The sequence below is a fragment of the Streptomyces sp. GL_141 genome (genome assembly GCF_057834385.1).
Map to the genome: position 1 here is coordinate 1,417,137 of NZ_CM174402.1, position 56,830 is coordinate 1,473,966.

General features: G+C 71.0%; 51 protein-coding genes (2 of these 51 only partly in view). 27 read left to right on the plus strand and 24 right to left on the minus strand.

From position 1 onward, the window contains the following. The 3 genes from AC3IX6_RS06195 to AC3IX6_RS06205 form a co-directional block, all read right to left on the minus strand. Positions 1–982: the 5' portion of a cytochrome P450 family protein gene (locus AC3IX6_RS06195; protein WP_489369232.1), read on the minus strand. 203 nt of this gene lie to the left of the window's left edge; 982 of the gene's 1,185 nt are visible here — the first part of the coding sequence; its start codon is at positions 980–982; its stop codon lies beyond the left edge, outside the window. A gap of 54 nt (positions 983–1,036) precedes the next feature. Beyond that, the gene (locus AC3IX6_RS06200) at positions 1,037–1,951 is read right to left on the minus strand and encodes a DMT family transporter (protein ID WP_489369233.1); all 915 of its coding nucleotides are present in this window, start codon (positions 1,949–1,951) and stop codon (positions 1,037–1,039) included. 138 nt (positions 1,952–2,089) lie between these two features. Next, the gene (locus tag AC3IX6_RS06205) at positions 2,090–2,704 is read right to left on the minus strand and encodes a dihydrofolate reductase family protein (protein ID WP_489369234.1); all 615 of its coding nucleotides are present in this window, start codon (positions 2,702–2,704) and stop codon (positions 2,090–2,092) included. Between the two features lie 154 nt (positions 2,705–2,858). Here AC3IX6_RS06205 and AC3IX6_RS06210 point away from each other — a divergent pair, with 154 nt between their 5' ends. Beyond that, on the plus strand, positions 2,859–3,467 hold the full coding sequence (locus AC3IX6_RS06210) for an SDR family NAD(P)-dependent oxidoreductase (RefSeq protein WP_489369235.1): 609 nt from the start codon (positions 2,859–2,861) through the stop codon (positions 3,465–3,467). A gap of 4 nt (positions 3,468–3,471) precedes the next feature. Here the strand turns inward: AC3IX6_RS06210 and AC3IX6_RS06215 are convergent, their stop codons facing one another. From AC3IX6_RS06215 to allB, 3 genes are all read right to left on the minus strand, one after another. Further along, a complete protein-coding gene (locus AC3IX6_RS06215; RefSeq protein WP_489369236.1) occupies positions 3,472–3,933 on the minus strand; it encodes a pyridoxamine 5'-phosphate oxidase family protein in 462 nt (153 codons plus the stop codon). Between the two features lie 153 nt (positions 3,934–4,086). Next, positions 4,087–5,205 (minus strand): allantoicase, encoded by a 1,119-nt coding sequence (alc, locus tag AC3IX6_RS06220; RefSeq protein WP_327303516.1) that lies wholly within the window; start codon positions 5,203–5,205, stop codon positions 4,087–4,089. Positions 5,206–5,207: 2 nt separating this feature from the next. Beyond that, positions 5,208–6,542, minus strand: a complete 1,335-nt coding sequence (allB, locus tag AC3IX6_RS06225; RefSeq protein ID WP_489371351.1) for an allantoinase AllB — start codon at positions 6,540–6,542, stop codon at positions 5,208–5,210. A 337-nt stretch (positions 6,543–6,879) separates the two neighbouring features. Between allB and AC3IX6_RS06230 the strand changes: the two genes are divergently transcribed. Beyond that, complete coding sequence (locus AC3IX6_RS06230; protein ID WP_274550203.1) at positions 6,880–7,683, plus strand: IclR family transcriptional regulator; 804 nt, start codon at positions 6,880–6,882, stop codon at positions 7,681–7,683. A 66-nt stretch (positions 7,684–7,749) separates the two neighbouring features. Here the strand turns inward: AC3IX6_RS06230 and AC3IX6_RS06235 are convergent, their stop codons facing one another. Both AC3IX6_RS06235 and AC3IX6_RS06240 read right to left on the minus strand, forming a co-directional pair. Further along, a complete protein-coding gene (locus AC3IX6_RS06235; RefSeq protein ID WP_489369237.1) occupies positions 7,750–8,442 on the minus strand; it encodes an ABC transporter ATP-binding protein in 693 nt (230 codons plus the stop codon). After that, positions 8,439–9,530 carry an ABC transporter permease gene (locus AC3IX6_RS06240; protein ID WP_489369238.1) on the minus strand — a complete coding sequence of 364 codons (1,092 nt, stop codon included), beginning with the start codon at positions 9,528–9,530 and terminating at the stop codon, positions 8,439–8,441. Before AC3IX6_RS06240 ends, AC3IX6_RS06235 begins: the two co-directional genes overlap by 4 nt. A 134-nt stretch (positions 9,531–9,664) precedes the next feature. Between AC3IX6_RS06240 and AC3IX6_RS06245 the strand changes: the two genes are divergently transcribed. Then, positions 9,665–10,867, plus strand: coding sequence for a sensor histidine kinase (locus tag AC3IX6_RS06245; protein WP_489369239.1), 1,203 nt, complete (start codon positions 9,665–9,667; stop codon positions 10,865–10,867). Next, complete coding sequence (locus tag AC3IX6_RS06250; protein WP_489369240.1) at positions 10,864–11,499, plus strand: response regulator; 636 nt, start codon at positions 10,864–10,866, stop codon at positions 11,497–11,499. The genes AC3IX6_RS06245 and AC3IX6_RS06250 overlap by 4 nt, the downstream gene beginning before the upstream one ends. A gap of 162 nt (positions 11,500–11,661) precedes the next feature. Here AC3IX6_RS06250 and yczR read toward each other — a convergent pair whose 3' ends face one another. Then, positions 11,662–13,149 carry a MocR-like transcription factor YczR gene (gene yczR / locus AC3IX6_RS06255; RefSeq protein WP_489369241.1) on the minus strand — a complete coding sequence of 496 codons (1,488 nt, stop codon included), beginning with the start codon at positions 13,147–13,149 and terminating at the stop codon, positions 11,662–11,664. Positions 13,150–13,500: 351 nt separating this feature from the next. Here yczR and AC3IX6_RS06260 point away from each other — a divergent pair, with 351 nt between their 5' ends. From AC3IX6_RS06260 to AC3IX6_RS06275, 4 genes are all read left to right on the plus strand, one after another. Next, complete coding sequence (locus AC3IX6_RS06260; RefSeq protein ID WP_489371352.1) at positions 13,501–14,070, plus strand: nucleotidyltransferase family protein; 570 nt, start codon at positions 13,501–13,503, stop codon at positions 14,068–14,070. Between the two features lie 262 nt (positions 14,071–14,332). Next, positions 14,333–15,952 (plus strand): malate synthase A, encoded by a 1,620-nt coding sequence (gene aceB, locus AC3IX6_RS06265; RefSeq protein ID WP_489369242.1) that lies wholly within the window; start codon positions 14,333–14,335, stop codon positions 15,950–15,952. 303 nt (positions 15,953–16,255) lie between these two features. Continuing rightward, complete coding sequence (locus tag AC3IX6_RS06270) at positions 16,256–17,434, plus strand: SGNH/GDSL hydrolase family protein (protein WP_489371353.1); 1,179 nt, start codon at positions 16,256–16,258, stop codon at positions 17,432–17,434. Positions 17,435–17,601: 167 nt separating this feature from the next. Continuing rightward, positions 17,602–18,252 (plus strand): 3'-5' exonuclease, encoded by a 651-nt coding sequence (locus AC3IX6_RS06275; protein WP_489369243.1) that lies wholly within the window; start codon positions 17,602–17,604, stop codon positions 18,250–18,252. Here the strand turns inward: AC3IX6_RS06275 and AC3IX6_RS06280 are convergent. Beyond that, positions 18,241–20,274, minus strand: coding sequence for an ATP-binding protein (locus AC3IX6_RS06280; protein ID WP_489369244.1), 2,034 nt, complete (start codon positions 20,272–20,274; stop codon positions 18,241–18,243). The two genes, AC3IX6_RS06275 and AC3IX6_RS06280, sit on opposite strands and share 12 nt — an antisense overlap. 127 nt (positions 20,275–20,401) lie before the next feature. Between AC3IX6_RS06280 and AC3IX6_RS06285 the strand changes: the two genes are divergently transcribed. Further along, the gene (locus AC3IX6_RS06285) at positions 20,402–21,475 is read left to right on the plus strand and encodes an Lrp/AsnC family transcriptional regulator (RefSeq protein WP_489369245.1); all 1,074 of its coding nucleotides are present in this window, start codon (positions 20,402–20,404) and stop codon (positions 21,473–21,475) included. Between the two features lie 332 nt (positions 21,476–21,807). On the opposite strand, the gene AC3IX6_RS06290 is transcribed toward AC3IX6_RS06285, so the two are convergent. The 7 genes from AC3IX6_RS06290 to AC3IX6_RS06320 form a co-directional block, all read right to left on the minus strand. Next, positions 21,808–23,220 (minus strand): nucleobase:cation symporter-2 family protein, encoded by a 1,413-nt coding sequence (locus AC3IX6_RS06290; protein WP_489371354.1) that lies wholly within the window; start codon positions 23,218–23,220, stop codon positions 21,808–21,810. Between the two features lie 456 nt (positions 23,221–23,676). Then, positions 23,677–25,080: an 8-oxoguanine deaminase gene (locus AC3IX6_RS06295; protein WP_243339131.1), complete on the minus strand. Its 1,404-nt coding sequence runs from the start codon at positions 25,078–25,080 to the stop codon at positions 23,677–23,679. 208 nt (positions 25,081–25,288) lie between these two features. Next, complete coding sequence (gene pucL, locus AC3IX6_RS06300; RefSeq protein WP_250740536.1) at positions 25,289–26,212, minus strand: factor-independent urate hydroxylase; 924 nt, start codon at positions 26,210–26,212, stop codon at positions 25,289–25,291. Between the two features lies 1 nt (position 26,213). Continuing rightward, on the minus strand, positions 26,214–26,606 hold the full coding sequence (gene uraH, locus AC3IX6_RS06305; RefSeq protein WP_250740538.1) for a hydroxyisourate hydrolase: 393 nt from the start codon (positions 26,604–26,606) through the stop codon (positions 26,214–26,216). A gap of 8 nt (positions 26,607–26,614) precedes the next feature. After that, positions 26,615–27,130, minus strand: a complete 516-nt coding sequence (uraD, locus tag AC3IX6_RS06310) for a 2-oxo-4-hydroxy-4-carboxy-5-ureidoimidazoline decarboxylase (RefSeq protein WP_489369246.1) — start codon at positions 27,128–27,130, stop codon at positions 26,615–26,617. A gap of 154 nt (positions 27,131–27,284) precedes the next feature. Continuing rightward, the gene (locus AC3IX6_RS06315; RefSeq protein ID WP_489369247.1) at positions 27,285–27,683 is read right to left on the minus strand and encodes a helix-turn-helix domain-containing protein; all 399 of its coding nucleotides are present in this window, start codon (positions 27,681–27,683) and stop codon (positions 27,285–27,287) included. Continuing rightward, positions 27,680–27,937 carry a YkoF family thiamine-binding protein gene (locus tag AC3IX6_RS06320; RefSeq protein ID WP_489369248.1) on the minus strand — a complete coding sequence of 86 codons (258 nt, stop codon included), beginning with the start codon at positions 27,935–27,937 and terminating at the stop codon, positions 27,680–27,682. Before AC3IX6_RS06320 ends, AC3IX6_RS06315 begins: the two co-directional genes overlap by 4 nt. 126 nt (positions 27,938–28,063) lie before the next feature. Here AC3IX6_RS06320 and AC3IX6_RS06325 point away from each other — a divergent pair, with 126 nt between their 5' ends. The 4 genes from AC3IX6_RS06325 (at position 28,064) to AC3IX6_RS06340 (ending at position 32,630) form a co-directional block, all read left to right on the plus strand. After that, entirely contained in the window at positions 28,064–28,897 is an 834-nt protein-coding gene (locus AC3IX6_RS06325; RefSeq protein WP_243339126.1) for a TIM barrel protein, read from the plus strand. A 74-nt stretch (positions 28,898–28,971) separates the two neighbouring features. Beyond that, positions 28,972–29,862 (plus strand): 2-hydroxy-3-oxopropionate reductase, encoded by an 891-nt coding sequence (locus AC3IX6_RS06330; RefSeq protein ID WP_243339125.1) that lies wholly within the window; start codon positions 28,972–28,974, stop codon positions 29,860–29,862. 244 nt (positions 29,863–30,106) lie between these two features. Next, a complete protein-coding gene (locus AC3IX6_RS06335; RefSeq protein ID WP_489371355.1) occupies positions 30,107–31,564 on the plus strand; it encodes a catalase in 1,458 nt (485 codons plus the stop codon). Between the two features lie 502 nt (positions 31,565–32,066). Next, the gene (locus AC3IX6_RS06340) at positions 32,067–32,630 is read left to right on the plus strand and encodes a DUF4291 domain-containing protein (RefSeq protein ID WP_489369249.1); all 564 of its coding nucleotides are present in this window, start codon (positions 32,067–32,069) and stop codon (positions 32,628–32,630) included. 135 nt (positions 32,631–32,765) lie between these two features. Here AC3IX6_RS06340 and gcl read toward each other — a convergent pair whose 3' ends face one another. Then, entirely contained in the window at positions 32,766–34,547 is a 1,782-nt protein-coding gene (gene gcl, locus AC3IX6_RS06345) for a glyoxylate carboligase (RefSeq protein WP_266912577.1), read from the minus strand. Between the two features lie 266 nt (positions 34,548–34,813). Between gcl and AC3IX6_RS06350 the strand changes: the two genes are divergently transcribed. Together AC3IX6_RS06350 and AC3IX6_RS06355 are read left to right on the plus strand one after the other, a co-directional pair. After that, on the plus strand, positions 34,814–35,701 hold the full coding sequence (locus tag AC3IX6_RS06350; protein WP_489369250.1) for a hypothetical protein: 888 nt from the start codon (positions 34,814–34,816) through the stop codon (positions 35,699–35,701). Between the two features lie 42 nt (positions 35,702–35,743). After that, positions 35,744–36,232, plus strand: a complete 489-nt coding sequence (locus AC3IX6_RS06355; RefSeq protein ID WP_266903514.1) for a glutathione peroxidase — start codon at positions 35,744–35,746, stop codon at positions 36,230–36,232. 74 nt (positions 36,233–36,306) lie between these two features. Here AC3IX6_RS06355 and AC3IX6_RS06360 read toward each other — a convergent pair whose 3' ends face one another. Both AC3IX6_RS06360 and AC3IX6_RS06365 read right to left on the minus strand, forming a co-directional pair. Next, a complete protein-coding gene (locus tag AC3IX6_RS06360; protein ID WP_489369251.1) occupies positions 36,307–37,857 on the minus strand; it encodes an AMP-binding protein in 1,551 nt (516 codons plus the stop codon). A 198-nt stretch (positions 37,858–38,055) separates the two neighbouring features. Continuing rightward, on the minus strand, positions 38,056–39,294 hold the full coding sequence (locus AC3IX6_RS06365; RefSeq protein ID WP_489369252.1) for a winged helix DNA-binding domain-containing protein: 1,239 nt from the start codon (positions 39,292–39,294) through the stop codon (positions 38,056–38,058). Between the two features lie 154 nt (positions 39,295–39,448). Between AC3IX6_RS06365 and AC3IX6_RS06370 the strand changes: the two genes are divergently transcribed. Continuing rightward, positions 39,449–40,627: a magnesium and cobalt transport protein CorA gene (locus AC3IX6_RS06370; protein WP_489369253.1), complete on the plus strand. Its 1,179-nt coding sequence runs from the start codon at positions 39,449–39,451 to the stop codon at positions 40,625–40,627. 390 nt (positions 40,628–41,017) lie between these two features. Here AC3IX6_RS06370 and AC3IX6_RS06375 read toward each other — a convergent pair whose 3' ends face one another. The 4 genes from AC3IX6_RS06375 to AC3IX6_RS06390 form a co-directional block, all read right to left on the minus strand. After that, a complete protein-coding gene (locus AC3IX6_RS06375) occupies positions 41,018–42,199 on the minus strand; it encodes an amidohydrolase family protein (protein WP_489369254.1) in 1,182 nt (393 codons plus the stop codon). A 13-nt stretch (positions 42,200–42,212) separates the two neighbouring features. After that, positions 42,213–43,352: an MAB_1171c family putative transporter gene (locus tag AC3IX6_RS06380; protein ID WP_489369255.1), complete on the minus strand. Its 1,140-nt coding sequence runs from the start codon at positions 43,350–43,352 to the stop codon at positions 42,213–42,215. Beyond that, on the minus strand, positions 43,349–43,864 hold the full coding sequence (locus tag AC3IX6_RS06385) for a hypothetical protein (RefSeq protein ID WP_250740567.1): 516 nt from the start codon (positions 43,862–43,864) through the stop codon (positions 43,349–43,351). The genes AC3IX6_RS06380 and AC3IX6_RS06385 overlap by 4 nt, the downstream gene beginning before the upstream one ends. Before the next feature lie 61 nt (positions 43,865–43,925). Next, entirely contained in the window at positions 43,926–44,399 is a 474-nt protein-coding gene (locus tag AC3IX6_RS06390; protein WP_489369256.1) for a helix-turn-helix domain-containing protein, read from the minus strand. Between the two features lie 316 nt (positions 44,400–44,715). On the opposite strand from AC3IX6_RS06390, the gene AC3IX6_RS06395 reads away from it, so the two are divergent. The 11 genes from AC3IX6_RS06395 to AC3IX6_RS06445 all read left to right on the plus strand — a co-directional run. Beyond that, positions 44,716–45,189, plus strand: coding sequence for a GntR family transcriptional regulator (locus tag AC3IX6_RS06395; protein WP_489369257.1), 474 nt, complete (start codon positions 44,716–44,718; stop codon positions 45,187–45,189). A 259-nt stretch (positions 45,190–45,448) separates the two neighbouring features. Further along, positions 45,449–45,568: a keywimysin-related RiPP gene (locus AC3IX6_RS06400; RefSeq protein ID WP_250740573.1), complete on the plus strand. Its 120-nt coding sequence runs from the start codon at positions 45,449–45,451 to the stop codon at positions 45,566–45,568. Between the two features lie 127 nt (positions 45,569–45,695). Then, on the plus strand, positions 45,696–47,366 hold the full coding sequence (locus AC3IX6_RS06405; RefSeq protein WP_489369258.1) for an asparagine synthase-related protein: 1,671 nt from the start codon (positions 45,696–45,698) through the stop codon (positions 47,364–47,366). 10 nt (positions 47,367–47,376) lie between these two features. After that, positions 47,377–47,628, plus strand: coding sequence for a lasso peptide biosynthesis PqqD family chaperone (locus AC3IX6_RS06410; protein ID WP_250740577.1), 252 nt, complete (start codon positions 47,377–47,379; stop codon positions 47,626–47,628). Beyond that, on the plus strand, positions 47,625–48,065 hold the full coding sequence (locus AC3IX6_RS06415) for a lasso peptide biosynthesis B2 protein (protein ID WP_489369259.1): 441 nt from the start codon (positions 47,625–47,627) through the stop codon (positions 48,063–48,065). Before AC3IX6_RS06410 ends, AC3IX6_RS06415 begins: the two co-directional genes overlap by 4 nt. Then, positions 48,062–49,939 (plus strand): ABC transporter ATP-binding protein, encoded by a 1,878-nt coding sequence (locus AC3IX6_RS06420; RefSeq protein ID WP_489369260.1) that lies wholly within the window; start codon positions 48,062–48,064, stop codon positions 49,937–49,939. Before AC3IX6_RS06415 ends, AC3IX6_RS06420 begins: the two co-directional genes overlap by 4 nt. Further along, positions 49,936–50,256 carry a response regulator transcription factor gene (locus AC3IX6_RS06425; protein WP_243339086.1) on the plus strand — a complete coding sequence of 107 codons (321 nt, stop codon included), beginning with the start codon at positions 49,936–49,938 and terminating at the stop codon, positions 50,254–50,256. Before AC3IX6_RS06420 ends, AC3IX6_RS06425 begins: the two co-directional genes overlap by 4 nt. A gap of 164 nt (positions 50,257–50,420) precedes the next feature. Beyond that, complete coding sequence (locus tag AC3IX6_RS06430; protein WP_243339085.1) at positions 50,421–50,606, plus strand: FDLD family class I lanthipeptide; 186 nt, start codon at positions 50,421–50,423, stop codon at positions 50,604–50,606. Positions 50,607–50,746: 140 nt separating this feature from the next. Continuing rightward, positions 50,747–52,045 (plus strand): lanthionine synthetase C family protein, encoded by a 1,299-nt coding sequence (locus AC3IX6_RS06435; RefSeq protein ID WP_489369261.1) that lies wholly within the window; start codon positions 50,747–50,749, stop codon positions 52,043–52,045. A gap of 5 nt (positions 52,046–52,050) precedes the next feature. Then, positions 52,051–55,179 (plus strand): lantibiotic dehydratase, encoded by a 3,129-nt coding sequence (locus tag AC3IX6_RS06440; RefSeq protein WP_489371356.1) that lies wholly within the window; start codon positions 52,051–52,053, stop codon positions 55,177–55,179. After that, on the plus strand, positions 55,176–56,830 hold the 5' portion of the coding sequence (locus AC3IX6_RS06445; protein ID WP_489369262.1) for an ABC transporter ATP-binding protein. Its footprint extends 130 nt past the window's final position; 1,655 of the gene's 1,785 nt are visible here — the first part of the coding sequence; the start codon lies at positions 55,176–55,178; the stop codon falls past the right edge of the window. Before AC3IX6_RS06440 ends, AC3IX6_RS06445 begins: the two co-directional genes overlap by 4 nt.

Sequence of the window (56,830 nt, forward strand, 5' to 3'; positions counted from 1 at the left end):
GGATGTCGAAGGTCTCGGGGCGGTCGAAGCGGGCGGGGTCCCGGTCGGCCGCGGCGAGGCAGACGAGCACGGCGGAACCCGCCTCGATGAAGGTGTCGCCGATCTCCAGGTCCGTGCCGGCGAAGCGGAACGTGGCCGTCTCCACCGGGCCGTCGTAGCGCAGGATCTCCTCGACGGCGCCGTCGATCAGTCCGCCGGGGTCGGCGCGCAGGGCGGCGAGCTGGTCGGGGTGGGTGAGCAGCGCCCGCATCCCGTTGGAGATCAGGTGCACGGTGGTCTGGTGCCCGCCGACCATCATCACGACGGCCATGGCGACCAGCTCCTGCCGGGAGAGCCGGTCTCCGTCGTCCCCCCGGCTGGTCGCCCAGTCGCTGAGCAGGTCCTGGCCGGGGCGGGCGATCTTGGCGTCGACGAGCTCGGCCGTGTAGGAGGTCATGGCGCGCACGGCCGCGTTCTCGGCCTCGACCCCGGTGGGCGAGACCATCTCGGTGATCCAGCCGTGGAAGGCGCCGCGGTCGGCCTCCGGAACCCCGAGGAGCTCGCAGATCACGGTCATGGGCAGCGGCTGGGCGAAGGCCTCGATCAGGTCGGCGCGGCGCCCGGGGAGGGCCTCCATGGCGTCGAGCAGTCCGTCGACGATCTCCTGGACGCGCGGGCGCAGTCCCTCGATCCGGCCGGAGGCGAAGGAGCGCGAGACGTGCCGGCGCAGCCGGGTGTGGTCGGGCGGGTCGGCGCGCATCATGTTGGCGCTCGCCTCGGTCTGCGCCCGGTCCGTGTAGAGCCCGGAGGTCAGCCAGTTCTTGGACACCGCGGGGTGGGTGAGGGCCTGGCGGGCCTCCTGGTGACCGACGATCAGCCAGACCTCCTGGCCGTCCGCCGCCTTCACCCGGTGGACGGGCCCCTCCGCACGCATGCGCGCGTAGTGGGGGTACGGGTTCTCGTTGAAGTCTTCGGCGATCGTACTGAGGTCCAGAACGGGCATGTCGCCACCCTAGACCGGGAGTTGATCGGTCCCGAGCGGCTTTCGGCCATTCGTTCAGCCAGCCGCGCGACGCCCCCAGGCGGTACCCGCGAGCACCAGGGCGACCCCCGCGAAGCCGGCCGCGCCGAGCCGCTCGCCGCCGAGGGCGATGCCCGCCGCGGCGGCCCAGAGGGGTTCGGTGCCGAGCAGCAGGCTGACCCGCGAGGGCGAGGTGCGGCGGACGGCCCACATCTGCACGAAGAAGGCGAACAGGGTGCAGAAGACGGAGAGGAAGGCGAGCCCGGCCCACTCGGCCGCGCCGAAGTCGGCGGCGGCCGCCCAGGGGCTCGCCCCGGTGCCGGGCAGCAGGGCCAGTACGGCGAACACGGCGACGGCGGTCCCGAGCTGGACGGTGGTCAGGGAGAGCGAGTCGGCTTCCTGCACGGCCTTGATCCGGGCCATGAGCAGGACGTGCGCCGTCCGGGCGAGCGCGGCGCCGAGGATGAGGAGGTCGCCGAGGCTCGGGGTGGTGAAGCCCGCCCCCTGGGTGAGCAGCACGACTCCGCTGACGGAGACGGCCGCGGCGCCGAGGAAGGCGGGCGAGGGGGCTTCGCGCCGGACGGCCGACTCGGCGAGCGGGGTGAAGATCATGGTCAGGCTGATGATGAGCCCGGCGTTGGTGGCGGAGGTGTGGACGACCCCGTAGGTCTCCAGCAGGAAGATTCCGCCGAGTACGAGTCCCAGGATCCCGGCGCCGCGCAGCTGGGCGGGGGTGAGCGCGCGCAGCTTGCGCCGGCCGGCGACGGCGAGGACGGGCAGGACCAGCGCGAAGCGCAGGACGAGCACCGCGATCACGGTGTGCGTGGTGGTGACGCCCTTGGCGGCGAGGTAGCTGCCGCCCCAGACGACGGCGACGAGCAGGACCGGCAGATCCGCGAGCCAGGCCCTGCGGGGGGCGGCGACGGGTGCGGGGGCGGCGATGGTGGACACCGGTTCTCCAACGGCAGAAGGCAGGTGGAGACTTCGGCGGCTCGCACGGGGGGCGAGCCCAAGCTACCCGAGCATGATCGGCCGGTCGAGCCTTTTGATCCCGGGCCGGCCCACCCGCGGGCGGGCCGGGGCCCCGCGTCACTCGAAGGTGCCGAACGCGGCGCGCCCCTTCGGCCGGTAGCTGTGGATGGCCGTGCCGGCCGAGGTGGTGCGGGAGCCCGTCAGCTCGAAGGCCGTCGGCAGCCCGCCCGTCGGGAACAGCCGCCGCCCGCCGCCCAGGAAGACCGGGAAGACCAGCAGGTTCAGCTCGTCCACCAAGTCCCGCGCGAGCAGCCACTGCGCCAGGGCGCCGCTGCCGTGCACCTGCAGTTCCCCCTCGGTGGCGTCCTTGACCCGTACGACCTCGCTCTGCAGCTGCTCCCCGTCGATCGCGGTGGCGGGGCCCCAGGCGGGCTCCTTGAGCGTGGTCGAGGCCACGTACTTGGGCAGCCGGTTCAGCCTGCTCGCGACCGGGTCGGCGGGGTCGTCGTGCTGCGGCCAGTACGAGGCGAAGATCTCGTAGGTCCGGCGCCCGAGGAGGAAGGCCCCGGCCCGGTCGAAGACCTCGGTGATGAACTCCCCCATGCCCTCGTCGGCGAAGGGCACGAGCCACCCGCCGTACGCGAACCCGCCGCTGGGGTCCTCCTCCGGGCCGCCCGGGGCCTGCATCACGCCGTCGAGGGTCAGGAAGGTGGTGAGGGTCAGCTTTCCCATAGCACTGCGCTCCTTGGCTCCGGTACGTGCACTGTCACGGGTTCAGACTCCCGGGCCGCCGCGAACTCATCGCTCCGGCGCGCGCGAACGCGATGTCCGATTCCCGCCAGCGCCGTTGCTCCCCGGAGGATTTCATTGAACTCGCAACCAACCGATGCGGGAGGAAGACAAGATCGAGGCGCTCGGTCGGCGCGGCCTGGCCCTGCGGGCCGACGCGGGGGACGCCGAACGGGCCGCCGGGGCGGTGGAGGAGACCGTACGCGGCCTGGGCCGGCTCGACGTCCTGGTGAACAACGCCGGGGTGGGCGTGCTCGGACCGCTGGAGGGGCTGACCACCGCGGACGTGGACCGGGTCCTCTCGGTCAACGTCCGGGGCACCTTCCTGGCCTCCCGGGCCGCGGCCGGCCGGATGGGCCGGGGCGGACGGATCATCACCATCGGCAGCTGCATGACCCAGCGGGTGCCGGGCCCGGGCGGCACCCTGTACGCGATGAGCAAGGCGGCGCTGACCGGCCTGACCAAGGCCCTCTCACGTGAGCTCGGCGAGCGCGGGATCACCGCGAACCTGGTCCACCCGGGCCCGGTGGACACCGACATGAACCCGGCGGACGGCCCCTACGCCGCACCGCAGTCGGCCATGACGGCCCTGGGCCGCTTCGCCACCCCGGAGGAGGTGGCCGCCATGGTGTCCTTCCTCGCGGGACCGGACTCCGGCTACGTCACGGGCGCCGAGTTCTCGGTGGACGGCGGCCACGCGGCGTAGGCCGTCAGGGAAACGGCAGCCAGCGGCCCTGCTTCATCAGGTCGCGTCCGGCGATCTCGTTCACCTCGCGCCAGGCCTGGATCCACACGGGCGTGATCCGGAAGTACGGGTAGGGCGTCTTGAGGGCGCTCGGGTCGAAGCCGGAGTGCGCGGCGAAGGCCTCGATCTCGCCGGGCGCGAGGTCCGCCGCCTCCAGCCGGGTCGCGGTGCCCTCGACGAGGACCACGTCGCGGGTGGCGCCGAAGGCCAGCCGGGCCCGGCCGCCGTCGGCGAGGTTGCGGCCGGTGGGCAGGGTGCGCCCGGTCGACAGCAGGAACGTCGCGCCGTCCCACCGGAACGAGAGGGGCACGAGGCACGGGACGCCCTCGGCGTCCGCGGTGGCGACCCAGACGTCGACGTCCTTCTCGAACCTGGCCAGCGTGTCCTCGTACCGCCGGCGCATCGTGCGCGGTGCACCGTCCGTCATCGTCCGCCCCCCGGGTGTCTGCCGTAACGGCAGGGTAGCGGCCCGCGCACGCGGGAACGCCCGCAGGGGCGCACCGTCGAAACGGTGCGCCCCTGCGGGGTGTTCGCGCATGCCCCGGGGGTGTCGGCCCCCGGGGCGGTCACGAGGGTGGCGTCAGCCGCCCAGCTCCTGGTGGCGGGCGGTGTGCGCGGCGGTGCCGGCCTCCGTCAGCGCACCGAAGAGGCGCAGGCGGGAGAAGCCGCCGTCCGGGAAGATGTCGATGCGCACGTGCGTGCCGACCGCCGGGGCGTCGAGCACGAAGCGGTGGTTGGTGTCGGGCTGCAGGCGGGTGCGCGGCAGGAACTCCGTCCACTCGCCCTCCTCGCCCGTCTTGATCGACAGCGAGGCCCAGCCGGCCGAGTTGCCCTTGAGGTACGCGGTGTCGATCTCGACGGCGCGGATCTCGGACTCGGCGACGAGCTGGTAGCGGATCCAGTCGTTGCCGTTGTCGCGGCGACGGGCGGTCTCCCAGCCGTCGTCCATCTTGCGGGAGCGGCCCGGGTTGATGGTGTTGGTCGGCGGGGAGTAGAAGCGGTTGGAGGCGTCCTGGACGGAGCCGCCGTTCTCCAGGGCCACCACGTCGAAGGAGCCGAGCGCCGCGAGCCACTTGGGGTCGGGTACGACCTCGCCGTAGACGCGCAGGCGGGCGATGCCGCCGTCGGGGTGCTGGTTCACGCGCAGGTGCGTGAAGCGCTGCTCGACGTCGATCTCGAAGCCGTTGGCCGCGTGGCCGCCGACCGGGGTGCGGGCGACGATGGTCGTCCACTTGATGTCGTCGCCCTGGAGCTCCGCCGGGGTCGGCGCGAGGGCGCCTTCCCAGTTGGTGGCCTCGACGGAGACGGCCTGCGGCATGTTGCCGCGGAAGTGGGCGGTGTCGACGACGATGCCGCGGATGACGCCGGGGGCGCCCAGCCGGACGAGCGCCCAGTCGTGGTCCTCGGGGGTCGGCCAGGGCTGGGTGGCGGAGATGCCGCGGCGGCGGCGGGTCTCCCAGCCGTCCATGACCTTGCCCTTGTGGCCGAAGTCCTCGGGGTCGAAGTGCGCGGCCTCGGAGATCAGCAGGTTCTCGCGCTGGGCGAAGAACTCGTCGTTGGCCTCGATGACACCGGCGCCGAGCTCACGGGCGGCGAGGTTCGCGTACTGGGTGAACGGGAAGTCCGCGCTGCGGTAGTCCGCGTACGGGTCGCCGCCTCCGTACGGGTTCGCGTTGCCGGTGAAGGATTCAATCGCCACTGTCAGTTCTGCCTTTCAAGGAGTCGGCCGGTGGGCTCGGACGGGGTGCCGTGGTCGGCGATCTGCGTGCCGCGCAGCCAGGTGGACTTCACGACGCCGTGCAGGGTCTTGCCCGCGTACGCCGTGACCTGGTTGCGGTGGTGCAGTTCCGCGGGGTCCACGGTGAAGGTCTCTTCGGGGGCCAGCACGGCGAAGTCGGCGTCGCGGCCGGCCTCGATCGCGCCCTTGCTCGCCAGACCGGCGAGGGCGGCCGGGGCGGCGGACATCCAGCGGACGACGTCCTCGAGGGTGCGGCCGCGCTTCTTCGCCTCGGTCCAGATGGCCGGAAGGCCCAGCTGGAGGGAGGAGATGCCGCCCCACGCGGTGGCGAAGTCGCCGGTCTTGAGGTCCGCGGTGGAGGGGGAGTGGTCGGAGACGATGCAGTCGATCGTGCCGTCGGCGAGCGCGTCCCACAGGACGTCCTGGTTGGCGGACTCGCGGATGGGCGGGCAGCACTTGAACTCGGTGGCGCCGTCCGGGACTTCCTCGGCCGTCAGGGTGAGGAAGTGCGGGCAGGACTCGACGGTGATCTGCACGCCCTCGGCCTTGGCCGCGGCGATCAGCGGCAGCGCGGAGGCGGAGGACAGGTGCAGGACGTGGACGCGCGCGTTCAGTCGCTTCGCCTGGTCGATCAGGTTCTGGATCGCGGTGTTCTCGGCGTCCTGGGGGCGGGAGGCCAGGAAGTCGGCATACTTGGGGCCCGCGTTCTGCGGCGCGGACTCCAGGTGGTGCGGGTCCTCGGCGTGCACGATCAGCAGGCCGCCGAAGCCGGTGATCTCGGCGAGCGAGGCGGCCAGCTGCTCCTGGTCGAGGAGGGGGAACTCGTCGACGCCGGAGGGCGACAGGAAGCACTTGAAGCCGAAGACGCCGGCGTCGTGCAGCGGGCGCAGGTCCTTGACGTTGTCCGGCAGGGCACCGCCCCAGAAGCCGACGTCCACGTGCGCCTTGGTCCGGGCCACGTCCTGCTTGACCACCAGGTTGGCGGTGGTCGTGGTCGGCGGCAGGGAGTTGAGCGGCATGTCGAGGATGGTGGTGATGCCACCGGCCGCGGCGGCGCGGGTGGCCGTCCAGAAGCCTTCCCACTCGGTACGACCGGGGTCGTTCACGTGGACGTGGGTGTCGACCAGGCCGGGGAGGAGCACGTCGTCGCCGAAGTCCTCCAGCCGGGCACCGGCCGGTACGTCGGCCTCGTACGGCAGCACGGCCGCGATCTTCCCGCCGGCGACGGCCACCGAAGCGGCACGCGTCCCCTCGGGGGTGATGACGCGCGTCGAGCGCAGTACCAGTTCCACAGCCAGGTCGGACACCGGAACCTCCCCATCTACTTCCACAGAGCGAAATTCAACGTTCTGTTGACGGAGTCTTCACGTCGATCCGGAACCAGTCAAGAGCGCCCGGACGGACCACTGACGGCGGCGTATCGCAATTGGAGGTTTCCACAGGATGGAATTAAGATTTCGCTATGCAGAATGTAGCTACCACCACCAGGAACCGGACCGGTAACTTCCCGGGGACCTCCGCCACCAGGACAAACCGCCTCTGACCGGCGGGGACGGCATTGCCCCGGCTCTAGGGCCGACGCAGACCGACCGGTAGGCTGCTTGCTTGCCTGCCAGCACCGAAAGGACCGCGCCCGTGCCGACGTCCAGCGCCAGCACCACCGACGCCTCCACCAAGCCCACCGCCGCCAGCGGTGGCGTCCAGTCCCTTGAGCGCGCCTTCGATCTGCTCGAACGCATGGCCGATGCCGGGGGCGAAGTCGGCCTCAGCGAGCTCTCCGCCGCCAGCGGTCTGCCGCTGCCCACCATCCATCGCCTCATGCGCACCCTCGTGGCGTGCGGCTATGTCCGGCAGCAGCCCAACCGACGGTACTCCCTCGGACCCCGGTTGATCCGCCTCGGCGAGTCCGCGTCGCGGCTGCTGGGCACCTGGGCCCGCCCCTACCTGGCGCGTCTGGTGGAGGAGACCGGCGAGACCGCGAACATGGCCCTGCTCGACGGGGACGAGATCGTCTACGTCGCCCAGGTGCCGTCCAAGCACTCGATGCGCATGTTCACCGAGGTCGGCCGCCGGGTGCTGCCGCACTCCACCGGCGTGGGCAAGGCGCTGCTCGCCTACACCCCCGCGGACGAGGTACGGGCGCTCCTCTCGCGCACCGGGATGCCGGCCGCGACCGAGAAGACCATCACCACCCCCGAGGGCTTCCTGGAGGCCCTGGAGGTCGTCCGCCGGGTGGGCTACGCCGTCGACGACAACGAGCAGGAAATAGGAGTCCGCTGCCTGGCGGTCTCCGTGCCGAACTCGCCGACCGCCGCCGCGATCTCCATCTCCGGCCCGGCCGGCCGGGTGACCGAGGCCGTCGCCGAGTCCTTCGTGCCGATCCTCCAGGGCGTCGCGGCCGAGCTGTCGGTGGCCCTGCAGAGCCAGAACCCCGCGTAGGGGACCCGCGTACGGGAAAGGCCCCGGCACCCCTTCGAAGGGGTGCCGGGGCCTTCCTCGTAGGTTCTACGGGGCCGGGACGGGCTCCGCGCCCTGCGTCAGACGGCCGTCCGTCATCGTCGCCGTGGCGTCCATCCGCTCCAGGTGCGCGTGGTCGTGGGTGACCAGCACGGTGGCGGTGGAGCGCTCCCGGGTGAGGGTGACCAGCAGGTCCAGGATCGCGGCGCCGCGCTCGTGGTCGAGGGCGCTGGTCGGCTCGTCGACCAGCAGCACGGCGGGCTCGTTCATCAGGGCGCGGGCGATGTTGATCCGCTGGCGCTGCCCCCCGGAGAGCTGGTGCGGCCGCTTGTCGGCCTTGTCGGCCAGTCCCACCGCGTCCAGCAGCTCCAGGGCCCGCCGGCGCAGGGCCCGCGCGGGCCGGCCCGAGAGGTGGGCCATCACCTGGAGCTGTTCGGCGGCGGTGAGCGAGGCCAGCAGGTTCGGCTGCTGGAAGACGATGCCGATCTTCTCCCGGCGCAGCGCCGACTTCTCGCCCGCGCCGAGCGTCGAGGTGTCCTGCCCGGCGACGACCACCCGACCCGCGTCGGGCGTGACGAGGGTGGCGGCGACCGCCAGCAGGCTGGACTTCCCGGAACCGGAGGGGCCGACCACCGCCGTCAGGGTGCCCGCGGGCACCTCCAGGCCGACCGCGTCCAGCGCCGTGAGGCGGCCGTCGCCGTCCGGGTAGGTGAGCGTGACGTCGTGCACGAGCAGGGTCATCGGGCGCTCCCGAGAGCGGTCAGGGGGTCGACGGCGGTGATCCGCCGGATGGACAGGGCGGCGCCCAGCGCGCCGAGCGCGATCATGACGGCGGCCGGGACCAGCACGGTCGCGGCGTCGAGCACGAAGGGCACGTCCCCGCCGCTGATCAGCGCTCCGAAGCCGGCCGCGAGCGCGGTGCCCGCACCGGTACCGAGCGCCAGCATCACCACGGCCTGCCCGAGGGCGTCCTTGAGGAGGTACGGGGTGGAGGCACCCAGCGCCTTCAGCACGGCGATGTCCCCGCTGCGCTGGATGGTCCACACCGTGAAGAAGGCTCCTATGACGAGGGCCGAGATGGCGAAGAGGAACCCGCGCATCAGCTGGAGCGAGCCGTTCTCGGAGGTGTAGGAGCCGATCGCGCCGAGCGCCTCGTCGACGGTCTGCGCCTTGGTGGCGGTGGCCTCGTCACCGGCCGCCCAGTCGACTCCGTCCTTGCCGTCCAGGGCCACGACGGTGGCGAGGGTGTCGATGGAGGTGCCGGGGTTCCCGATGCGCTGCCAGTCGTTGAGGTCCATCCAGACGACGGGGGTGTGGCTGTAGGCGGCGGTGCCGGAGACGGCGGCCACCGTCATCTCGACCTGGCCGATCCGGAGCTTGGCTCCGGCGGTCAGCCCGCCGAGCTCCTTGGCGGCCTTCTCCGTGAGGACCACCCCGCCCTGGGTGAGCCCGCTCCCCCGGGGTGCGAGGGGGCCCGCCGGATCCACACCGAAGACGGACACGGCCGCCGTGCGCTCACCCGAGACGACGTTGGTGGTGCGGATGCCCAGCGGCTGCGCCGAGGTCACCCCGGGCTGCTCCCGCCAGGCCAGCCAGGCCTTCTCGGGCACCTGGGAGTTGGTGAAGGAGACCTTCTGGTCCCCGGCGGGCGCGGCGAACGCGAGGCGGGTGGTGGCGGGCAGGCCGGTGATGGCCGAGATGTTCTCCCGGGCCAGGCCCGCGGTGAGCCCGGACAACAGGCCGACCAGCAGCGTGATCAGCAGTACGACCGAGCCCATCAGGGCGAAGCGGCCCTTCGCGAACCGTAGATCTCTCCATGCGACGAACATGTTCCCCACCTTGGTCTTCCGCGTGGACACAAGGCATCGCGCCACAGTAGAGATCCTCGTATCGAAGGACGCACCAAGACATCAATCCTTTGGTTGACCGGGGCCTCCGGACCCGGACTTACGCTGGTCAGGCCATGACTGCTCCCCTCGCACCCGCACCCGCCGGCGTCCGCACCCTCACCCCCGTCTCCCGCATCCTGCGGCTGTGCCTGCACGCGCTGCTCTTCGGCCTGCTCGCGCTCGCCGCCGGGCGGGCCGTCGCCGACTCCGCGCCGCGCGCCGGCTGGGTGGTCGCGGCCTGCGCGGTGCTGGCCGCCGTGTACCTCGCGGGCGTACTGACCCCCGCGGTGCACCGCTCGGCGCGCGCCGGGGCGGTGTGGCTGGCCGGACTGTGCGCGGCCTGGGCCGCGCTGCTGGTGGTCTCCCCCGACGGGCTGTGGATCGCCTTCCCGCTGTACTTCCTGGAGCTGCACCTGCTGCGGCTGCGCTGGGGCGTGGCCGCCGTCACGGTGACCGCGGCGGCGGCGATCGGCGGCTTCCTCGCGCACAGCAGCGCGGTGACCCCGGGGGCCTTCCTCGGGCCGCTGCTGGGCGGCGCCGTGGCGGTGGCGACCGTACTGGGCTACCAGGCCCTGTACCGGGAGAGCGAGCGGCGCCGCGAGCTGATCGAGGAGCTCATCACCACCCGGGCCGAGCTGGCCGCGGCCGAGCGGAGCGCCGGAATCCTGGCGGAGCGGGAGCGGCTGGCCCGGGAGATCCACGACACCCTCGCCCAGGGCCTGTCGTCCATCCAGCTCCTCCTGCGGGCCGCGGAGCGCAGCCTGCCCGAGGGTTCGGCGGCCCTTCCGCACATCGGCCGGGCCCGGGAGGCCGCGCAGGAGAACCTCGCCGAGGCACGGCGCTTCGTACGGGCCCTGACGCCTCCGGACCTGGAGCACGGGTCCCTGCCGGCCGCGCTGGAGCGCTTGTGCTCGGCGGCGCCGGGCCCCCGGGTCCGGTTCTCCCTGAGCGGCGCCCCGCGCCCCCTCCCCACGCCCTACGAGGTGGCGCTGCTGCGGATCGCGCAGTCGGCGCTGGCCAATGTGGTGCGGCACGCGGAGGCCGGGCGCGCCGAGATCACCCTGACCTTCATGGACTCCTCCGTGACCCTGGACATCGTCGACGACGGCAAGGGCTTCGACCCCACGTCCGCGCCCTCCGGCGACGGCGGCTTCGGGCTGCCGGCGATGCGCTCGCGGGCCGAGACCCTCAGCGGCCTGTTCACGGTCGAGTCCGCCCCCGGCCAGGGCACCGCCGTGGCCGTCACCCTTCCCCTGCCCGCGGAGGCCCTGTCATGACGATCCGGCTGCTCCTCGCCGACGACCACCCCGTGGTCCGGGCCGGGCTGCGCGCGGTGCTGGACACGGAGCCGGACTTCGAGGTGGTCGCGGAGGCGGCCACGGCGGAGCGGGCGGTGGAACTGGCCGACTCCGCCGGGGTCGACGTGGTCCTGATGGACCTCCAGTTCGGCCCCGGCGGAGGCATGCACGGCTCGGCGGCCACGGCCCTGATCACGGCCCGGTCCCCGTCCCCCCGGGTGCTGGTCCTGACCACGTACGACACGGACGCGGACATCCTGGCGGCGGTGGAGGCGGGCGCCTCGGGCTACCTCCTCAAGGACGCCCCGCCGGAGGAGCTGGCGGCGGCGGTCCGCACCGCGGCGGCCGGACAGTCGGCACTGGCCCCGGCGGTGGCGCTGCGCCTGATGGACCGCATGCGGACCCCGGCGGAGGCCCTGACCAAGCGCGAGCTGGAGGTCCTCCAGCTGGTCGCGGACGGCCTGTCGAACCAGCAGATCTCCAAGCAGCTCTTCCTCAGCCAGGCCACGGTCAAATCCCACCTGGTCCACATCTACGCAAAACTGGGCGTGGACTCCCGCACCTCGGCAGTGGCCACGGCCGCAACCCGCCGCCTGATCCGGACGCCGTAGCTCGAATCCAGCCTCGCCGGCGTTTGAGGCGCGGGGTCTGGGGCGGAGCCCCAGGGGGTCCGGGCGCAGCCCGGGGAACGGTGGAAGGGCGGGTAGGGGACAGCCCCGCAGGGCCCGCCCGACCGCCCGGGCCGGGGCCCGCGCAACCCCGGCCGGCGCCGGCTACGCCACCCAGTACGGCCGGTCCACCGCCGAAGGCAGCGGCACGCCTCCGTGGAAGGCCTCCGCGAGCCTTCGCACCCCCTCGTCCAGCCGCTCCGCCGCCAGCGTGTACGGGATCCGCAGCCGGTGCTCGAAGGTCCCGGGATCCACCCCGAACCGCGCGCCCCGCCCGATGTTGACCCCGGCCGCCGCCGCCCGGTCCGCCAGCGCGGAGCTGACCGGCTCCCCGAGGTCCACCCAGAGCGAGAGCCCGCCCGGCGGCACCTGCCAGGACCACTCCGGCGTGTGCCGCTCCAGCGAAGCGACCAGCGCCGCGCGCTGCCCGCGCAGCCGCTCCAGCCGTGCGGGCAGCGTCCGTTCCAGCCCCTCCAGCAGCGGGAGCGCCACCAGCTGGTCCAGGACCGAGCCGGTCATGTCGGCCGTCACCCGTACCGCCGTCAGCTCCGTGATCATCTTGGCGGTGGCCCGGATCCACCCGACTCGCAGCCCGCCCCAGTGGGTCTTGCTCAGCGAGCCGATGGTCACCACGTGATCGGCTCCGCCCTTCGGCGCGAGCGAGGCCAGCGGGGCGGGCGCCGGCACGTCGAGCGCGATGTCGGCGATGGTCTCGTCGACCACCAGCCAGGTACCGGTCCGCCGGGTCGCCGCCAGCAGCCGCAGCCGCTGCTCCTCCGGCATCAGCGCACCCGTCGGGTTGTGGAAGTCGGGGATCACGTAGGCGAGCCGCGGCACGGTCTGGCGCAGCGCGGACTCGGCGATCTCCAGGTCCCAGCCCGCGTCGGAGACGGCGATCGACCCGGTGCGCAGCCGGGCGTGGCGCAGGGCGTCCAGGGCGTTGGCGTAGGTCGGGTTCTCGGTCATCACCCGGTCCCCGGGCCGGCACAGCAGGCTCGTCACCAGGGCGAACGCCTGCTGCGCGCCCGCCGTGACGAGGATCTGCTCCGGCCGGGTCGCCAGTCCCCGCCGGGTGAACCGCTCCGCGATGGCGGTCCGCAGGTCGGGCAGCCCGAAGGGGTGGTAGCCGGGGCTGCGGGCGAAGGCCGGGAGTCTGGGCGCGGCCCAGGCCACGGCCTCGGTGAGGCTGTCCTCGGGGGCGCCCATGGCGGCGATGGCGAGGTCGATGCCGGGATCGCCGTCGGCGCTGTAGCCGCCGGCGCCGACGAGGGCGTGCGCGCCGACCGGGCGGTGGCCTTCGGGGAGCTCGGTCCAGGTCCCGGAACCGCGGCGGCTGCGGACGTAGCCGCTCTCGCGCAGGAGGTCGTAGGCGCCGGTGACGGTGGCCCGGCTGGCGCCGACCGCCTCGGCGAGCTCGCGTTCGGCGGGCAGGCGCACGTGCAGGGCGATCCGGCCGTCGAGGATCAGCGTGCGGACGGCGTCGGCCAGGGCCCGGTAGCCGGGGCGGGCGCGTACCTCCGCCGGGAGCAGGGCCGCGAGCTGGCGGCTGCCGATCGTTCTGTCCGCCGTCTGGACCACTCGCCCGTTTGCCATGCCAACCTCCCCTGATTGGCTCTGCCAGCCAGGCCAATCAAGGACCAGACTCGCTGCATTGGCCGCCGATTGGCAAGGAGATGCCGCAATGTTGACGAGGCTGACCGACCGTGACGAACGGGCCCTGCTCGCCGCCGCCGAGAACCGCATCGCCGAGCCGCTGCGCGTGGGGGCCGCGCTGGCCGCCGTACGGCGCCTCCTGCGGCGCGAGCGAGAATCGGTGACATGTCACCCCGCAGCAACACACCAGCCGAACACGGGCACGAGCCCGAACACGAGCGCGAGCAGCAGCACCACCAGCAGCAGCCCGCGGCGACAGCCCGCCTCTCCGCTCCCCCGGTGATCGCCGGCCTGCTCCTCGCGGCCGGCGGCGGCCGGCGCCTGGGCGGCCGCCCGAAGGCCCTGCTGACCTACCGGGGCCGCCCGCTGGTGGAGAACGCCCTACGGGTCCTGCGCGAGGCGGGCTGCGGCCCGCTGCACGTGGTGCTCGGCGCCTCCGCGACCGAGGTGCGCGAGCGCGCCGACCTGAGCGGCTGTGTGGTGACCGACAACCCGGACTGGGCCGAGGGCATGGGCTCCTCCCTGCGGGTCGGCCTCGCCTCGCTGGCCGGTACGGGCGCGAGCGCGGCCCTGGTCTCCCTGGTGGACCAGCCGGGCATCGGCCCGGAGGCGGTGTCCCGGGTCCGGGCCGCCTACCGTTCCCCGGCGAGCCTGGTGGCGGCGGCCTACGCCGGCGAGCGCGGGCACCCGGTGCTCTTCGGGGCGGACCGCTGGCCGGACATCGTGGCGACGGCCACGGGCGACAAGGGCGCACGGGTGCACCTCGCGGCGCACGCGGCGGAGCTCACGCTGGTCGAGTGCGGCGACGTCGCGGAGGCCTTCGACATCGATACCCCTCCCGACCTGGCACGACTCGCCTGAGCGCGCTGTGACCACGATGGCACTGAGGGCCACCAGGCACGGGCCGGGAACCGGAATCTGTCGACTCAGAGAATCTCGACATCAACAAACCATTGAACTTCCACCATGAGGAAATTACTATCCACTGGTCAGAAGCGCCCTGAACCCCCAGACGGCGCCCGCGACCGTATCCCGGAACTCTCCACACCCGACGGCACTGCGTGCCGTCCAGCGCGAGCATTCCCCGCGGCCGCCAGGCACCGCCGCTGAAGGAGTGACAGATATGTCCGCACCAGCGCCGTCATCGCTGGCCATCGTCGACGCCGAGCCCCTGCCCCGGCAGGACGAGGTCCTCACCGACGCGGCTCTTGCCTTCGTCGCGGAGCTCCACCGGCGGTTCGCCCCCCGCCGCGCCGAACTCCTCGCCCGCCGCTCCGTGCGCCGTGCCGAGATCGCCCGCACTTCCACGCTCGACTTCCTCCCGGACACCGCACAGGTCCGCGAGGGCGACTGGAAGGTGGCGCCGGCCCCGGCCGCGCTGAACGACCGCCGTGTGGAGATCACCGGTCCGACGGACCGCAAGATGACCATCAACGCCCTGAACTCGGGCGCCAAGGTCTGGCTCGCCGACTTCGAGGACGCCTCGGCTCCCACCTGGGAGAACGTCGTCCTCGGCCAGCTCAACCTGATCGACGCCTACGAGCGCCGCATCGACTTCACCGACGCCCGCACGGGCAAGGCGTACGCCCTCAAGCCCGCCGAGGAGCTCGCCACCGTCGTGATGCGCCCGCGCGGCTGGCACCTCGAGGAGCGCCACCTGCAGTTCGAGGGCGGCCCGGCCTCCGGCTCCCTGGTCGACTTCGGCCTGTACTTCTTCCACAACGCCAAGCGCCTCATCGCGCTCGGCAAGGGCCCGTACTTCTACCTGCCGAAGACCGAGTCCCACCTGGAGGCGCGCCTCTGGAACGAGATCTTCGTCTTCGCCCAGGACTACGTCGGCATCCCGCAGGGCACCGTCCGCGCGACCGTCCTGATCGAGACGATCACGGCCGCGTACGAGATGGACGAGATCCTCTTCGAGCTGCGCGACCACGCGGCGGGCCTGAACGCCGGCCGCTGGGACTACCTCTTCTCCATCGTCAAGAACTTCCGTGACGGCGGCGAGAAGTTCGTCCTGCCGGACCGCAACGCGGTGACGATGACGGCGCCCTTCATGCGGGCGTACACCGAGCTGCTGGTCAAGACCTGCCACAAGCGCGGCGCGCACGCCATCGGCGGCATGGCGGCCTTCATCCCGTCCCGCAAGGACGCCGAGGTCAACAAGGTCGCCTTCGAGAAGGTCAAGGCCGACAAGGACCGCGAGGCCGGCGACGGCTTCGACGGCTCCTGGGTCGCCCACCCCGACCTGGTCCCGATCGCGATGGCCTCCTTCGACGCCGTCCTGGGCGAGAAGCCCAACCAGAAGGACCGCCTCCGCGAGGACGTCCACGTGGCCCCGGGCGAGCTCATCGCGATCGATTCCCTCGACGCGAAGCCCACCTACGACGGCCTGCGCAACGCCGTCCAGGTCGGCATCCGCTACATCGAGGCGTGGCTGCGCGGCCTCGGCGCCGTCGGCATCTTCGGTCTGATGGAGGACGCCGCCACCGCCGAGATCTCGCGCTCGCAGATCTGGCAGTGGATCAACGCCGGCGTGGTCTTCGAGAACGGCAAGCTCGCCACCGCCGACCTCGCCCGCGAGGTCGCGGCCGCCGAACTCGCCGCGATCCGCGCCGAGGTCGGCGAGGAGGCCTTCACCTCCGGCAAGTGGCAGCAGGCCCACGACCTGCTCCTCCAGGTCTCCCTCGACGCCGACTACGCGGACTTCCTCACCCTCCCCGCGTACGACCAGCTCATCGGCTGACACCCCGTCTTCGGCTGAATCGCACAGCAGCCGAAAACCCCGGCAGTAACGACAGCGCCCCCGAAGCCTTCCGGCTCCGGGGGCGCTGTCGTGCGTCCGCGACCGGCTCGTCCGACCGGTCGGCGCCGAACGACCGGTCGGTTGTTACTTGTTCGTAACTTACCTGTACCTAGCGGTAACAACGCGCGGGGTGGCACCTTTCCGAGTGCCACCGGCCGGAGGTAACCCCCACTTACCCCGCCATGCGCCGGAGTTGTTCCCGGATGCCGCATGGCCGACCGCAGGAGTTCCGCAGTGATCGGAATGCGCAGCGACAGCATGGACCGGGCCCGTCGAGTGCGACGACTGGCCGGGATCGGGATGGCAGTGCCGCTCGTCGCCGGGGCACTGGTCGCCGGAGGGGCCGGGACGGCCGTGGCCGGACCGGGGAGCGGCCCCACGGCCGTGGTGTCCCTCGGCGACAGCTACATCTCCGGGGAGGCCGGACGCTGGAAGGGCAACAGCCTGACCAACAGCGGGAACCGGACCGGCACCGACCGGGCCTGGGTGAGCGGCAGCAGCTACGACCCCGGCAAGGTCTACGGGGCCACCGCCGGCGGATGCCACCGGTCGGACTCCGCCGAGGTGAAGAGCGCCGGGCCGATCGCCGACGTCGCGATCAACCTGGCCTGCTCCGGGGCGGTCTCGCAGAACGTGTTCCGCGCCTCCAACGGCGGCGTCGCCTTCAAGGGCGAGGCCCCGCAGGCCGATCAGCTCGCCGCCGTGGCCGCGAGCAACAACGTCAAGGTCATCGCGCTGTCCATCGGCGGCAACGACCTCGGCTTCGCCGACATCATCAAGGAGTGCGCGTACGACTTCGTGCTCTGGAACTCCTACTGCTACGACGACCAGCAGGAGGGTGTGAACGCGAAGATCGACGGCGTCATGGCCGACGTCGGCAAGTCCGTGGACGAGGTGCGGGCCGTCATGCGCGGCGCCGGGTACGCCGACTCCTCGTACCGGATCGTCCTGCAGTCCTACCCGTCGCCGATCCCGCGCGGCGCGGAGAACCGGTACACCCAGAGCGACTGGAGCCGGCTCAACACCGGCGGCTGTCCCTTCTGGAACAGGGACTCCGACTGGGCGCGGGACTCCCTCGTCCCGCAGATCGCCGGACGGCTGAAGGCGGTCGCCGCGGCCAAGGGCGCGCAGTTCCTGGACCTGAAGGACATGATGCAGGGGCGCGAGGTGTGTGCGAAGGCGAGCAAGCAGGTCACCACCGCGGCGCCGGCCTCGGCGAAGACGAGCGAGTGGGCACGCTGGATCGACAGCAGCGAGACGCAGGGGCTGGTCCAGGAGTCCATGCACCCGAACTACTTCGGACAGCTCGCGGCCGGGCGCTGCCTGGCCCTGGCCGTGGCCCAGCCGGCGGCAAGCGGCTTCGCCTGCAAGAACACCGCGGGGGCCGACCAGACCGGGATGTACCTGACTCCGGCGCCGTAACCGAGGGCACGACGCCCCCGTGCCGGAGCACCGGCCGGGGGTGGCGTCCCCTACACGGTCGGCCGGTGCGGGAGGGGCGTCCCTCGTAGAGGAGTTCGGAGCCGGCCCAGCAGACGACGGCCCATATTCGGATGATCGCGTGCGGTGGCGGCTGAGATGCTCGCGGTATGACCTCAGCCGGTACCGCCCGATCCGCTCGTCCGCCGCGGCCCAGTCTCTACATCTCCGTCGACGTCGAGGCCGACGGGCCCATTCCCGGGCCGTACTCGATGATCAGCTTCGGGGCCTCCGTGGCGGGGCGGCAGGACGGGGCTTCGTATACGGCCGCCGATCCGGAACAGGACACCTTCTACCGGGAGTTGCGCCCCATCAGTGAGGCGTACGTACCGGAGGCGCTCGCGGTCAGCGGGCTGGACCGGGACCGGCTGCTCCGCGAGGGAGCCGAACCGGCCGTCGCCATGGCCGAGTTCTGCGCATGGGTACGGGAAGTCTCCGCGGGAGCCCAGCCGGTGATGTGCGCCTACCCGGCCTCCTTCGACTGGACCTTCCTGTACTGGTACTTGATGAGCTTCGGCGGCGACAGCCCCTTCGGCCACTCGGGCTGCCTGGACATGAAGACCCTCTACGCGACCAAGGCCGGGGTCCCGCTTCGCGCCGCCGTCAAGGGCCGCATGCCGCGCGAACTGCTCTCCCGGCGGCCGCACACCCATCACGCGCTGGACGACGCGATCGAGCAGGCCGAGCTGATGAGCAACCTGATGACGTGGGTGCCGCCCGGTCGGGCCGGCCGGCCCGGACCGGGCCGCTCAGGCCGATAGGTCCGGTAGGAGGTCGCGCAGGGGGGTGCGGGTGCCTGAGGTGTAGGCGGCGCGGAAGGCCTGGGGGGTGAGGCGGGCGCGGACCGCCTGCTGGACCCGGGGGGACGAGGCCGCGTGCGGGCGGGTGCGGGAGACCGCGCCGAGGAGGCGGGCGGCTTCGGCGTAGCGGCCCTGGTCCGCCTCCAGTTCGGCGAGGAGTTCCACCGAGAAGGCCTGCCCGAGGGTGTCGTCCAGCGCGAACTGGGTCCGCAGCGCGCTCAGCAGTTCGGTACGGGCCCGTGCCGGGTGCCCCTCGTGGCGCCGGACCAGGGCGTGGGCGTAGCTCACCCAGGACCGGGCCCACAGGTCGACCGAGCCGTCCGGCGCGCGGCCCGGCGGGCCGTCCTCGACCGGGACCGAGGCCGGGTCCGTACGGGCGACCGCCAGGGTGTGCGCGGCGCGCAGGGCCTCGCGGCCGGGGCCGAACTCCGGGTCCGCCGGAAGGAGTTCCAGGCCCTCCCGGTACTCCGCCGCGGCGTCCTCGTACCGGCTCTCCCACAGCGCGATCGTTCCGCGCAGGTGCGCGAGGTAGGCCAGGCAGGCGTCCTCCCCCTCGTGCACGGCCTCCGTCCACGCCTCCACCAGCAGGGGGTCCGCGCCGTCCGACTCCCCGAAGGCGGCGACCAGCCACGCCCCGAGCCACAGCGCCCGGGCGGGCCGGGGCGCCGGGTGCACCGCCAGGGCGCGTTCCACGTGCCTGCGCCCCTCCGCCGCCATCCCGCACGCGGACCACAGGAACCACAGGGACACCGCGATCTCCAGGGCCGCGCCCGGCCCTCCCGCGGCGAGCGGGTTCATCGCCGCGCGCAGCTCGGGGAGTTCTCGCAGGGCGAGGGCGCGCGCCTCGCGCTGCGCACCGGCGCGCCACAGCCCCGCGGCCCGCTGCGCCACCACCCGGCAGCGTTCGCGGTGGCGCCGGGCCGTCGTCGCGCCGTCCCCGGCGGGTCCGTGCGCGAGCCGCCGGGCCGCGTACGCCCGTACGGACAGCGGCAGCCGGTAGCGGCCGGGGCCGGCGTCCGCGAGCAGGCCCGGGGCCAGCCGGAGCAGCGCCTCGACGGCCGTGTCCGGGGTGAGCGCCCCGAAGCCGCATACCTCGGCGACGGCCGCCCGGTCGAAGGAGCCCGCGAAGACGGAGAGCCGTTCCCAGAGCAGCCGTTCGGCGGGCGAGGCCAGCCGGAGCGAGCGTTCGGCGTCGCCCCGGGTGCTGCGGCCCGCGCCCCCGGCGAGGAAGCCGAGCGGGTCGGAGCCGAGCCTGCGGAGCGCCTGCGCGGGCGCGTACTGGTGCGAGCGCCCCGCCGCGAGCTCCAGCGCCCCCGGGATCCCGTCGAGCGCCCGGCACAGCGCGGCCACGGCGCCCGCGTTGCGGTCGGTCAGCTCGAAGAAGGGGTCCGCGCCGCGCGCCCGCTCCGCGAAGAGCCGTACGGCCGCGTAGCCGGCGACGTCCGCCACCGGGAACCACCGGATGGGGTCGGGCGCACCGTGCCCGGGCAGGACCGACGCGGACGGGGGCAGCGGCTGTACGGAGGGCGCCGTCGGCACCGACAGCGGCGGTACGGGGAGCACCGCTTCTCCGCCGATCCGCAGCCGACGCTGCGACGTGGCCAGAATCCGTAGCCCCGGAAGCCGCAGCAGCTCGGCCGCGAGCCCCGCACCGGCCTCCCCCAGCTGTTCGCAGCCGTCGAGCACGAGCAGCGCCTCACGCCCCGCCAGACGGTCGGCGAGCTCCGACCGGAGGCCGCCCCAGCACCGCTCGGGCAGGCCCGCGAGCTCCACCCAGACGGCCTCCAGGCCGTCCCGGTCGCCCAGGGTGCGGACGGTGCGCACCGCGAGCCGGGTCTTGCCGATGCCGGCCGGCCCGGTGAGCGTGACCAGGCGTTCCGTGGCGAGCAGGGAGGCGAGGGCGGTGAGCTCCCGCTCCCGCCCGATGAAGCTCGACAGTTCGGCGGGCACCCCCTGCCGCACGCCCGAGCCGGCCTCCCCCACACGTCCTCCCGCTCTGTCCGGCACGTGCGCACCGTCATGTGGTCAACAGTTGAACGCACAAAGAGAGATGATCGGTTCATAATCCCGTTGTTCCGTCACCGACCGGGAGAACCACCAAGGGGAGGGTATGAACTCGGCCATTTCCGCCATCGACGACACGGATCGGGCACTCGTCCACGCACTCCAGCTGGCACCCCGTGCGAGCTGGGAACTGCTGGGTCCGGTCCTCGGCGCACGCCCGGACACCCTGGCGCGCCGCTGGGAGCGGCTCACCGGATCCGGTGAGGCGTGGCTGAGCGGGCTCGGGCTGCGCACCGGCGTCACGAAGCCCTGTATGGCGTGGGTGGAGGTCACGTGCACCGCGGGCACCTCGCCTTCGGTGGGGGACGTGCTCGTGGCGGATCCGCACGCCCTGGGCGTCGAACACACCACCGGGAGCCGGGACCTGCTCGTCTTCGTGGCGGTACCCGACCTGCCGACGCTGTACTCCTACCTCTCGTGCCGGGTGCAGCGGATCCCCGGCGTGGTCGGCACCCGCACCTCGATGGTGACGGCGGTGCACTACGCCCCCGACCGCTGGCGCCTGGACCAGCTGACCCCGGGCCAGATCGGCCTGCTGACCCGGCGGACCCGGCGGCCGGCGGCTTCCGGTGCCCCGGACCGGCCGTCGGTGGCGCCTCTCCAGGAGGAGGACCGGCCGCTGGTACTGGCACTGGCCTCGGACGCACGGCGCACGGTGGCCTCGCTGGCCCGGGAGTTCACGATGAGCGAGTCGACCGTACGGCGCCGGCTGGCGCGGCTGGAGGGCGGGCAGAGCCTGCGCTACAGCTGCGCGCTGGCTTCGGCGCTGTCGGGCTGGCCGGTGTCGGCGACGCTGTGGGCGGAGGCCTCCGAGTTCGAGCTCGCCGACTGCGCGGCGGTCGCCGCCGGGCTGCGCGAGACCCGCATCTGCATGTCCGTCAGCGGCCCCTGGAACTTCATGATCAGCGCCCGGCTGCGCACGGTGGAGGACCTCTCCCGCTACACGGCGGAACTCACCCGGCGGCTGCCGGGCCTGCGCATCACGGACTCGGCGCTGGCCCTGCAGGTCCGCAAGACGGAGGCCCAGGAACTGGACCGCCGCGGCCACCGCGTGCGCACGGTCTCCCCGGACATCTGGTCCGACCCGGTACCTGACCAGTTCAGCCTGGCCGGCGTTTGAGGCCCGGGATCCGGCAAACCAGCCTCGCCGGCGTTTGAGGCGCGGGGTCCGACAAACCCAGCCTCGCCGGCGTTTGAGGCGCGGGGTCCGACAAACCCAGCCTCGCCGGCGTTTGAGGCGCGGGGTCCGGGGCGGAGCCCCGGGAACCCCGGCCGAAGCCGGCCCGCACGGCCCCCGGTCCGCCCCGCCAACGCGTACGGCGGCGCGGACGCCAACCCCGCAGTGGGTGACGTACGCACCGCCGTATCGCGCTCACGGGCCGAGCAGAGCCCGCTCGCCGCGCACCGGCCGGGACCAGCCCGGTCAGCGCTCACCGGCCGGGACCAGCCCGGTCAGTGCACCAGTACCGGATCCGGGGCGGCCGAGGCCGATCCCTTCTTGGCACCGAGGTGGTTGAAGGCGAGGTTCAGCACGATGGCCACGACGCAGCCGGTGCTGATGCCGGAGTCGAGGACGACCAGCAGGTCCTCGGGGAAGGCGTGGTAGAAGCCGGGGGCCGCGATCGGGATCAGGCCTATGCCGAGCGAGGCGGCGACGATCAGGGCGTTCTCGCCGGTCTCCATGGCCGCGCCGGCCAGGGTCTGGATGCCGCTGGCGGCCACCGAGCCGAAGAGGACGATGCCCGCGCCGCCGAGGACCGGCAGCGGTACGACACCGATGACGGAGGCGGCGATGGGGCACAGGCCGAGCAGGATCAGGATGCCGCCGCCGGCCGCGACGACGAACCGGCTGCGGACCTTGGTCATGGCGACCAGGCCGATGTTCTGCGCGAAGGCGCTGCACATGAACCCGTTGAACAGCGGGCTGAGCGCACTGCCCAGGGTGTCGGCGCGCAGGCCGCCCTCGATGGTCTTCGCGTCCGCCGGGCGGCCGACGATCTTGCCCAGCGCGAGGATGTCGGCGGTGGACTCGGTCATGCACACCAGCATCACGATGCACATCGAGATGATCGCGGCGACCTGGAACTGCGGCGCCCCGAAGTGGAACGGCGTCGGGAAGCCGACGAGATCGGCGTTGCTGACGGCGTCGAAGTTCGTCATGCCCAGCGGCAGCGCTATGAGCGTGCCGGCGACCAGGCCGAGGAGGATGGAGATCTGCTGGAGGAACCCGCGCAGGAACTTGCGCATCAGCAGGACGATCGCGAGGGTGACCGCGGCCATGGCGATGTTCTTCATCGAGCCGTAGTCGGCGGCGTGACTGTTGCCGCCCTGCGACCAGTTGAAGGCCACGGGGAGCAGCGAGACGCCGATCAGGGTGATGACCGTACCGGTGACGACCGGCGGGAAGAACCGGACCAGTTTGCCGAAGTACGGGGCGGCGAAGAAGCCGAGGACTCCGGCGACGATGATCGCGCCGAAGATGATCGGGATGGCGTTGTCGCCCTCACCCTTTCCGATGGCGATCATCGGGGTCACACCGGCGAAGGAAACGCCGTTGACGAAGGGGAGTTTGGCGCCGATCTTCCAGAAACCGAGGGTCTGGAGGAGGGTGGCGAGCCCTGCGGTGAAGAGCGAGGCGCCCATCAGGAAGGCGGTCTCGGTGGTGGAGAGTCCCACGGCCGGGCCGACGATCATGGGCGGGGCGACTACACCCGCGTACATGGCGGCCACGTGCTGGAGACCGCTGGTGAACATCTTCAGCGGGGGCAAGGTCTCGTCGACCGGGTGCTTCGCCCCTGAGTCGCCTGCGACCTGCGGTACTGCGACTGCGTCTGCGTCTTTGCGAAACCTGGGCGCCTGGGCCACGGCTTCCTCCGAACTGTTTAACACGCCGGCAGGGACGTGATGTGTCTGGGAGGTGATGCGAAAGCTGTACGAGTCGAGCCGGTATGGAGTTGTGAGTACTGCTGCTACTGCTACTGCTATTGCTGCTACGGCTGTTGCTGCCGCTACGGCTGTTGCTACTGCTGCGAATGCTTGTCCCAAGGGGTGCGGAAACGATTCGCCCGAGTCGTTTCCACGCAGGGGCGGCCCGGGAGCCGCCGGCAAGGAAGTCGAAAGAGAGCTGGAGGTGCCGTAGCACTGGCGCGGTGCACGAGCTGCGGGGCGCGTGGCACGGGCTGCGGAGCTACTGGCACGAGTCACCGCTCCCGGGGCGCCCTCGGAAAACCTCGGGCGCTACCCGGGAACAGCTGCCGCGGACCCCGCTCGGGTCCACGGCCGCCGGCCGGGGGCCGTCCCCCCCGGCCGGACTCCGTGGGATCAGGCCTGCGCGGAGATCCGCGCGAGGCGCTGGGCCTCTTCCCGAGTGGACACGGCGATGGCGTCCTCGTCGGCGAAGAGCAGACGGTTGTTCTCGACGATCTGCTTGCCGTTGACGAACGACGCGGTGACCGGGGCCGCCGCACCGAAGACCAGCGCCGTGACCGGGTCGGCGATCGAGGAGTGCAGGAGGGTGTTCAGGTTCCAGAGCACCAGGTCGGCGCACTTGCCGACCTCGAGCGAACCGATGTTCGAGGCGCGGCCGAGGACCTGGGCGCCACCGAAGGTACCGAGGCGCAGGGCCTGGCGGGCGTTGAGCGCGCGCTCGCGGTGGACCGGGTTCAGGCGGTTGATGAGCAGCGCGTTGCGCAGCTCGGTGTGCAGCTCACCGGACTCGTTCGAGGCGGTGCCGTCCACGCCGAGGCCGACCGGGACGCCGGCGGCGAGCATGTCCGGGACGCGGGCGATGCCGGCGGCCAGACGGGCGTTGGAGGACGGGCAGTGCGCGACACCGGTCTTGGTACGGGCGAACGCGGCGATGTCGGAGTCGTTCATGTGGACGCTGTGCGCCATCCACACGTCCTCGCCGAGCCAGCCGGTCGACTCGAAGTAGTCGGTCGGGCCCATGCCGAACAGTTCCTTGCAGAACTGCTCTTCCTCGACGGTCTCCGAGCCGTGCGTGTGCATGCGCACACCCAAGCGGCGGGCCATCTCGGCGCCCTGCTTCAGCAGCTCGGTGGAGACCGAGAAGGGGGAGCAGGGGGCGACGGCGACCTGGGTCATCGCGTCGAAGGAGGCGTCGTGGTACTTCTTCACGGTCGCCTCGGTGTCCGCGAGGGCACCTTCGAGGGTCTCGACCGCGTGGTCCGGCGGCAGGCCGCCGTCCTTCTCGCTGCGGTCCATCGAACCGCGGGCGAGGGTGAAGCGGACGCCCATCTCGGACGCGGCGCGGATGATCGACCCGGAGAGGTCGCCCGAACCCTTGGGGAAGACGTAGTGGTGGTCCATCGCGGTGGTGACGCCACCCTTGGCCATCGCGGCGAGGGAGCCCTGCGCGGCCGTGTACGTCATCTGCTCGTCGATGCGCGCCCACGTCGGGTACAGCGCGACCAGCCAGTTGAAGAGGTTGTGGTCGGTGGCCAGACCACGCGTGATCCACTGGTAGAAGTGGTGGTGCGTGTTGACCAGACCGGGAGTCACGAGGTGCCCGGTGCCATCGATGCGGCGGACGACGTTCTCGAGGTTCTCGGGGGCCTTGCCCGCGCCGACGAACTCGATCTTGTTACCGGCGAGGACCACGTGACCCGAGGCGTACTCGGTGTCATTGGCGTCGACGGTCGCAATCGCACAGTTTTCGATGACGATGCGCTCTACGGCGCTGTCATTGGCTGCCGATGCTGCCATGGGACTTCCTCGTGCTTTCAGTGGCGGTGCGGGCACGGCAAAACCCAGGGGATTTGAGTGCCGGAGCCGGGGGCCTTGACAGCTGACAGTACTGCCGCCCCGTGTGGTGCGTCCGGGTGCCGATTCAGGAAGTTGAAAGTGTTGAGAGTACTGACGGGTGTCGCGCCGTCCCGGGGCCACTGCGGAGCCCCGGGACGCGCGTGCCACATCAGAGGTTGGTCATGTCCACGGGGATACGGGCGTCAACGCCGTCGCGGAGGACCGTCGCCTCGATCAGACCGTACGGGCGGTCCGCGGCGAAGTAGACCTCGTTGTCGTTCTTGAGACCGAAGGGCTCGAGGTCGACGAGGAAGTGGTGCTTGTTCGGGAGCGAGAAGCGAACCTCGTCGATCTCCGAACGGTGGTTGATGATGCGCGAACCCATCTGGTACAGGGTCTGCTGCAGCGACAGGGAGTAGGTCTCCGCGAAGGCCTGGAGCATGTGCTTCCGGGTCTCGGCGTAGGACTTCTCCCAGTTGGGCATCCGCTGCTCGTCATCCGACCAGGCGAAGCGCCAGCGAGCCGAAACCTGGGTCGCCAGGATGCGGTCGTAGGCCTCCTTCAGGGTCGTGTACTTGTCCTTCACGTAACCCCAGAACTCGGAGTTCGTGGAGTTCATGACGGTCAGGTCCTTGAGGCCGGAGATGACCTCCCAGTTCTTGCCGTCGTACGTGATCTGGGTGACCCGGGTCTCCATGCCCTCGCGGACGAAGGAGTGGTTCACCTCGTCGGAGCCGATGAACTTGGAGTTCGCGTCCGAGGTCGCGATCCGGGACCAGGAGTACTCCTCGATCCGGATGCGGGCCTTCTGGATCGGCTCCTGGCTGTTGACGAACCAACGCGCCAGGTGGATGCCGAACTGCTCGGCGGACTCGATGCCGTACTCCTTGGCGAACGCGTACACCGTGTTCTTGGTGGTGTCCGTCGGAAGGACGTTCGCGTTCGATCCGGAGTAGTGGACGTCGTCCATGTCGCCCGAGAGGGCGACCGAGACGTTCAGGTCCTTGATGTGGTGGGTGTCGCCGTCCCGCGTGATCTTGACTACGCGGTTCTCTGCTTTGCCGTACTGGTTCTGGCCCAGAATGGTGGCCATGCTAGCTCCCTCGGTAAACGGAGTAGCCGAACGGGTTGAGCAGCAGCGGTACGTGATAGTGCTCGCCCGGGTTCACCGCGAAGGTGATGGTGACCTCGGGGAAGAACGCACCGCTGTCCCTTACGCGGGGGGCGTCCTGCTGTGCCTCGGCGGCTTGCTTCTTGGAGAAGTACGTCTCGGTCTCGAAGTCGAGGCGCACGTGGGTGGTGCCCTCCGGCAGCGCCGGCAGGTCCTTGCAGCGCCCGTCGGCATCGGTGGCGGATCCGCCCAGGGCCGCCCACTCGCCGTCGAGACCCGTACGGGCCGACAGGGAGATCGCGACGCCTTCGGCGGGCTTTCCGATGCTGGTGTCCAGGATGTGCGTGGACACCGACGCGGTGGTCTCAGTGCTCATGCTCGGTCTTACTCTCCTTCTACGGTTTCCACGAGACGGGTCAGGCGGATCCGGTTGATCTTGACGAGCTCGCCACGAGCGATTTCCCGCTCCTGTTCCGGCGAGTTCTCGATCCGGACCTTGACCGCGTCCCGCATGAACTCACCGGTCGCACCGGTGGCGCAGATGAGGAAGACGTGGCCGAACTTGTCCTGGTAGGCCAGGTTCAGTTCGAGGAGCTCGGTCTTGAGCTCCTCAGAGGCACCGGCCATGCCGCGCTGCTCGCGGGCGGAGGTCGGGTCTCCCGGCTTCGGCCGGCCGATCGGCGCGTGTCCACCCATCGCCTCGCCCAGGTCCTCCGCGGTGAGCTCGGCCATGGCGGCCTCGTTCGCGGAGAACAGGGTGTCGACGCTGGTGAAGGGGCGCTGGGCGAGCAGCTTGCTGCCCCATGCCGAGCTGGCACACACCTCGTGCAGCTCGGCCGTGGCCGCACTGTCGTCCAAGGCGTTGAACCGGGTGAGACCCGGGGTCGGACTCGAAGTCACGGTAGGCCTCCGTGGCCTGTTGTTGCTTTGACGGGCTGCGCATAGCTAACGCCCTCGACAACACGGCGTCAACACTTTGTTGAAACTTCCCGTACACAAAAGCCGCCGCCCGGGTGAATTGGGCGGCGGCTCGTCACGGTGAGTCATTCAGGATTCACTCTTGGTTGGTCCCTCCGGACCCTTTGGGAGTGTTTGAGTCCCTGTTCAAGTAGTTGTAGACCGTGAAGCGACTCACGCCCAGGGCCCCCGCAACCGTTTCCACGCCGTGCCGGACCGAGAAGGCGCCGCGCGCCTCCAGTATCCGTACGACGTCCTGCTTGGACTTCCGGTCGAGCTGGGACAACGGTACGCCGTGCCGGCGCTCCAGCGCCGCCAGGATGTGGTCCAGCGAGTCGGAGAGCTGCGGAAGCCTTACGGCGAGCAGGTCCTGACCCTCCCAGGCGAGCACGACGTCGTCGGGCTGGGCCAGGGACGGATCCATCAGCTCGCCGCCCATCGCGTCCACCAGCGGCTTGATCGCCGCGACGAACGGGTGGTCCCTGGGCTCGGTCATGGCGTGTCCTCCCCGGTCCCGATCACATTGACCTGGAGGGAGACGCGGGTGGCTCCGGCCTCCAGGGAGTTGCGCAGCAGCGCGGTGACCGCGCTCAGCACCGCTTCGGACTCCCCCTCGGCCGTGTTACCGAACGGGCCGACATCCACCGCGTCCAGCTGGGCCGTCTGAATGACCTCGCGAGCGGCTACGGCATGGGCAGGGGCCTCTTCTAGATCGAAGGGCTCGGTCGTGAACTCCACTCTCAATCGCACGCCGCTCAAGCTACCTGGCAGTCAGGACTTTTCGGGAGGCGGCACTTGACAACGAGGCCGCCCTGCTTGCAGTCTTCCATCAGGCAGAAACTAACTTCCGCAATACGGAAGGAGCGCACACCCCTCATGGGATACACGGACCAGCGCTTCGATGTAAATCTTTCGATCCTCTTCACGGAACTCCCGCTCCTGGAGCGTCCCGCGGCTGCCGCCGCAGCGGGCTTCACGGCGGTCGAGCTGTGGTGGCCCTGGATCGAGACCCCCACCCCCGCTCAGGAGGAGCTCGACGCCCTCAAGACCGCTCTTGAGGACGCCGGCACCCAGCTGGTGGGCCTGAACTTCTACGCCGGCCAGCTGCCGGGGCCCGACCGCGGTGCGGTATCGGTTCCCGGTGAGGAGTCGGAGCGCTTCAACGCCAACATCAACGTGGCGGCGGACTTCGCCGCCTCGGTCGGCTGCAAGGCGCTGAACGCCCTCTACGGCAACCGCGTCGAAGGCGTGGACCCGGCCGTTCAGGACGAGCTCGCGCTGAAGAACCTGGTCGTGGCGGCTCAGGCCGCGGACCGCGTCGGCGCGATCCTCCTGATCGAGACCCTGAACAAGCCCGAGTCGCCGCTCTACCCCCTGGTGAGCGCCCCGGCCGGCATCGAGGTAGTGGACAAGGTGAACGAGGCCACCGGCCTCGGGAACGCCAAGTTCCTGCTCGACCTGTACCACCTGGCGATGAACGATGAGGACCTCTCCGAGGTCATCGAAAAGTACGCCGCCAAGACCGGACACGTCCAGATTGCGGACAAGCCCGGACGAGGTGCCCCCGGCACCGGCGAGCTGCCCCTCGAAGAGCTGCTCGACCAGCTCCAGAAGGCCGGCTACCAGGGCTTTGTCGGTCTCGAGTACAAGGCCGCCGACGCCGCCGCCTCCTTCGCGTGGCTGCCCGCCGAGGCCCGCGCCGCGAAGTAAGCGGAAAAGTCCGGGCGAACAGCCAGGCACCTGACGAACTTTTCGTACGAAGCATTAAGAGAAGGACCCTCATCATGAGCAACCTCCCCAAGATCGCATGGGTCGGCCTTGGCATCATGGGCTCCCCCATGGCCGAGAACCTCCTGAAGGCCGGTTACTCGGTCACCGGCTTCACGCTGGAGCAGGACAAGCTGGACCGCCTCGCCGCGGCCGGTGGCTCCGCCGCCGGTTCGATCGCCGAAGCCGTCAAGGACGCCGACGTCATCATCACGATGGTGCCCGCCTCCCCGCAGGTCGAGGCCATCTCCTACGGTGAGAACGGCATCCTCGAGAACGCCAAGTCCGGCGCGCTGATCATCGACATGTCGTCGATCACCCCGCAGACCTCGATCGACCTGGCGAAGAACGCCGCCGCCAAGGGCATCCGCGTCATCGACGCCCCGGTGTCCGGTGGCGAGGCCGGTGCCATCGAGGCCGTCCTGTCGATCATGGTGGGTGGCGAGCAGGCCGACTTCGACGAGGCCCTGCCGGTCCTCGAGACCCTCGGCAAGGTCATCGTCCTGTGTGGCCCGCACGGCTCCGGCCAGACGGTGAAGGCTGCCAACCAGCTCATCGTCGCGGTGAACATCCAGGCGTGCGCCGAGGCCGTCGTCTTCCTCGAGAAGTCGGGCGTGAACCTCGAAGCCGCTCTGGACGTGCTCAACGGCGGTCTGGCCGGCTCCACGGTCCTGACCCGCAAGAAGGCCAACTTCCTGAACCGCGACTTCAAGCCCGGTTTCCGGATCGACCTGCACCACAAGGACATGGGCATCGTCACCGACGCCGCCCGCAACGTCGGTGCGGCCCTCCCGGTCGGCGCGGTCGTCGCCCAGCTGGTCGCCTCGCTGCGCGCCCAGGGTGACGGTGGCCTGGACCACTCCGCGCTGCTCCGCGCGGTCGAGCGCCTCTCCGGCGCCCAGATCTGAGCTCCGCTCGGATAGGCGGCCCGCTCACCGGGCCGCCACCCGCCCCGCTCGCGGGGCCCTGAGTTTCCGGATGGTGCCGGTGCTGACACCTGTCCTGTCGCGCCCAAGTGCCGGCACCGTCCGGATTACCTCTCCTCCACTCTTTCTTTCAACAAACTGTTGACGTCGAGTTCATGCCGAAATTAGGCTGTTCCGCATGACGGAAGACGGATTCCGTCAGCAGTTCCCCGTACGGAAGGTCACCATGTCGAAGCGCACGCTGACGACCGAGTCTGGCGCCCCGGTCGCCGACAACCAGAACTCCGCTACCGCCGGCGTCGGTGGCCCCCTGCTGATCCAGGACCAGCAGCTCCTCGAGAAGCTCGCCCGGTTCAACCGCGAGCGCATCCCGGAGCGCGTGGTGCACGCCCGCGGCTCGGCCGCGTACGGCTACTTCGAGGTGACCGACGACGTCACCGCGTACACCAGCGCCGCGTTCCTGAACACGGTCGGCAAGAAGACCGAGACCTTCCTGCGGTTCTCCACCGTGGCCGACTCGCTGGGTGGTGCGGACGCGGTCCGCGACCCGCGCGGCTTCGCGCTGAAGTTCTACACCGAAGAGGGCAACTACGACCTCGTCGGCAACAACACCCCGGTGTTCTTCATCAAGGACCCGATCAAGTTCCCCGACTTCATCCACTCCCAGAAGCGCGACCCCTTCACGGGCAAGCAGGAAGCGGACAACGTCTGGGACTTCTGGGCGCACGCCCCCGAGGCGACGCACCAGATCACCTGGCTGATGGGTGACCGCGGCATCCCGGCGTCGTACCGTCACATGAACGGCTACGGCTCCCACACGTACCAGTGGACCAACGCCCAGGGCGAGGCCTTCTTCGTCAAGTACCACTTCAAGACGAACCAGGGCATCCGCTGCCTGTCGGGCGAGCAGGCCGCCGAGCTCGTCGGCTCGGACGCCAACTCGCACCAGACCGACCTGCTGCAGGCGATCGAGCGCGGTGTGAACCCGAGCTGGACCCTCTACGTCCAGGTCATGCCGGCCTCCGAGGCCGCGGACTACCGCTTCAACCCGTTCGACCTCACCAAGGTGTGGCCGCACAGCGACTACCCGCTGCAGCGCGTGGGCCGCCTGGTCCTCGACCGCAACCCGGACAACGTCTTCGCCGAGGTAGAGCAGGCCGCGTTCTCCCCGAACAACTTCGTCCCGGGCATCACCGCCTCGCCGGACAAGATGCTCCAGGGCCGTCTCTTCGCGTACGCCGACGCCCAGCGCTACCGCCTCGGTGTGAACCACACCCTGATCCCGGTCAACGCCCCGAAGGCCACGAAGGCCGACAACTACGGCCGCGACGGCGTCATGGCGCTGCGCAACGGCTCGCGCTTCGACAAGAACTACGAGCCCAACTCGCACCAGGGCCCGGCCGAGACCGGTCTGGCGCTGGGCGCCCCGAAGGCCGTCTCCGGCTACACGGGCACCCACGAGGCTCCGGCCCACACCAAGGACGACGACTTCTTCCAGGCCGGTGAGCTCTACCGCCTGATGTCGGAGGCCGAGAAGCAGCGTCTGGTGGCGACCATCGCCGGCGGCCTGTCTCAGGTCACCCTCGAGGACGTCATCGAGAAGAACCTGGCTCACTTCCACGCCGCGGACGCCGACTACGGCAAGCGCGTCGAGGAGGCCGTCCGCGCCCTGCGCGACGCCTGAGCCCACAAGCTGCGCCGGGATCCTGACGGGAGGTCAGGATCCGGGTGCTGAGCCCACACCGCGGACCCGGATGAGGGGTGGTACGCGGTGAGGGCAGGACGAGGACCGTGGCGAGCGTGCGAGCCAGTGCGGTGGTAATGGGTTCCGAGGCCCGTCTCTTGACCTGAGGGAGACGAAGCCGGAGTTCTCGTCGCCGTTCGCCACGGTCCCAGCCAAAAATCCTCTCCTCTATATACAGGGGCCACGCACAGAGCCCCCTGTAGCTGAAGGAGAACCTCCCCCACCCTCTCCGCCCGGCGGTGCGAACGTCCTGTCGCGCCAGCCTCGTACCGTCGGGCGGTAACAAGCAACACCCACTCAAAGAGCCGAGTCACGGACGGTCCCGTGACTCGGCTCTTTGTCATGCCCGGGGGCCGAGGGCCCACCCGCGGCCACCTGCGGGGTCTTCACGCGGTGGGAAACCGTTGGCGACGCCGGCACGGCGGCTGGCAAGGTGCGGTACATGACGCCGCAGTATCAGATCCGCGCCGACTACGACGCCCGTACCATCGTGGTCTACCAGGCGTACCCGGCCGCGATCGCTGACACCGCCCTGCGGGCGGGGCGCTTCGTCACACCGTTCTCGTTCCAGCGGATGACGTGGATCAAGCCCTCGTTTCCGTGGCTGATGCACCGCAGCAACTGGGGCCGCAAGCCGGGGCAGGAGCGCGTCCTCGCCGTGCGGATGACACGAGAAGGCTGGGAGCAGGCTCTGTCCCAGGCCGTACGGACGACCGCGATCCCGACGGCGGTGGCACGAGCCGCCGTGCACCTTCAGTGGGACCCCGAGCGCTCGGTGCGTGGCGCGGCTCTGAACCACTACAGCATCCAGGTCGGCATCGGCCGCCACCTGATCCGCACGTTCGCCGAGGACTGGGTCGTCGGCCTCACCGACCTCACGCCACAGGTCCGAAAGGCCGCGACGCTGCTCCGGAACGGACGCGCGGCCCAGTCCCAGCGACTTCTGCCCGCGGAGCGCGTCTACCCGATCAGCCGGAGCACGGAAGAGCACCTTTGGCCGATGTAGGTCTCCGGCCCCTGCGTCGTGCCGCCTGGTGGGACGCTTCCGGGACCTGGGATCCCTGGGGCACGCGGAACGGCCCCCGTTCCTCCTGGAGGAGGGACGGGGGCCGTTCGGTGGTGCTAGACCAGCCTGATGGGACTAGGCGGGCAGGGTGTTGCGGAGTGCGGTGGGGGCGTGACCCAGCTCGGTCGCGACCTCTTCGAACTCGGTGACGTCGCTCATGTCGACCGTCTTGCTCATCGAGATGTTGGTGATGCGCTCGAGGATGGCCTCGACGACGACCGGGACCTGGTGCTCCTGGGCCCACTTCTTGGCCGTCTCGAAGGCCTCGCCCAGCTTGTCCGGGTCGGTGACGCGGATCGCCTTGACGCCCAGGCCCTCGGCGACCTTGACGTGGTCGACACCGTAGACACCCAGCTCGGGGGTGTTGATGTTCTCGAACTCGAGGTTGACCTCGAAGTTGATGCCCAGACCGCCCTGCGCCTGACGGATCAGGCCCAGGTAGGCGTTGTTCACGAGGACGTGAACGTAGGGGACCTTGTGCTGGGCGGCGACCGCCAGCTCCTCGATCATGAACTGGAAGTCGTAGTCGCCGGACAGCGCGACGATCGGGGTCTCCGGGTCCGCGGTGGCGGCACCGATCGCGGCCGGGATGGTCCAGCCGAGGGGGCCGGCCTGGCCACAGTTGATCCAGTTGCGCGGCTTGTAGACGTGCAGCATCTGCGCACCGGCGATCTGGGACAGACCGATGGTGGTGACGTAGCGGGTCTCGGGGCCGAACGCCTTGTTCATCTCCTCGTAGACGCGCTGCGGCTTCATGGGGATGTTGTCGAAGTGCGTGCGGCGCAGCAGCGTCGCCTTGCGCTCCTGGGCGGAAGCGGCCCAGGCGCTGAAGTCGGGCAGCTTGCCCTCGGCCTTGAGCTCCTTGGCGATCTCGACGAAGAGCTCCAGGGCCGCCTTGGCGTCCGAGGCGATGCCGAAGTCCGGGGCGAAGATCTTGCCGATCTGGGTCGGCTCGATGTCGACGTGGACGAACTTGCGGCCCTTGGTGTAGGCGTCGAGGTTGTAACCGGTGTGACGGTTGGCCCAGCGGTTGCCGATGCCGAAGACGAAGTCCGACTCGAGGAACGTCGCGTTGCCGTAGCGGTGCGAGGTCTGGACACCGACCATGCCGGCGGCCAGCTCGTGGTCGTCCGGGATGACGCCCCAGCCCATGAGGGTGGAGATGACCGGGACGTTCGTCAGCTCGGCGAACTCGACCAGCAGGTCGGAGGCGTCGGCGTTGATGATGCCGCCACCGGCGACGATCAGCGGACGCTCGGAGTCGAGCAGGAACTGCAGGGCCTTGCGGGCCTGGGCGCGGGTGGCGCTCGGCTTGTAGACCGGCAGCGGGGAGTAGGTCTCGGGGTCGAACTCGATCTCCGTCAGCTGGACGTCGATCGGGAGGTCGATCAGGACCGGGCCCGGACGGCCGGAGCGCATCAGGTGGAAGGCCTCCTGGAACACGCCCGGAACCTGGGCGGCCTCCAGGACGGTCGTCGCCTTCTTGGTGACCGGCTTGGCGATCGAGGCGATGTCGACGGCCTGGAAGTCCTCCTTGTGGAGCTTCGAGACCGGAGCCTGACCGGTGATGCACAGGATCGGGATGGAGTCCGCGATCGCGGAGTACAGGCCGGTGATCATGTCGGTGCCGGCCGGGCCCGAGGTACCGATGCAGACGCCGATGTTGCCGGCCTTGGCGCGGGTGTAGCCCTCGGCCATGTGCGAGGCGCCCTCAACGTGGCGGGCCAGCGTGTGCGCGATTCCGCCCACGTTCTTGAGCTCGCGGTAGAACGGGTTGATCGCAGCACCGGGGACGCCGAACGCTTGTTCGACACCCTCGAGCTTGAGGATCTCCACTGCAGCGGCGGCGGCTGTCATACGAGGCATCGAGTTCTCCTGCGGGTCTGGCGGTCAGGCTTTTCCGTAATCCGGAAGTTTTGTTCTGCTATACGGAACAAGCTAAGCGGGGACTCCCCACAACGTCAAGGCGGTACGGCACCCCGGAACCCACCAAAAGCCACGTCTTGGGCAGTGAGTTGTACGAAAAACCAGGGCTCGACTGAAAATCGGGGGTCTACCCACCCCTCCGGTGGCAGGTGGTGGACCATGGGGCTACGCACAGCGACGAAGGGGGTCCAGGTCTCATGGCGGATGCGGTACCGGTGCGCTGCCCGGCGTGCCTGCGCGAGAACGGCTACGCCGCCCCGGTGTTCCCCTGCGCCTGCGGGAACCCGGTCACCCCTCCCCTGGACCTGACCTCCCCGCCCCGGGAGCTGACCCACCGCACCTGGACGCAGAGCTGGGTCGCGGTGCGGTGCGGGGCCTGCGGGCGGGAGAGCCAGTGGCCGCACCCGGAGGTGGGGTGCACCTCCTGCGGGACGGTGGTGCTGGTTCCGGTGCATCCGCTGGAGCCTGTGGGCGGGGTTCCGGGGATGCTCGGGGGGCCGCTCGCGGGTGCCGGCTCCGGCGGGGTCCCGGATGGTGCCTCCGGCGGGGATGTACGGACTCCCCCTCGCGCGCCGGAGACGCCCGGGCGGCCGGGGTCGCCCGCGGGACCGGCCGCGGCAGCCCCGGGACGCGATCCGATGCGGGGCCCGTCGCACCACACGGGCGGCCCGCCCCCGGCCACCGACCCCGCGGTGCCCCGCCCCGACTTCCGGCCCGTGACCATCCGTACCGCCCGGGACGCGGTGGTCACCGCCGCGCTCTACCTGCGCTGGCTCGGCTTCCAGGACGTGCGCCAGCCCGACGGGCGGCCCATCCCGGCCACGGCGGTGGACCTGCGGGCCCCCGGCCTGGTCGCGCAGGTGGACCCGACCACGGCCCCGGCCGGGCTGCGGGCGGTGGAGTGCGTCTGGCTGAACGGGCTCACGGCCTGCGCGACCAGCGTCTACTTCTCGCTCGCCGGATATACGGATGACGCGCGCGCCCGCGCGGACGACCTCGGGATACCCCTCTTCGTCATGGACCTCACGGGCATGCCCCAGCCGGTCAACGACCCGGCGGAGGACCTCCTCGGCATGGGGGCCTAGGCTCGGGGGTATTACGTGTGTTTGCCTGCCGAGGAGAGCTTGATGAGCCTGTACGACATCCCGCTGACCACCCTGTCCGACGAGCCCACCAGCCTCGCCGCGCACAAGGGCAAGGCGATCCTGCTCGTGAACACCGCCTCGCAGTGCGGCCTCACCCCTCAGTACTCGGGGCTGGCCCGCCTGCAGTTCAAGTACGAGGAGAAGGGCTTCACCGTCATCGGCGTGCCCTGCAACCAGTTCGGCGGCCAGGAGCCGGGCAACGCCGACGACATCCAGACGTTCTGCGCGGCCGGCTTCGGCGTCACCTTCCCGATGCTGGAGAAGTCCGAGGTCAACGGTGAGAACCGGCACCCGCTCTACAAGGAGCTCGTGAAGGTCCCGGACGCCGAGGGCGAGGCCGGTGACATCACCTGGAACTTCGAGAAGTTCCTGATCTCCCCCGCCGGCGAGGTCGTGGCCCGCTTCCGCCCGCGCACCGAGCCCGAGGCCGCCGAGGTCATCGCGGCGATCGAGGCACTGCTGCCGGCCTAGCACCGCCTCGGGGGCCGGTACGGGGCTGCGCGCGCAGCCCCGTACCGGCCCTCGGTCGTCCGCGGAGCCCGGGGTCAGTTCACCTGCCGCTCCAGGCCCGACCAGTACGGCTCGCGGAGCTTGAACTTCTGGATCTTGCCGGTGGCCGTACGCGGGATGGTGTCGCGGAACTCGACCGTCGTCGGGGCCTTGTACCCGGCCAGTCGCTGCTTGCAGTGGGCGATGATCTCCGCCTCCTGGACGGCCTCCCCGTCGGCTCCCTCGGCGAGGACCACGAGGGCCTTGATCGTCTCGCCCCATTTCTCGTGCGGCACACCGATGACGGCGACCTCCGCGACCGCCGGATGGCTGAAGATCGCGTCCTCCACCTCGATCGACGACACGTTCTCGCCGCCGGTGATGATCACGTCCTTCTTCCGGTCGGAGATCGTCAGATGGCCGTCGTCCTCGTCGACCGTGCCGCCGTCACCCGTGTGGAACCAGCCGTCCCGCAGCGCGGCCGCGGTCTCCTCCGGCTTGTCCCAGTACCCCTCCAGTACGACGTTCGACCTGGCCAGGACCTCGCCGTCCGCGGAGACCCGCAGCTTGACCCCCAGCGCGGGCAGCCCCGCGCGCGAGAGCCTGCGCGCCCGTTCCTCGGCCGGCAGCTCCGCGTCGGCGGGCCGGGTCCGGTTGAAGGTGAGCAGCGGGGAGGTCTCGGTCAGGCCGTAGATCTGGGTGAACTCCCAGCCCAGCTCCTCGCCCATGCGCTGGATCGTCCGGCTCGGCGGCGGGGCGCCCGCGCAGACGACGCGCACCCGGTCGCGGCCCGGGATCTCGCCCTCCCAGCTCGCCGCCGCATCCAGCACGGTGTTCCACACGGCGGGCGCACCGCACATCAGCGTGACCCCGTGTTCCTCGACCCGGCGCAGGATCTCGGCGCCGTCGACCTTGCGCAGCACGACCTGCTTGACGCCGAGCCCGGCCATCACGAAGGGCATGCCCCAGCCGTTGCAGTGGAACATCGGCAGCGTGTGCATGTAGACGTCACGCTCCCAGACCCGGGTGTGCAGGCCGAAGGTGAGCCCGTTCACCCAGATGTTGCGGTGGGTGAGCTGGACCCCCTTGGGGCGGGCGGTGGTCCCCGAGGTGTAGTTGATCGTCGCGGTCGCGTCCTCGTCCGGGTGCGACCAGGGGCGCGGCTCCACCCCGAAGCGCATCAGCTCGGCGTCGGTCCGCGGGCCGAGGACGAAGCGGTGGCGGGCCTTGACGCCCGACAGCGCCTCGTCCAGTTCCGGGTCGACGAGCAGTACCGAGGCCCCGCTCTGCCGGACCACGTAGTCGACCTCCTCCGGCTTCAGCCGGAAGTTGACCGGTACGCAGACGCGCCCGCTCATCGGCACCGCGAACAGCAGCTCCAGGAGCCGGGCGGAGTTGTGGCTGACCACGGCCACGCGCTCGCCCTCGCCGACCCCCAGCGCGTCGAATCCCGCCTGCCAGGCCCGTACGCGCTCGCCGAGCCTCCCGTAGGTCGAATCGGGGACGGGTGGACCGGGCTGATCCGGCTCGTCCACCACGCCCGGGCTGGACGAGAACCCCAGCTCCGCCCGGTCGAGGAAGTCCGTGACGGTCATGGGAATCCGCATTGCTCTCTCCTAGGTCCCTGATCCCGAACAGCTGCCTGGACGACGCGCCGCCGCCCCCGTCCGTCGGTGGTCGAGCGGCCCGCCACGAACGAGAACGAGTGCGGGTGATCCCGGTCGTGCCAGGCATCGTGCCGTGTCCGGCGTACGGGCCACCAGAGCGCGGCGGGGCCGGGTCACCCGGCCGGCCGTCGTCCCGGTTCAGCCGCGGATGGACCCGAACCGGACGGAGCCGCCCGCAGGGCCCTCACCCGCGCTGTCGCCCATGGCGGCGAGCAGGGCCTCCCCCTCGGCGACGATCTCCGCCTTACGGGCCTTGGAGACGGCGGAGAACAACTCGACGGTGAGCACCCCGCCGCCGTTCCCGCCACCGTTCCCACCGCCGTTCCCGCTGCCCTTCCCACCGTCCAGCGTCCAGAGCCCGGCGAGGAACCCGTCGACGAGCAGCGTGCAGTGGGCCTGGTTCCCGGACCAGGTGCTCCCCTTCAGCTCGGGCGCGATCACCCGGGAGCGGTCGGCATGGGAGAGGAGCAGGTTGTCGAACTCGGGAAGGAAGCGGGGCGGCGCGGGCTCCTGGGCATCGGGGCGGGGCCCGTCGGGCAGATCGAAGAGCTCGACGCCGTTCTCGTCCTGGAACACCTCCAGCCCGGGCCTGAGCCGCTCGAAGGCCTCGCGCAGCCGGGTGAGCCCCGCCCAGGTCTGCATGTCCTTGACGGAGGCGGGCCCGAAGGCCCCGAGGTACCGCAGAACCACGTCATCGATCCCCGACCCCTCGGGACCGGACCCCGCTGCCACTCCCCCTCCCCCTCCCACTCCCCCTCCCCCTCCCCCTCCCCCTCCCCCTCCCACTCCCCTTTCCTCTCCCACCCACTCGCTCAAGGTGGTGAGGCGGACCTGGCCGCTCTTCCCCCAGACCCCGCGCGGGGTGACCTGGACGAGCGGCAGCCGGCAGCGCGCGGCGACGGACAGCGACTGCGGGTCGGCTCCGGGCCACTCCTTGAGCAGTTCCTCCCGTATCTCCGCCATGGTCCGCGGTTCGGCCTCCACGAACGCCCGCGCGCGCTCGGCCAGCCGGTCGAGGTCCACGCCGACCAGGCCCTTGCGGAAGTAGTTGATCTCCCGGTCGCGGGCGGGCTGCACGAGTGGGCGCAGGGTGAGCGCGTCGTGGACGGTGTGGGTGTGGATGGTGGACCTCATGGTGACCATCCGGACCACCTGCCGGGACTCCATCAGCCCGGCGAGCTCGGCCGGCCCGAATCCGGCGAGGCGGGCGTGGAGCTGGAAGTACGGCGGCTTCACGTTCTGCGCCTGCAGCCCCAGCAGGTGCCGCGTGGCGTCCTGCGCGGACATCTCGGCGCGGGTCAGGAGCAGCTGGCGGGCGAGCGTGGCACGGTTCAGCGCACGGGTGTCGAGTACGGGACGCGTCGTCTTGGAGGCCATGACAGCAACGTAGCGGCCCATGCGGACACCTTCTGTCCGCAACTCCGGACCGGCCGCACCCGCGCGCACGGACTCGGATGAACCCCTAGGTCCATTCACCCGGATATCCTGCCCCTTGCCCGTAAACACCCGTTCGACCGGGAGCTGACCTGCGATGTCGGAGCGACCAGACCGCCGCCCCTCGCCCCCGTCCGCCTCCGCGCCCGCGAAGCGTGCGGGCTGGCGGCGCCCGGCCGCCCCTCCCACCGCTCCCCCGGCCGCACCCCCGCGGGCCCCGAAGCCGCCTCCGCCGGCCCCCACCCCCGCGGACCACCGCAGCGTGATCGACTCCGCGGTCTACCGCGACGGGGTCCGGGTCGCCTCCCCCACCACCCTCGCCGACACCTTCCGCCAACTCCGCGAACAGCCGGACGGCATGGCCTGGATCGGCCTGCACCGCCCCACCGAATCCGAACTGCACTCCCTGGCCGACGAGTTCAACCTCCACCCGCTCGCCGTCGAGGACGCCCTGGAAGCCCACCAGCGCCCCAAGCTGGAGCGCTACGGAGACACCCTCTTCGTCGTCCTGCGGGCCGCCCGCTACCTGGACGCACTGGAGGAGGTCGACTTCGGCGAGCTCCACATCTTCGTCGGCCCCGACTTCCTGATCACGGTCCGCCACGGCGCGGCCCCGGACCTCTCGGCGGTCCGCCGCCGCATGGAGGAGTCCCCGGAGCTCCTCTCCCTCGGCCCGGAGGCCGCCCTCTACGCCATCCTCGACGCGGTGGTCGACGGCTACGCCCCCGTCGTCGAGGGCGTCCAGATCGACATGGACGAGATCGAGACCGAGGTCTTCAGCGGCGACCCGGAAGTCTCCCGCCGCATCTACGAACTCTCCCGGGAAATGGTCGAGTTCCAACGCGCCACCCGCCCCCTGGTCGGCATGCTCCACAGCCTGATGGCCGGCTTCGCGAAGTACGGCACGGACGAGGAACTCCAGCGCTACCTACGCGACGTAGCCGACCACGTCACCCACACCAGCGAACGCGTAGACGGCTTCCGCCAGGCCCTCACCGAAATCCTGACGGTCAACGCCACCCTGGTCTCCCAACAACAGAACGCCGAAATGCGCGCCTTGGCCGAGGCCGGCTTCGAACAGAACGAGGAGATCAAGAAGATCTCGGCCTGGGCCGCCATCCTCTTTGCGCCTACACTCGTTGGCACCATCTACGGCATGAACTTCGACTCCATGCCGGAACTGGGCTGGAGCCTCGGGTACCCCTTCGCAATCGGTTTGATGGGGATGGTTTGCGTCAGTTTGTACGTGATTTTCAAGCGTCGGGACTGGCTATAAGCGGAGGCTCACCCCTTCACGCAGCACGCGCGATTTACACCTGCACTTCCCGCGCAAGCCTCCCATTTGGGACTCTGGGGAGTCCCTGGGGAGAAGTGATGCGGACGATCTCCTAGTGCTGTCCTTGACGAGCCCCTGACCAGGGCTTTTTGGCATCCAACGACCGGTGGGGAGAATCCGGGGAGAATCGACTGGCCTCACGAGCTGTCGGCCGCACGCCGGAGCAACGCGGGCTATCGATCTGCGGCGTCTACCAAACCTGACGGCGTCGGGCCTCATCACGGACAGTGAGAGCAGACGCTGCGCTCAGCGGGGCCCAAGGCCAGCCAGGGCGACCGGTCATGTCCCGCCTTCGCCCCAACGCCGTTCCGTTTCCCGCCCGTCCCCCCGTCAGGCATGCACACGGCCATCCGCCATCACCAGCCGAACACGACGCAGCGCCTGGAGATCGCTCAGGGGATCACCATCGACGACCAGGAGGTCCGCGCGGAGGCCGGGGAGCAGGCGCCCCGTGACCTTGCCCAGCCCGAGTGCGTCCGCCGCCTCGCAGGTGGCCAGGTCGACGATCTCCTGCGAGGTGCAGCCCAGATGGGCGAAGAACTCGAGACTGGACACGAAGTCATCGAAAACCGCCCGGCTCACGCCCGCGTCCGTGCCGGTGAGCAGCTGCACCCCGCGCTCGCGCATTTGGCGGATCCCGCCGAACATCTCCTCCGCGCGCTCATGTCCAAAGCGCTCGGCGAAGCCGCGCCAGTCGGGGCTGGCCGCCGGACAGACCCCGATGCCCCGGGCGGCGATCTCGTCGACGACGTCGTCGAGGAGCCGGAAGCCATCCTGGTCGATCCACGTGCAGTGCTCGATCGTGCTCACCCCGGCCTCCACCGCCGCGACGATGCCTGCGGTGCCGTGCGCGTGCGCCGCCACCGGGAGGCCGGCACTCGCCGCCTCCTGCACGATGGTCCGGAGCTCCTCGGCCGTGAACTGGGGCGCCCAGATAGGCGGCCCGCCCTTCGTGATGCCCCCGCCCGTGGCCATCACCTTGATGAGGTCCACGCCCCGCTCCACGTTGCGGCGGACCAGCGCCCTGGCGGCGTCCTCGCCGGACACCTCTCCGCCCAGGAACCAGCAGTGTCCGCCGGGTCCCGTCACAGGAGTGCCGGCCGCCAGGACACGCGGTCCGAGCAGCCGTCCCGCCCTGACGGCGTCGCGGAACTGCGTCACCAGTCCGTTCCGGTCGCCGAGGTCGCGCACGGTGGTGACGCCCGCGTTCAACAGACCGAGCGCCCGCTCCGCAATGCCTTCGGCCACCGTCGCATCGTCCGCCTCCCGCAGCGCCGCGACCGGATCGGGCCCCGCGTCCAGAACGAGGTGGACGTGCGCGTCGACGAGCCCCGGCAGCAGCGTGCCGTCGGGGAAGTCGTGACGGAGAATGCCCGCGGGGGCCCGGGACTCCACCTCGCGGCGCGGTCCGGTGTCCACGATGACGCCGTTTCGCACCAGCACGGCGCCGTCCGCCAGGACCTGGCCGTGCGGTCCGGTCACCACTCGCCCGGCAGATATCAGGGTGTCCATCGTCACTCCTCGTTCAGGATTGTGCTGTCAGGGCTTCGGAAAGCCGGATCAACTGCCGTACATCGCTCTCCAGTCCGCCGTCGCCCTCGCCGGGCAGCGCGACCGGAACGGCCTGGGAGGGCGCGTCCTCTCCGGAGGCGTACGACCGCAGCGCGGACCTCAGATGGCGCGCCGCGACCTCGGGCGTGAGTGGCGCCTCGGCGTCGGCCGTGGCCGCCTCCAGCGCCAGATAGGGACTGATCCGGACGAGCCCGTCCCGGCACTCGATCACACGCCGGTAGTAGCGCCGGTGCACGGCCCGCGGACTCAGCACGTCCCAGCGACGACCGCCCCCGGTGCGCTCGAGCGCGTCCTCCGGGAACGCCAGGTGCAGAGCCTCCCAGAGGCGTGCCAGCTGGTGGTAGACGCGGCCGTGGTGCCACCACAGACGGATGCTGGCCCAGCGCGTCACCAGCCCCGGGTAGACCACGCCCGCTACGAAGAGGGGGATCGCGAGGTCGAGCAGGAGCTTCGCGCCGGTGATCACCGGGTGGGGCACACCACCGCCGAGCAGGCGCACGAGCGTCAGGCACTCCCGTGCCGCCGAGGCCAGCACCATGCCGGCCAATGCGGTGGCCACCATCCGCAGCCCGGTCGCCAACGGCCGGCTCGCCAGCCGCGCGTACCGCACCGTCCAGAACAGCGCCGCCGCCACGGCATACGTAAGGTAGGCGCCGGCCGAGAGGTAGAAGACCGCGACACCGGGGACCCTCATGTCGGCCGTCGCGTACGTGTGGCCCCGCTCGGTGTGCGGCGTCACAGCCATGGCTGCCGAGGCGATCACCGCAGTCGCGGCGAACGGCACCGCATGCCACCGCACCCGTGTCCGGGCCGAGGTCGGGTCGGACGCCGAGTGGATGAAGAAGCACCCCAGGAAGTACACGGCTCCGAGCAGGCAGAGGTTCTGCAGCAGCTTCGCGGCACCGTCCCCGGCGAGCCCGTCGACGAGGCGGATGACTACGGGCAGGCCCAACGGGAAGGAGAGACCCGCACTGAACATGCAAAGGAAGACCGCGCGCAGTAGCCGGTCGGAAGGATCGCGTACGACCTGCCGCCCCGTCCAAAGCAGCGAGCCGTACAGAACAACAGCGAGCACCAGGGACAGCACGCTCACAACCACCCCTGCCGGTCCGCGAGCGCCGTGTGCACCCGTCGGGCCGAGACGTCACCCGGCGCGCGGGGCGTGACCCGGTCCAGCACCGACGCCCACTCGAGGATGATCGTGGCGACGAGTTCCGCCTCCCGCTCCCTCTCCTCGGCGTAGGAGGTGCGCCGGAGCGCGCGGTTGATCACCTCGATCGAGAGGTCCGGCAGCACCTCCTGCCAGACGGCGTCCTCGGACTCGTCGCTCCCGTGGTCCGCCAGGATGTGCCCGACCTCGTGGAGCACGATGTGGTCCTGGTGCGCCCGGCTGGTCTCCTTCTGGTAGAAGATGAAGTCCGCCTGCGCGCCGGCGATCCACAGACCGTACGGGCCGGGGACGGGCAGCGAGTACGGGACCAGCCGGATCGGCCGTCCGCGGTGCTCGCCGAGGAGCCGGCACAGCTCGGGGACCCGCAAGGGGGCGGTGACGCCGAGTTCCCTGAGGATGCTCCGACATCGTTTGCGTAACGTACGTTCGTTCACGGGCCAACTCCGCTGGTGGATCTCCTGGGGCCTGGAGACTCCATCCAATGGCGTCAGACCATCATGATCCAGGACGATTCAGGCCATCGTCCTGGCCGGGACCGCCCTCGGCCTGCTCCAGGCGGTAGACCACGTCCAGCAGATCCATCACCTGTTCGCGGTGCTTCTGGGACAACTGACCCGCCCTCATCGCCATCAGCTTCACATCACTGCCCTGCGACGCCTCGTGCAGCTGTGCCTGCGCGGCGGCGAGGGCCGAGAGCTGCTCCTCGATGCGCGCGGTGGCCGAGTCGTCCACGAAATAGGCCGCGGGGACTCCGAAGAAGGCTGCCAGCGCCTGCAGATGACGCAGCGTCGGATTGGTCTTCTTGCTCTTCCGCAGCTGCCAGATGTAGCTCTGAGAGATCGACACTCCGGTATCCCGGATGGCAGAGGCCACCTGCTCGTTGCTGTACTCGTGGCCGGGATCCGGTCTGACGGTCTCGAAGAGCCTGTTCAGCTTGTCGGCGAACCCACGTTCCGGTTCCTCTGGCATGACGTCCACCCCCCTGGTCCAGCCAGCCCTGTTCTTCCACTCGGATGAATCGGTGCAACGTCCACTATCTCCATACTGGTTGAAGAGCGTCAAGGTGCGGACTACGGTACGGCTGCACCAGCCATCAACCGATGTGAAAGAACGGTCTACCCAAGAATCGACATGGGTCTATGCCGGACCCGGGGAACGACGAAGGCAGCCATCGGCTCCGCACCGACCACGCGGAAGCCGTCCCTGAGGCTGCCCCATGCCCTGGCGAGTCGACGGCGTGGCGCGAGTGCTTGAGCACAACGTGAACCAGAAGGGGGAGCAGCACATGTCAACTGCGTCCGGAACGGGGAACATCAACCTCCACAGCCGTGCCGCCGAGATACCGCTCTACGCCCAGATCCGGGCGAAACTCAGGATGGACATCGCGTCGGGCCTCTACCCCCAGGGTGAGTACCTTCCGCCCGCCGACCAGCTCGGCAAGGAGTACGGCGCCAACAAGAACACGATCCTCCGCGCGCTGCGGATGCTGCGCAGCGAAGGCATCGTGGACTTCGGGCGCGGACGCGGTGCCGTCGTCCTGCCGGCTTCCGGCCCGGTGGGCCTCGACGACATCTCCGACCAACTCCAACGGGTCGTCAACCTCGCAGACGTCTCGGGTATCCCGCGCGCCGCCATCATCTCCGCCATCGAACGGATGCCCAGGATGGCCGCCCGCCACGGGAGGGCGACGCGGCGCGGGCTGCCGACGGTGCGCGGCCGCAGGCCGGGATGGAGCCAAGGAAGCTCAAGCGGAGAGTGACCAACAGGCCAAGAAGACCAGGCCGATCCCGCACGCCCGGACCGGCGGATCCTTCTCGCGCCGGTCCCTCTTCTGCCAGGTGGCGGCCCCTGACAAGAGGTGCCGGGAGGACCGGCCGCCCCGACCGCGGACCGTGTCGACCACCGGTTGCTCCTTGAGCGGCGGGTGGCCACCGATCGAGGATCTTTCCAGGCGGCCACCGAATTCCCGGGAAACGGGGTCGTCCCGTTGGAAAGCAACTCGAGAAGGGATGAGAACCATGGCCAAGAAGATCTACGAGGTTCCGGCTCTGTCCAAGGCCGGCGACTTCCGCAAGGACACCGGATTCCTGAAGCGCGGACCGCACGAGCCCAAGGTCCGTCTGCCCCTGGGCTGGTAGTCCGATGACACGCCACGGCGAGGGATGGTTCGCGCTGTTTCCGGACTGTGAGGCCGCCCTCGCCGTGGCCTCCCGGCTCGGGACACGAGCCGAACGCACCCTCACACACCCGTCAGGACGACCGTTCGTGCTGGGCAACTGGGCCACGTCCGTCCAGGCCCGCAACGACCGGGGAATCTCCGTGACGCTCGTCGGGCACACCCCCGTCGGCGCACCCGAACTCAGCGCGCACATCGCCGGGGTGCGCGATCCCCGCGAGGTCCACCGGGTCACCGCGCGCCTCCCCGGTGACTTCCACGTCATCGCCGAGGCACACGGCGAGATCCACGCGCACGGCACCGCCTCGGGGATTCGCCGGCTCTTCCACGCCGCCGAGGACGGCGTCACCGTCGCCGCCAACCGCTCCGACGTCCTGGCCCGGCTGTTCGACGCGCCCCTCGACGAGGACGTCCTCGCCCTGCGACTGTTGGACTCCGTCCCGCACCCGCTGGGCGACGTCCCCCTGTGGCGCGGTGTGCACTCCGTCGTCCCCGGCGAACTCCTGCGCTTCGGCCGCTCCGCCCCTCGGACGGTCCGCTGGTGGCAGCCCCCGCAGACACAAGTCCCTCTCGCCGAGGGGGCGGAGGCGCTCCGCACGGCGCTGGACGAAGCCGTACGCCTGCGGGTGGACGCAGCCGGAAGCGTCAGTGCCGACCTCTCCGGCGGCCTCGACTCCACCACCATCTGTGCCCTCGCCGCAGGCGTGAGCACCGCACCGTTACCCGCGCTCACCATGCCCAGCAGGGACCCGGGCGACGACGACGTACACTGGGCCCAGCTCGCCGCCGCCGAGATCGACGGCCTGGAGCACATTCTGCTCGACATCGACGAGATCCCACTCTTCTACAGCGGTCTGCTGGACGTGCGCGGACCCGTCGACGAACCCCTGCCCACCATCCTCGACCAGCCGCGCCAGCTGGTCGGCCACGACCGGCTCCTCGCCGGCGGGTCGCGCCTCCACCTCACCGGCATGGGCGGCGACCACGTCCTGTGGGGGCATCCCGCCCACCACCGTGACCTGCTGGCCACCCGTCCCCTCACGGCACTGCGCAGCATCCGCGGCTACCGCGCCCAGAACCGCTGGTCGCTGCGCGAGACCCTGGCCGTCCTCGCCGACAGCCGCCCCTACGGCAGGTGGCTCGCGGACGTCGCCGACGACGTCACCGCCCCTCGACCCGCCCCGCACAGCCCGGACGTCTTCGGCTGGGACATCCCGCCCCGTCTGCCGGTCTGGGCCACCGCCGACGCCGCCGCCTCCGTACGCCGGAGCCTGCGGGAGGCCGCCGGCACGGCACAGCCCCGCGGTACCACCCGCGCCCTCCACAACGAGATCCACACCCTGCACCACGGCACGCGGGCCACCCGAATCCTGCACCAGGTCGCGGAGCACAGCGGGCTGCCCCTGGCGAGCCCCTTCCTCGACGACCGCGTCGTCGAGGCGTGCTGGTCGGTCCGCTCCGAGGAACGCGCCACGCCATGGGAGTTCAAACCGCTGCTCAAGCGCGCCATGCGCGGCCGGATGCCCGACGCACTGCTGCGCCGCACCACCAAGGGCGAGGCCTCGGCCGACGCCGCCAACGGGCTGCGGGAGAACCGCGAACGCCTCGCCGAGCTGTGGCGGGACTCGCTGCTCGCCAAGGCCGGACTGGTCGACGCCGACAAGCTCCTGGACATCACCCTGCGGCCCTCGTCGCCCGAACTCCGGCACGGCGGCCTCGACGCCACGCTCGCCTGCGAGATCTGGCTCCGCACCATCTGAAGGGGAACCCATGCAACTGCGCGAGGACGTGTCCGTGGTGGACACCGACTACGGCAAGATCCTGCTCGACGGCAGTACGGGTGAGTACTGGGAGCTCAATCCGACCGGCAGCTCGGTCCTGGCCGGCCTGCTCGACGGCACCCCGGCGAAGGACATCGCCGATGCCCTGTGCGCCGAGTTCGACGTCGACGCGGACCGGGCGCAGTCCGACGTGAGCACCCTGCTCTCCGCCCTGCGCGACGCCCGGCTGGTCAGCCCATGAGCTTCCATCCGATCCCGGAGACCCATACCGGGACGTCGTTCGCCCAGCGCGCCGGAGCCCGCCTCGCCGTTGCGGTGGGCCGGCCCCTGCTGCTCCTGCCGCCGGCCCGGCTCGCGCGGGTGCTCGGCGTGGTGTCCCGCGGGGCCCGCCCGGCCGGCCATGACCGGACCTACCGGGCCCGGCAGGCCGTCACCACGGTCAGCGCCGTCTGCGCCGGCCGTGAGGGCTGCCTGCCGCGCTCGGTCGCCACGGCCCTGCTCTGCCGCGCCCGCGGCGAGTGGCCCACGTGGTGCGTCGGCGTCCGCGCCGCGCCGCCCTTCGGCGCCCACGCCTGGGTCGAGGCGGAGGGCCGACTGGTAGGCGAGGAACTGCCCGAGAGCTACTTCCGGAGGCTGATCACCGTGGGCTCCGGGAGCGAGGAGAGGAGCCCTTCATGATCGACCACGCGGATCCGCCCGGCGCGGCGACCGGAACCGGCCGGGGAACCGAGGGCGAGCCCGGGACCGTGGCGCGCCCGGGGGAGAACCCCGCCGACGGTGCCCGCCCGGGCACCCGTGACCTGCTGCGCCTGCTGCGCGGCAGCGGCCGGACCGTGGGGGCCGCGCTCGCACTGACCGTCGTCGGCACCGCCCTCGGGCTGCTCCAGCCGCTGCTGACCATGCGTCTGATCGACCGGGTCTCCGCCGACCGGGCCGTCACCGCGCTCGTCGTGACGCTGGCTGCTCTCTTCCTCGTCCAGGCCGCCCTCGAGGCAGCCGGTCAGTACCTGTTGGACGTGACCGGCGAGAGCGTGGTCCGGCGCCTGCGCCGCGGACTCGTCGAACGGCTGTTGTTCGTCCGCCTCCGGGACCTCGACAGCCGGCGCGCCGGCGACCTGCTCTCCCGGGTCGGCACCGACACGACCATGCTGCGGGACATGGTCGCGGGCAGCTTCGTCCAGCTCGTGACGGTCACCATCACCGGAGTCGGAGCCGCCGGACTGATGCTGTGGATCGACCCCGTCATGTTCCTCGTGGTCGCCGGGACGCTGGTGATCGCCGCCGTCCTCGTCGCGGGCGTGATGGCCGGCATCCGGACCAGCACCGAGCAGGCCCTCGCCGGTGTCGGTGCGATGACCGCCGACCTCGAACGCGCCCTCGGCGGCATCAGGACCGTGCGGGCCGCCCGCGCCGAACACCGGGAGGCCGAGCGCATCGGCGCGGACGTCGACGCCGCCTACACCGCCGGCGTCCGCTCCGCGAAGCTCGGCTCCGTCGTGGGGCCCGCCATGGAGATCGCGGTCAACGGCTCGTTCCTCCTCGTCCTGCTCGTCGGCGCGGTCCGGGTTTCCGACGGCTCCATGTCCGTCAGCGAACTCGTCGCGTTCCTGCTGTTCGCCACCTACCTGGTCATGCCGCTCGCAGGCCTCTTCAACGCGCTCAGCCTGATCCAGCGCGGCCTCGGCTCGCTCCGCCGGATCGAGGACGTCCTGCGCCTGCCCGTCGAGCAGGACCCGGAGGACGGTACGCCCGTACCGCTTCCTGGCCCTGCCGCGTCGCCCGCGACCCCGCTCCTCGAACTGCGCCGGGTCTCCTTCGCGTACGACGACCGTCCTGTACTGCGCGACGTCTCGTTCTCCGTGCCGCGCACCGGCCTCATCGCCTTGGTGGGCCGGTCCGGCGCCGGCAAGACGACGATCGTCTCCCTCGCCGAGAAGTTCCACGAACCGGACGGCGGACACGTCCTCTTCGACGGCGCCGACGTCAGGGGCGTCGATCCGCGCGACCTCCGGGCCCGTATCGCCCTGGTCGAGCAACACGCGCCCCTGCTGTACGGAACCCTGCGGGACAATCTCGTCTACGCGAAACCCGGGGCGGATGAGAGAGAAATCCGGGAAGTGCTCCGGATGGTGAATCTCGAAGAACTCGTGGAACGTCTGGCGAACGGGCTGGAGACAGAAGTCGGCGATCGGGGATTCAACCTCTCCGGCGGCGAACGCCAGCGCGTTGCCATAGCCCGCGCCCTGCTCGCCCGGCCCGAACTCGTGCTCCTCGACGAACCCACGTCGCAACTCGACCCCATCAACGAACGGGAACTCACCGACGTCCTGCGGGACATCTCCCGGGAACGCGCCCTCCTCGTCGTCGCCCACCGCATGTCCACCGTCCGGGCGGCCGACCGGATCGTCGTCCTCGACGACGGTCGTGTCGGCGCCGAGGGCACGCACGAACAACTGCTCGCCGAGAACCCGTTCTATCGCAGGCTGACCACCGACCACCTCACGCGGCCGCTCGGCCGGCCCGCCCCAGACAGGAGCGTCGCAGCACCGTGAGCCCCACCACTCCCCGCACCCCCACCGCACCCCACGCAACCGCCGGCGCCCGCGCGCCGGGCGCACCGCACTGGACACCGGCCCTGGAACGGGTCAGCCGACTCACCCCACGCGAGCAGGAGACCTTCCTCCTGCTCGCCGAAGGGCTCTCCAACGAAACGATGGCCCAGCGGCTGCACGTGACCGAACGGACCGTGCGCGCACATGTCGCCGCGGTCATGGAGAAGCTCGAACTCTCCTCACGCCTGACCGTCTGCCTGGCTTCGTACGTGTTCTCCACGGAGCGCGCGGACGCCGGGAACCGGCTTGGTCCGTAAAGAGTCCCGAAACGCCATCCGTTCGGAATCCGGTCCCACGGCGAATACTGTCGCCACGGCCAATGGAACGGACGCAAGAAGCTCGACATGATTTCCCTGGCGCCGGAAAAACCTCCGGAGCCCCGGCGAATCAATTCGCCGGGCGGAATGACGAAAGGAAAGACATGTCTGACGCATTCGACCTGGACGCCCGGATCTCCGCCCCTGCCGGCCCCGCCGGCGAGCAGGCGCCCCCGCCGTCCATCTCGGGGATCGCCACCCGCACCGTCTGCACCCGAGTGACCTGCCAAGCCAGCAAGACCTGTGTATGCACCGCGATGTGCACGGTCTTCTGCGTGGGCGGCAAGTAGCCACGGGCCAACTCCCGACGGGTGCTGCCGTGGTCGAGACACGGCAGCACCCGTCGTCGCAGAGCGAGAGAAGCACGCCGATCAGACAGGGGCCGACCACCATGCACCTCACCCACCACGGTACCGAAACCTGGGCCCGCGTGGCAGACGACGACCTCGTGAGCCTGGCGCGGACAGCCGTCCGGCAGGTTCTGAGGGAGACCGCCACCACCGCCCAGGTCGAGGACCTCGCGCTCCGCGCGGCCGAGCAGAGCGACACCGCCGGCGCCTGGTTTCCGCCCAGTCTCACCCACGGCCAGGCCGGTTCCGCGCTGCTCCACCTGTACGCCGCCCGGGCCGGGCTCGGCGACCTGGACACGGCCTCCGGCCACATACGCGAGGCGGTACTCTCCACCCAGACCGAACCTCTCCAGCACCACGGTCTGTTCGCCGGCACCAGCGGCCTCCTCCTCGCCCTCGCGGACGTCACCCGCGACGAACCCCGCTTCCGCCCCAGCCTCGACCGGCTGACGGATCAGCTGGCCGAGCAGGTCCTCGCCGCGCCACCGCACCGCACCGAACGGGCCGTCAGCGACCTCGACTACGACCTCGTCACCGGCGCGGCCGGCACCCTCGCCCAGCTGAGCTCCGTCCCCGAGCCCTCCGAGCGGGTCACCGAGGCCGCCGCCGTACTCGCCGACTACCTCATCTGGCTCGCCGGACCCGCCGGGACCGCGGGCACCCCGCACCGCTGGCTCATCACGCCCGCGTACTACCCACCCGTCGGCGACTACCTCGCGAGGTACCCGCACGGGTACCTCAACCTCGGTCTCTCGCACGGCGTCCCCGGCATCGCCGCGGCCCTCGCCGCCGCCTGGGCCTCGGGCAACCGCCGCCCGGGCCACCTGGAGGCCGTCACCGCCCTCAGCGGCTGGATCCGCGCACAGGCGGACACCGACACGCACGGCCCCCTGTGGAGCGACGGCACGCCCGTCGACGAACACGGCCACGAGGTCTCCGCCGGATGCGTGCACGACCGGATCGCCTGGTGCTACGGCACCTTCGGCGTCGCCGGCGCCCTCCTCACGGTCGCCGAGGCCACCCTCGACGACGAACTGCGCGCCGAAGCCGTCGGCGCCTTCGAGGGCGCGCTCGCCCGCCTCGGGGACCTCCGGCCACTGTCGCCGACCCTCTGCCACGGCCTCGCCGGACTGGTCATGCTGGCACTGGAGTTCGCCCCCTGGAGCGCCGCCGCCCGCGAGCGGCTGCCGGAACTGGTCGGGGACCTCCTCGACCGCCACGAGCCGGACCGCCCGCTCGGGTTCGCCGACCTGGAGGAGCCCGGCAAACCCGTCGACGACCCGGGACTGCTCACCGGGGCCACCGGCGTCGCGCTCACGCTGCTCGCCGCCACCGGCGACCGGCGGCCCGACTGGTTCCGCGCCTTCCTCGGCCGGTGACGCCCATGACCCCGTACGAGCCCGCCGGCTTCTTCCTCCTGCGCTCCCCGGCCCTGCCCGCCCGCACCTGGCTCGACGTGACCGCGGACCCCGACGACACCACGCGGGCCCTCGTCGACCTCGCCCGTCGTCCGGACGTCACGCGCGCCCTCCTCGTCGCCAGTGGGGACCTGGCCGACAGTCTCGACCGCATCGGCGACCTCAGCGAGAAGCGCCTGCGCCGGCTGCACTCCGGGCTGCTGCGCTACGTCACGCGCATGGCGACCCGGCCCACGCCCTTCGGGGCCTTCTCCGGTGTGGCGATGGGCGAGTTCGGCCCCGCCACCACCGCCCGGCTCGGCCGGCCCGAGGAGCACCGGCTGCGCGTGCGGGCCGACATGGGCTGGCTGCTCGGGCTGATCAAGCGCCTCGACGAGTCCGACGACCTGCTCCGCAGGCTCCGGCTCGTCCTCAACCCGATGGCGGACACGGCCGGCGACCGCGTGGTCCTGCCGCAGGCCGACAAGTACGGCCGGCACGACGCCCGTAGCGTGCGCATCCGGGCCACACCCGCCGTCGAGCTCGTCATGCGGACCGCCGCCTTCCCCGTCCCGTACGAGCGGATCACCGCCGAACTCTCTGCCGCCTTCCCCGAGGTCACGGCCGAGACCGTCGAGGGCCTGGTCCGGCAGATGTGGGACCTCGGCTTCCTCATCAGCGACCTGAGGCCCCCGCAGACCGCGGAGCGGCCCGAACACCACGTCCTGAAGAGGCTCACCGGCATCCCTGCCGCGCAGGAGACGGCCGACCTGCTCAGCACCATCGCCGACCTCGCCGACCGGGCGGACGACGTCGCCTCCCTGCGCCGGCTCGCCGCCGCACAGCACGACCTCGTCCCCGGACACGACGGCCGCTCCTACCAGGCCGATATGGCGCTACATCTGGACGATCCCGTCCTGAACGCGTCCATCGGCGAGGCCGCGGCCGAGGCCGTAGGCGTTCTGGTGCGCCTGAGCGCCGCCCACGGCAGGCGCAACCACCTCACGCGCTACCGCGAGGAGTTCACCGAACGCTATGGCGAGGGCACCCGCATCCCGGTGCTAGGTCTGCTCAGCCCCGACACCGGGCTCGACGCCCCGCCGACCTACACCAACCCGCCGCGCAGCATCGAACTGCCGGGGGCGACGCCCGAGCACACCGCCCGGCTGGACGCCCTGCTCGTCGAGTTCGCCCAGCAGGCCTGGTGGGACAAGTCCTTCGAGGTCGAGCTGACCGACGCCTGGCTGGAGCGCCTCTCCCCGCGCGGGCCGGTGCCCGACCCGCCGCCCGCCATGGAGGTCTACCTCCAGCTACACGCCGCCGACAGCGCCGCCCTCGACCGGGGGGACTGGCGGGCCGTCCTGCGCTACGACAGCCTCACCTACGGTGGCCGCACCTTCGGGCGCTTCAGCGAGCTGCTGGGCGAGCCCACCTCCGAGCGGCTGCGCGGGTACGCCCGCGCGGAGGAGGCGCTCTTCCCCGACGTCGCCTACGCGGAGCTCGCGTTCCTGCCCCCGTACGGCCGTGCGGCCAACATCACCCTGCGCCCCGCCGTCCGGCCGTACGAGATTCCCGTCAACACCACGCCGTCCGTCGGCCCGGACCAGGTCCTCCCCCTCGCAGACATCCTCGTCGGCGTCAGCGGGGAGCGGTTCCACCTGTGGTCCCGGAAACTCGACCGGGAGGTCGTGGTCGCCCAGCACCACATGCTCAGCCCGGCGATGGCGCCGAACGTGGCCCGGTTCCTGCTCGAGGCCTCCCAGGACGGCTGTGTCATGCCCTCCGGTTTCCACTGGGGCCCCGCCGAAGCGGCCCCCTTCCTGCCGCGCGTCACCCGCGGGCAGATCGTCCTGCGCCCCGCGCAGTGGCGGCTCACCAGAAGTCCCGCGGCCGCCACGGACCCTGCGGGCGCACACGGCAGGACCGGTCTCGCGGCACCCGCAGCCGGCACACCGTCCACGCACCCGCTCGACGGCTGGCGCCGGCGCTGGAACGTGCCCCGCCACGTCTATCTCGTCGAGTCCGACCAGCGGCTGCTGCTGGACCTCGACCACCCCGCCTGCCGCGCCGAACTCCGTGCGGAGCTGGACGAGCGCGGTACCCTCGTCTTCCACGAGATGCTGCCGTCCTTCGACGGCATGTGGCTCCAGGATGCCGACGGCGAGCACTACGCCGCCGAGGTCGTCGTCCCCGTCCTCGCCCGCGGCGCGGTCCGCGCCACCCGTGCTCCCGTGCCGCGGCAAGGCCGCGCGGTGCCCGTGGAGCGCCATCTGCCCGGCGGTGCCTGGACGTTCCTCAAGGTCTACGCGGCCCCCGAGCGGCAGGACGAGATCATCGCCGGCCCGCTGCTCGACCTAGTCGCGGGACTGGGCCGCGAAGGGCTCCTGGACCGCTGGTTCTACATCCGCTACGCCGACCCCTTCCCGCACCTGCGCCTGCGGGTCCGCGGCACCGACGCCGACCGTACCCTGACCGAGGTCACCGCGTGGGGACGCGATCTCGTCGCCCGCGGACTGGCCCTGGACATCGAACTCGCCGGCTACGCACCGGAGACGGCCCGCTACGGCGGCCCGGAGGTCTTCGACACGGCCGAGCGGCTCTTCAGCGCCAACAGCGAAGCCACCGCTCTGCTGCTGTCGCGACAGCCCGACATCAGGCCCGAATTCCTCGCCGTCGCCGCGCTGGACACCCTCCACACCCAGTGGGGCATGCCGCCGGGCGGCGGGCTCGTTCACCACACCGGCGGCCACGACGAGGCCCACGTCCGGGACACCCGAACGCTGTTCCGCGAACACCGCGCCTACCTGTGCGAACTCCTCAGCCCGTGGGAGCGCGACCCGCACGAGGAAGGGCGGGCCCACCGGCTGCTCCTCCGGGAGACGTTCGCCGCGCAGGCACCCGCCGTTGCCGAGACGGCCGGAGCCGTCCGCGAGGCGGCCCGCCGCGGCCTCCTGGTCGGCTCCGAGGACTCCATCCTCGCCAGCCTCGCGCATATGCAGATCAACCGGCTCCTCCCCATCGACCTCCAACGGGAGGCCCGCAGCCACGCCCTATGGGCCCACGTCCTGCGCGCCGTCCGGGGCCGCGCGGCCGCGAAGGCCAGGGAGGGCCGATGATCTGGCTGCGCGTCGGCACGCTGTTCTGGCGGCTCAGCCCGCTGCGGGTATCCGCCTTCACCGGCGTCTCCCTCCTCCTCGCCCTCATACCGGCCGCGCAGATCGGGCTGGTCGCCGCCGCCGTGCAGGGTGTGGCCGACGCCGTCACAGGCGACCGGGACGCCGGACGGGCCGCGCTCACGGCGGGCGCCGCCCTTCTCGGGGTGGGCCTCGCCAGTCATGTACTGGGCACCTTCCTGCAGTACCTCGACACCCTCCTGCGGCTCGAACTCGCCGCTCGCGTCGGCGAATGGGTGATGCGCAAGGGCACCATGCTCGACCTCCAGCAGTACGAGGACGCCGAGGTCTACGACAAGATGCAGCGCGCCTTCCAGGAGAGCAGCGGAGGCCGCGTCTACCAGGTCTTCACCCAACTCCTGGAGGTCGCGAGGGAGTTGGTCACCCTGGTGACCGTCAGCGTGGTGCTGTTCTCCTGGAGCCCCTGGATCGCCCTGGTGATCCTGCTCTCGCCCATGCCGTCGGTCGTCTCGTACATGCTCTTCAGCCACAGGGCATACGAGATCGAGTACGACCGGACCGCCGACCGGCGGCGCGCGTACTACTACCAGCACCTCACCACCACCGACCACTCCTACAAGGAGGTCCGTCTCTTCCAGCTCGGCCCTCACCTGGTGGACCTCTACACCCGGCTCATCCGCACCTTCTTCGACGTCGACCGCCGCCTCGCCCGCAAGCAGTCCGTGCTCGGCGGCGTCCTCGGTCTCCTCAGCGTCGCCGCCTCCTCCGGCGCCGTGCTCTGGGCGATCCACACCACCACCCACGCCGGGCAGGTCGGGCAGCTCGCCGGCTACCTCCAGGCCGTCGGTTCGGTCCAGGTCTCCGCTCACGGCATGCTGCTCGGCATCGCCGCTCTCTACAAGGACAGCCTGTTCCTCGGCAATCTCTTCGACTTCTTCGCCCTGCCCGAGCGTCAGATCAAGGGCGGGACACGCCCGTTCCCGGACGCCCTGCGCAAAGGCATCGAGTTCCGCGACGTCCGCTTCGTCTACCCCGGCACCGGCCGCGTCGTCCTGGACGGCGTCAGCTTCACCCTGCCCGCGGGCGAATGCGTCGCGCTGGTGGGACAGAACGGCTCCGGCAAGACGACGCTGGTCAAGCTGCTCACCCGGCTCTACGAGCCGACGAGCGGCCAGATCCTCGTCGACGACATCCCGATCGAGGAGTACGACCTCGACGACCTGCAACGCCACATCGGCGTCATCTTCCAGGACTTCATCCGCTACGAGCTGCCCGTCCGCGACAACATCGGCCTCGGCAGCGTCGAAGCCCGCGAGGACACCGGGCGCGTCGCCGAGGCGGCACGGGCCGCCGGCGCCGACGGGTTCGTCGAGGCGCTGCCCCGTGGCTACGACACGACACTCGGCCGCCACTTCGAGGACGGCCACCAACTGTCCGGCGGCCAGTGGCAGAAGATCGCCCTGAGCCGGGCCTTCATGCGCCGCGCTCCCGTCGTCGTCCTCGACGAGCCGACGGCCTCCATCGACGCGGAGGCCGAAGCGGAAATCTTCGGCCGGATCAAGGACGTCGCCCGCGGCGCCACTGCCCTGGTCATCGCCCATCGCTTCGCCGCAGTCCGGATGGCCGACCGGAT

Bases quoted from the DNA above. Each gene is read 5' to 3' on its own strand.
- AC3IX6_RS06355 (WP_266903514.1), top strand. From the start codon at position 35,744: ATGAGCCTGTACGACATCCCGCTGACCACCCTGTCCGACGAGCCCACC.
- AC3IX6_RS06400 (WP_250740573.1), top strand. From the start codon at position 45,449: ATGGCCAAGAAGATCTACGAGGTTCCGGCTCTGTCCAAGGCCGGCGAC.
- AC3IX6_RS06270 (WP_489371353.1), top strand. From the start codon at position 16,256: ATGCGCAGCGACAGCATGGACCGGGCCCGTCGAGTGCGACGACTGGCC.
- AC3IX6_RS06285 (WP_489369245.1), top strand. From the start codon at position 20,402: ATGAACTCGGCCATTTCCGCCATCGACGACACGGATCGGGCACTCGTC.
- AC3IX6_RS06350 (WP_489369250.1), top strand. From the start codon at position 34,814: ATGGCGGATGCGGTACCGGTGCGCTGCCCGGCGTGCCTGCGCGAGAAC.
- AC3IX6_RS06275 (WP_489369243.1), top strand. From the start codon at position 17,602: ATGACCTCAGCCGGTACCGCCCGATCCGCTCGTCCGCCGCGGCCCAGT.
- AC3IX6_RS06415 (WP_489369259.1), top strand. From the start codon at position 47,625: ATGAGCTTCCATCCGATCCCGGAGACCCATACCGGGACGTCGTTCGCC.
- AC3IX6_RS06240 (WP_489369238.1), bottom strand. From the start codon at position 9,530: ATGTTCGTCGCATGGAGAGATCTACGGTTCGCGAAGGGCCGCTTCGCC.
- AC3IX6_RS06410 (WP_250740577.1), top strand. From the start codon at position 47,377: ATGCAACTGCGCGAGGACGTGTCCGTGGTGGACACCGACTACGGCAAG.
- pucL (WP_250740536.1), bottom strand. From the start codon at position 26,212: ATGGCCACCATTCTGGGCCAGAACCAGTACGGCAAAGCAGAGAACCGC.
- AC3IX6_RS06360 (WP_489369251.1), bottom strand. From the start codon at position 37,857: ATGCGGATTCCCATGACCGTCACGGACTTCCTCGACCGGGCGGAGCTG.
- AC3IX6_RS06420 (WP_489369260.1), top strand. From the start codon at position 48,062: ATGATCGACCACGCGGATCCGCCCGGCGCGGCGACCGGAACCGGCCGG.
- gcl (WP_266912577.1), bottom strand. From the start codon at position 34,547: ATGACAGCCGCCGCCGCTGCAGTGGAGATCCTCAAGCTCGAGGGTGTC.
- aceB (WP_489369242.1), top strand. From the start codon at position 14,333: ATGTCCGCACCAGCGCCGTCATCGCTGGCCATCGTCGACGCCGAGCCC.
- AC3IX6_RS06315 (WP_489369247.1), bottom strand. From the start codon at position 27,683: ATGACCGAGCCCAGGGACCACCCGTTCGTCGCGGCGATCAAGCCGCTG.
- AC3IX6_RS06370 (WP_489369253.1), top strand. From the start codon at position 39,449: ATGTCGGAGCGACCAGACCGCCGCCCCTCGCCCCCGTCCGCCTCCGCG.
- AC3IX6_RS06205 (WP_489369234.1), bottom strand. From the start codon at position 2,704: ATGGGAAAGCTGACCCTCACCACCTTCCTGACCCTCGACGGCGTGATG.
- AC3IX6_RS06335 (WP_489371355.1), top strand. From the start codon at position 30,107: ATGTCGAAGCGCACGCTGACGACCGAGTCTGGCGCCCCGGTCGCCGAC.
- AC3IX6_RS06430 (WP_243339085.1), top strand. From the start codon at position 50,421: ATGTCTGACGCATTCGACCTGGACGCCCGGATCTCCGCCCCTGCCGGC.
- AC3IX6_RS06215 (WP_489369236.1), bottom strand. From the start codon at position 3,933: ATGACGGACGGTGCACCGCGCACGATGCGCCGGCGGTACGAGGACACG.
- AC3IX6_RS06325 (WP_243339126.1), top strand. From the start codon at position 28,064: ATGGGATACACGGACCAGCGCTTCGATGTAAATCTTTCGATCCTCTTC.
- AC3IX6_RS06375 (WP_489369254.1), bottom strand. From the start codon at position 42,199: ATGGACACCCTGATATCTGCCGGGCGAGTGGTGACCGGACCGCACGGC.
- AC3IX6_RS06440 (WP_489371356.1), top strand. From the start codon at position 52,051: ATGACCCCGTACGAGCCCGCCGGCTTCTTCCTCCTGCGCTCCCCGGCC.
- AC3IX6_RS06365 (WP_489369252.1), bottom strand. From the start codon at position 39,294: ATGGCCTCCAAGACGACGCGTCCCGTACTCGACACCCGTGCGCTGAAC.
- uraH (WP_250740538.1), bottom strand. From the start codon at position 26,606: ATGAGCACTGAGACCACCGCGTCGGTGTCCACGCACATCCTGGACACC.
- yczR (WP_489369241.1), bottom strand. From the start codon at position 13,149: ATGGCAAACGGGCGAGTGGTCCAGACGGCGGACAGAACGATCGGCAGC.
- AC3IX6_RS06340 (WP_489369249.1), top strand. From the start codon at position 32,067: ATGACGCCGCAGTATCAGATCCGCGCCGACTACGACGCCCGTACCATC.
- AC3IX6_RS06245 (WP_489369239.1), top strand. From the start codon at position 9,665: ATGACTGCTCCCCTCGCACCCGCACCCGCCGGCGTCCGCACCCTCACC.
- AC3IX6_RS06235 (WP_489369237.1), bottom strand. From the start codon at position 8,442: ATGACCCTGCTCGTGCACGACGTCACGCTCACCTACCCGGACGGCGAC.
- AC3IX6_RS06250 (WP_489369240.1), top strand. From the start codon at position 10,864: ATGACGATCCGGCTGCTCCTCGCCGACGACCACCCCGTGGTCCGGGCC.
- AC3IX6_RS06330 (WP_243339125.1), top strand. From the start codon at position 28,972: ATGAGCAACCTCCCCAAGATCGCATGGGTCGGCCTTGGCATCATGGGC.
- AC3IX6_RS06390 (WP_489369256.1), bottom strand. From the start codon at position 44,399: ATGCCAGAGGAACCGGAACGTGGGTTCGCCGACAAGCTGAACAGGCTC.
- AC3IX6_RS06210 (WP_489369235.1), top strand. From the start codon at position 2,859: ATGCGGGAGGAAGACAAGATCGAGGCGCTCGGTCGGCGCGGCCTGGCC.
- AC3IX6_RS06395 (WP_489369257.1), top strand. From the start codon at position 44,716: ATGTCAACTGCGTCCGGAACGGGGAACATCAACCTCCACAGCCGTGCC.
- AC3IX6_RS06295 (WP_243339131.1), bottom strand. From the start codon at position 25,080: ATGGCAGCATCGGCAGCCAATGACAGCGCCGTAGAGCGCATCGTCATC.